This is a genomic window from Bradyrhizobium sp. USDA 4502 (genome assembly GCF_054063355.1).
This window is the reverse complement of the sequence record NZ_JBSSGF010000001.1, coordinates 6,181,136-6,235,063: the sequence shown is the minus strand read 5'-3', so window position 1 is coordinate 6,235,063 and position 53,928 is coordinate 6,181,136. Positions and strand designations below refer to the sequence as shown.

The window sequence follows — 53,928 nt, the reverse complement described above, 5'->3', positions numbered from 1 at the left end:
ATCGAGGAGGCCGAGCGCTACACCCCGCAGCCGCCGCAAGGTCCGCCGCCGCAGCGGTCGCGGGCCGGCAACGGCGAGCGCGAGCCGAAGAAGCCGCCGCGCGTCGGCTCGATGTTCCCGTTCAAGACCGCGATCGTGATCGGCATCCTGCTGATCCTGGTCGGCACCGGCATCCTGTTCCGGCAGCAGGCCATGACCCTCGTCAGCAGCCTGCTCAAATCCTCGGCCCCGGTCGAGGCGCCGAAGGATGCCGCGTCGACGCCTGCGAGCAAGAAGATCACCGACCGCGTCGGCCAGCCCTCGTCGTCGGGCGAGACGGTCGCCCCGGTGGCGCAGCGCGTGGTGCTGTATGACGAGGACCCGTCGGATCCGAAGGGCAAGCAGTATGTCGGTTCGGTGGTCTGGCGCACCGAGCAGGTCAAGGGATCGGGCAACCAGAAGCCCGACATCGCCGTGCGCGCCGACATCGACATTCCCGATCGCAAGTTCAAGATGACGATGTCGTTCCGCCGCAACACCGATTCATCGCTGCCGGCGAGCCATACCGCGGAATTGACCTTCATCCTGCCGCAGGACTTCGCCAATGGCGGCGTCGGCAACGTGCCGGGCATCCTGATGAAGTCGAACGAGCAGGCACGCGGCACGCCGCTGGCCGGGCTCGCGGTCAAGGTCACCGACGGCTTCTTCCTGGTCGGCCTCTCCAATGTCGACGCCGACCGCTCGCGCAACCTGCAGCTCCTGAAGGAGCGCTCCTGGTTCGACGTGCCGCTGGTCTACACCAACCAGCGCCGCGCCATCATCGCGATCGAAAAGGGCGCCCCCGGCGAGCGAGCCTTCAACGAGGCGTTCGCGGCGTGGGGTGAGTAGCGGCCTTAGCTCTCGCCCCGGTCGCCAGCAATGTCGTCGCCCGGCTTCGTCCGGGCGATTCCGTATCGCAGCAAGATCAGCGGCTGTTGCAGCGCATCGACGTGCAGAGCTCCGGAACATCGCCGCGACTTTCGATTTTTCCCTAGAACCGTCGCGCGACCGCGTTACACTTGGTTGACGTCGGGCAAGGGCACGCCATGAAACGCTATCTGATCTTCGCAGCCATCGGGCCGTTCATCGGCGGCTTCCTGCTGCTGCTCATGACCACCTATCAGTCCGGCTACTGGACCGAGACCAGCGGCGGCGAGGTGACCAAGCTGCTCGTCGTGTTCGTGAAGTCGCTGCAATACAATTATCTGTTCGGCATCGTGCCGTCGCTGATGTTCGGTGCGATCGACGACATCCTGATGCATGTGAGGCGGATCGCGCCGGTGGTGCGGATGCTGCTCGTTGGTGCGGTGGCGTTCGTCGGCGCGGCGCTGACCTACGCCTCGCACGGCTCCGAAAGCGGCGCGGTGCAGTTCATCCTGTACGGAATGGTCGGCTTCATCCCGGGCGTGATCACGTCCTGGCTGGCGCACAAATATGCCGAAGAGCTGCACGCGCCGGCGCAGCCGGCTTCCCAGCATTAGGGCAGGTGCTCAGTACCAAGGGAAAAGCAGAAGTCGCGTTCGGCGACTTCTGACCCAACCGCGAAATGAGCACGTCGCGATCGGACAAGGGCCGCGCTCAACGCCCGGCGCGGAATAGATCGCCCCTTGCAGTAATCGTATCAGCGCGCGAGACGCCGGAGGTCCGGCTACCTTCACACAACTGTCACATCATCGTCATGCAAACGTAGTCCCAATGTCATGTCCGCGTTCGTCCTCGTGACCCGCGGCCGCCCGGGGCAGTGGCGATGCCGATCCCGGGCCTGCTCTATTCTGTGTTCGCGCATTTATTTCAGCCGTCGCTGCAGACGACCGGGACGTACGGGATCTGCGTCCGGATTCGGGGAAAGGAATTTCGAGTGGCAGATGCAAGCTTCAGCCTTCTGACGGGCAACAGTATCGAAACGCGCCTGGTCCGAGCCGGCGGCATTATCTTTCGCGAGGGCGAGCAGGCCAACGAGCTCTTCGTGATCAAGAGCGGCTATGTGCGCATTCAGGTCGGCAACAAGACGATGGCGGATCTGGCGCCCGACACGATCTTTGGCGAGATGGCGTTGATCGACAATGAGCCAAGGAGCGCGACCGCCACGGCGCTCACGGATGTCGAGCTCGTCCCGGTTTCGGAAAAGCAGTTTCTCTTCCTCGTGAGCCAGACGCCGCATTTTGCCCTGAAGGTCATGCGGACGCTGGCGCAGCGGCTCAGAACCATGAACAAGGGCGTCTACTGAAGCGAGCGCGGCAGAGCCTCGAGGTAATAGGCCTTGAAGGTGACACAGTGGTAATGTGACGCAACTTGAACCGCCTGCCTGCGTTACCATGTGATGGCCATGCCCGAGGACGACATCTTCACGCCCCACGCCGCGCGATCGCGGCCGCCCTTTGGCGGCGCGCAGGCGCGCGGCAAGGTCATCGACCAGGACGGGCGCGAGCTCGCCGATGGCCTGCTGCATCCGCAGTTCCAAGGTTTTCAGGGAGCCTTTCAGGAAGGCTTCCAGTTCGACTTCCGCAACTCCTCCGCCAACCCGTTCGGCAATCTGACCCGCGAGCAGCGGCTGCAGCGGCTGGAGATGATCGCAAAACTACTCGACGTCGCCTTCATCGTTCCGGGCACCAATGTGCGCTACGGCATCGACGGGCTGATCGGCCTGATCCCGGTGGTCGGCGATATCATCACCACCGCGATCTCGCTATGGCTGGTGCGCGAGGCGCGTCTGCTGGGCGCGCCCTGGCACATCACCGCGCGGATGCTCGCCAACGTCGCCGTCGACGGCGTGATCGGCATGGTGCCGGTGGCGGGCGATGCCTTCGACGTCATGTTCCGCGCCAATATCCGCAATGTGCGGATGCTGCGGCGCTGGCTCGACAAGCAGCCGCGATTTTAACTCTCAAAACAAAAGCCCCCGGATCGATCCGAGGGCTTTTCGTTGAGCGAAGAGCAGAAAGCTTATGCGGCGTCAGCGTCGGTCTGGCTGGCGGCCGGGCGCGGACGACGCGGCAGCGGAAAAGCCTCGCTCTCATAGAGCGAGCGGATGCCGTTCTGGTCGAAACGGGCTTCCTCGACCTGGAGATAGGCGCCGTTCAGCGAGTCCGCCGGCAGCTGCTCCATCGCGAACTGCACGGCCTCGGCAGCGGTGCCGAAACGGCGGTAGGCGAAACCCGCCCGCTTCTTCTTGCGGATCGCGGCGGGGAACAGTTCGGCGGATGTGTTATAGTTGAACGGACGCAGGGGACGCATGGTCGACGACCTCTTGTGTTCTTTTCAGTTGGCGTTGCGAAAGGGATTTTGGGGGACGGCGGCCTATTATCGGCGGCGCGCCGTACATGTCATTTCGACCCCTAATATAGGCCTCTTTGACAAAAATGCGACCCCAGAAGAGCCCCTGACAGGGCACATGCTGAATCCGCGCATAGCACGGGGGCCGGCCAGATAAATTCTTTTATTTCAATGGTTTATGGTGCTCAAATCTTGTCGAGCCAGGCCAGGATCGCGACCACGATCAAAATCACCCCGAAAAGGCCCATTCCGGAGTGGCCGAGGCCATAGCCATAGCCGCGAATTCGGCCGCTATAGCCACCCAGCAGGATAATCAGCAGAAGGATGATGAGGATCAGTCCAAGCGACATGGCGCCCTCCTCAGAACAGGCGGCAGCCGCACGGCGAGACGCCTACGGCCCCGCGAACACCGAGCAAAGCACATTCCGGCCTGCGAGTCGTTAAGGCCGTCAGCCGATCACGAGGATGTTGCCGGTGGCCCTGGTGGCTATTTCCTGCCTTCGTCGATCGGCAGCACCTTCAGCGGGGTCGGATAGGGCTCGACCCGCAGCGAGTCGTTGGCGATCAGTCCGACCTTGTGCACCGGCGCCTGTTCGAGATCGCCGGAGGGGGACTTGTGCACGGCGTATTGCCAGACGCTCATCGTGCCCTTCGCAACCAGCATCTTGGCGATGCCGCCGGCATTCTGGCCTTCGACCTCTGCGAGGTCGGCATCGGTCAGGCCGATGACGATCTCGTCCTTGCTGGTGATGACCTTGAACAGCGAGATCTTGTCGGCAGCCAACGCAGGCCCGCTCACCGCGCTCCCGACGATGAGGCCGGCAAGACCGAGACCGAACAAAAGCTTTCCTGGAATCCGTGACATCAAAATTTCCTTCGTTTGACGCGCAGGTCACCACGGCCAAAACAAAACCCCGCGCGACCGGTTCTTGGTCGCGCGGGGCGGAGAAATTGTTCGACGTGAGGCCAGGATATTTGCCCAACCCACTGTCGTCATTGCCGGGCTTGACCCGGCAATCCATCGCAGAGAAAGGCTCTCTCCTTGATGGATGCGCGGGTCAAGCCCGCGCATGACAAAAATCGCAGCCGTTACTTCTTCTCGTCGAGCTTCAGCGCCGCCGAGTTGATGCAGTAGCGCAGGCCGGTCGGGCCGGGGCCGTCGTTGAAGACGTGGCCGAGATGGCCGTCGCATTTCGAGCACAGCACCTCGGTGCGGATCATGCCGTGGCTCATGTCGCGCTCCTCGTCGACATGGCTCTCGACCGCGGGCTTGGAGAAGCTCGGCCAGCCGCAGCCGGAATCGAACTTCTGGTCGGATTCGAACAGCGTCTGCCCGCAGCCGGCACAGACATAGGTGCCCTTGCGGGGATCATGCTCGTATTCGCCGGTGAAGGGCCGCTCGGTCGCTTTCTCGCGCAGCACGGCGTACTGCATCGGCGTCAATTCCTTGCGCCACTCGGCTTCGCTCTTGCGGATCTTGCCGTCGGTCTTGGTATCGGACATGGAAACTCCCTTGTTGGTTGTCATTGCGAGGAGCTCGCGACAAAATTGCAAGGCAATTTTGCGCTGAAGCGACGAAGCAATCCATCTTTCCGCTTGCCGCGGCATGGATTGCTTCGCTTCGCTCGCAATGACGGGAAGCGTCGCCTCAGTTGGTGACCTTGGTGCTGCCCACCAGCGTCGGCTTCTCGATATAGTTCTCCGCGAAGATCTTCTTCAGGTTCTCGACCTTCGGGATGTCGTTATAGGCAATATAGGGCTGGTTCGGGTGCAGCGTCAGATAGTCCTGGTGGTAGCCCTCCGCCGGATAGAACGCCTCCAGCGCGCCGACCTTGGTGACGATCGGCTTCTTGTAGACCTTGGCCGCGTTGAGCTGGACGATATAGGCGTCCGCGACCTTCTTCTGCTCGTCGCTGGTGGTGAAGATCGCCGAGCGATATTGCGTGCCGGAATCGGGGCCCTGCCGGTTCAGCTGGGTCGGGTCGTGCACGACGGAAAAGAAGATCTGCAGGATCTTGCCGTAGGAGATCTTCTGCGGGTCGTACTTGATCTCGACCGATTCCGCATGGCCGGTGGTGCCGGTCGAGACCTTCTCGTAATCGGCGCTTGCCTTGCTGCCGCCGGAGTAGCCGGACACCGCGCTGACGATGCCGGCGGTGTGCTGGAATACGCCCTGCACACCCCAGAAGCAGCCGCCGGCCAGCACTGCGGTCTTGATGCCGGATTCCGGCGCGCTCGCGGCCGGCGCCGGGATGATCACGGCGTCCTCGGCGGCAAGCGAGGGCGCAACGGCAAAAGCTGTGACGGCCAGCGCGCCGATCGCGGCGGCGCACAGCGAGAGGCGGCTGAGGGAGCTTTTGGGCATGGGTTCCTCGTGGGATCGCAAGTGGGGCCAGTCTAGAGCGGGAGCCGGCATTGGCCAATCAGGCCGGGTGGCTCCGACGCTTCAAAATACGGGCGAGGAGGCGTTTTGTTACGGCGCCGGCCACACGGTTTCGTGAGGGAAATGCGCGTTTGCGAGCGTCATTCCGGGGCGATGCGAAAGCATCGAACCCTCAGGTGCGCAATTGCGCACCGAGAATCTCGAGATTCCGGGTCTGGTGCTTACGCACCATCCCGGAATGACGGCGTCACACCACCACGCTGAGCCGCTTCGCCGCCCGCGTGATCCCCGTGTACAGCCACCGCGCGCGCGAGTCCTGGAAGGCAAAGCTCTCGTCGAACAGCACGACGTCGTCCCATTGCGAGCCCTGCGACTTGTGCACGGTCAGCACATAGCCGTAGTCGAACTCGTCATAGGGCTTGCGCTGCTCCCACGGCACGCCCTCGACGCCGCCGTCGAAGCACTCGCCGCGCACCGAGACCTTGGTGACCTTGTAGCCGAAATCCTCGTCCGGCATCACGCGCATGGTGATGATCCTGGATTTCGACTGCGCGCGCGCCTTGACCCGCCACAGGCCGCCGTTGAACAGGCCCTTCTTGCGGTTGTTGCGCAGGCAGACCAGCTTGTCGCCGGCGACCGGCAGCGGATCCTCGATGTTCTGCCGCTGCCGCACCCGCATGTTGTAGGCGCGGCGGGTGTTGTTGCGGCCGACCAGCACCTGGTCGGCGCTCATCACGCGGTCCGGATCGAGCTCCTTGCGTGACACCACCTCGCTCTCGCCATGGCGGCCGATCTCGAGCTCGCGACCCTCGCGGATATCCATCGACATCCGCACGATCGGATCGTCCTGCGCCTGGCGGTGCACCTCGGTCAGCATCGCGTCGGGCTCGGCATCGGTGAAGAAGCCGCCGCCCTGGATCGGCGGCAATTGCGCGGGATCGCCGAGCACCAGCAGCGGGCAGTCGAACGACATCAAATCGCGGCCGAGCTCGGCATCGACCATCGAGCACTCGTCGATCACGATCAGCTTCGCCTTTGATGCCGGGGCATCGTCCCAGAGCTCGAAGCTCGGCTGCTCGACGCCGGACTCGCGGGCGCGGTAGATCAGCGAATGGATCGTCGAGGCGCTGTCACACCCTTTGTTGCGCATCACGAGCGCCGCCTTGCCGGTGAAGGCCGCGAACTTCACCTCGCCGTCGACACCTTCGGCGATGTGGCGGGCGAGCGTGGTCTTGCCGGTTCCGGCATAGCCGAACAGGCGGAACACCGGCGGCGTGCCATTCTGGCCGGGCTTGGCCTTCAGCCAGTCGGCGACGGCTTTCAGCGCAGTGTCCTGATGCGGCGTGAACGTGGTCATGGGCTTTCGGAAGAGTGAGCGCGCGACCGATAGCGCCGCGACTCAGGCCAGCACAAGCTAAACATTCATGCGTTCCGATCAAGCCGTCTCCCGCTGCGCGGAATTGGGGTTTCGCCCCCGAGGCTAGACTTGATCCGGAGCGCCACTAGACTGCCCCAAAACAACAAGCGGTCGAGACCACGATAAGTGGTCGAGCAAGCGACCTTGGGAGTGACTCCATGAAATTCGGCATCTTTTACGAGCTGCAACTGCCGCGCCCCTGGAACGACGGCGACGAGCTCAGGCTCTACCAGAACGCGCTGACGCAATTGGAAACCGCCGACCGGCTCGCTTACGACTACGCCTGGGTCGTGGAGCACCACTTCCTCGAGGAATATTCGCACTCGCCGGCGCCGGAATCCTTCCTTGCCGCCGCGAGCCAGCGCACCAAACACATCCGGCTCGGCCACGGCATCTTCCAGCTCACCACCAATCATCCCGCCCGCGTCGCCGAGCGGGTCGCGGTGCTCGATCTCCTGAGCAACGGCCGCTGCGAGTTCGGCATGGGCGAGAGCGCTTCGATCACCGAGCTGACGCCGTTCGGCCGCGACATGGAGACCAAGCGCGAGGTGTTCGAGGAAGCCGTGCAGGCGATCTTTCCGATGTTCAGCAAGGTCGGCACCGAGCATCACGGACAATATTTCGATATCCCGCTGCGCAATGTCGTGCCGAAGCCGGTGCAGAAGCCGCATCCGCCGCTCTGGATGGCATGCTCGCAATTGCCGACCATCGAACGCGCCGGGCAGAACGGATTTGGCGCGCTCGGCTTTCAGTTCGTCAGCGCCGAGGCGGCGCATGCCTGGGTGCACGCCTATTACAACGCGATCACCAAGCGGCTGAAGAAGCTCGCCGACTACAAGATCAATCCGAACATGGCGCTGGTCTCGTTCTTCATGTGCGCGAAGACCGACGAGGAAGCCCGCCGGCGCGCCGACGGCGCAACCTTCTTCCAGTTCGCGCTGCGCTATTACGGCCAGGCACAGAACCGGCAACGCCCGGCGCCCGGCACCGTCAACATGTGGGACGAGTACAACAAGTGGAAGCGGGACAATCCGGAGGCGCAGGAGGCCGCGCTGCGCGGCGGCCTGATCGGCTCGCCCGAGACCTTGCGCAAGAAGCTGCGGCGCTTCCGCGCCTCGCATATCGATCAGGTGATCCTGCTCAACCAGGCCGGCAAGAACACCCATGAGCACATCTGCGATTCGCTCGAGCTGTTCGCGAAAGAAGTGATGCCGGAGTTCCAGCACGATCCCGAGCACGATGCCTGGAAGAAGGGCGTGCTCGATGGCTCGATTAAGCTCGAGGAGATCGACACCCAGGCGTTCACGGACCGCTATGGTAAACTCGCGGTCAATGTCGGCTCGAAGGCAGCAGCTGCGGGCTGATCAATTAATGCGCAGCCGCCTCGCGATCGCGTGAAGAAAATAATTCGCTACACGCGATCCGCGCCTTAAAAGAAACGGCACGCGCGATGCCAGCACCGAAGTGCTGGCATCGCTATTTTTGTGCGGTGCTCGACAGCTTCATTCGCGCGCCCCATCATCCTGACATCGCATGATCGTGCAGCGCGATAGCGCGCTTGATCGTCAGGAGAGTTTGGAATGAAGCGTCGTGAGTTCCTCCAGCTGTCGCTCGTCACGGCCGCCGCCGCTGCGCTGTCACGCGGTGCGAAGGCGCAGGCGGACGCGAAGGAAATTCGTATCGGCTACCAGAAGAACGGCGTGCTCGTTATCACGCGCCAGCGCGAGGTCTTGGAAAATCATTTCAAGCCGCAGGGCATCGGCGTGAAATGGGTCGAGTTCTCCTCGGGCCCGCCGATGATGGAAGCGATGAATGTCGGCAGCGTCGATTACGGCGCGGTCGGCGATTCCCCGCCGATCTTCGCGCAGGCCGCGGGCGCGGCCATCGTCTATGCCGCGGCGCAGCCCATCATCAACGGGTCCGGCATCCTGGTGCCGCAGAATTCGGCGATCGCGTCAATCGCCGATCTCAAGGGCAAGCGCGTCGGCTTCACCAAGGGATCGAGCGCGCACAATGTCGTGATCCAGACGCTGGAGAAGGCCGGGCTCACCTATGACGACATCACGCCGGTCTATCTGACGCCGCCGGACGCCGGTCCGGCCTTCGCCAATGGCGGCATCGATGCCTGGGCGATCTGGGATCCGTATTTCGCGATCGCCGAGACCAGGCAGAACGGCCGCATTCTGGTCAAGACGCGCGACATCACCAAGACCAACTCGTTCTACATCGCCAACCGCGACTTCGCCCGCAATCGCGGCGCGGTCCTGCAGCAGATCGTCGATGTCACGACGTCGAGCGCGGCATGGGCGCAGGCGCATCCCGACGAGGTCGCCAAATCGCTGGCCGCCGTCACCGGCGTGCCGCTCGATATCCAGACCATCGCGGCGAAGCGGGCGGGCTTCTCGGTCGGACCCGTGACCGACGACATCATCGCGACCCAGCAGGGCGTCGCCGACCGCTTCTTCAAGCTCGGCCTGATCCCGAAGCAGATCGCGATCCGCGACATCGTCTGGCGCAATCCCCAGACCTGATCGGCGCGCGTTTGGTCATTTCAATGCAGAGGATAGTCCCATGACGCGTTTATTTCGACGCTGGATCGCCCGCGCGGTGCTGTCGCTCAGCATCGTCGCCGCAACCGTCAGTGCCTCCTACGGCCAGGAGAAAGTGGTCCGCATCGGTTACCAGAAATACGGCAAGCTGGTGCTGCTCAAGAGCAAGGGCTCGCTCGAGGAAAAGCTGAAGGCGGTCGGCACCAAGGTGGTGTGGACCGAGTTTCCGTCCGGGCCGCCGCTGCTCGAGGCGCTCAATGTCGGCGCGATCGATTTCGGCAACACCGGCGAGGCGCCGCCGATCTTCGCGCAGGCCGCCGGCGCGCCGATCCAGTATGTCGCCTACGAGCCGCCGGCGCCGAAGGGCGAGGCGATCCTGGTGCCGAAGGACAGCGCGATCAAGTCGGTCACTGACCTGAAGGGCAAGAAGGTCGCGCTGAACAAGGGCTCCAACGTCCACTATCTCTTGGTGAAGGCGCTGGAGAAGGCCGGCGTCAAATATTCCGAGATCGAGCCGGTGTTCCTGGCGCCGGCCGATGCACGCGCGGCGTTCGAGCGCGGCGCGGTCGATGCCTGGGTGATCTGGGATCCGTTCCAGGCCGCGGCGGAGGCTGCGACCGGCGCCCGCACGGTCGCCGACGGCACCGGCATCGTCGCGAACTATCAGTTCTACTTCGCCTCGAAGAAATTCCTGCAGGCCGATCCGAAGATCGTCGAGCTCGTGCTGGCGCAGCTGAGCGAGGTCGACGACTGGGCCAAGGGCGATATCCACGCCGTTGCCGAGCAGCTGGCGCCGAGCATCGGCCTGTCGGTGCCGGTGGTCGAGGTCGCGCTGAAGCGGCAGGCCTACGGCATCAAGCCGGTCACCGATGCGGTGGTCGCGGACCAGCAGCAGGTCGCCGACACGTTCTTCGCGCTCGGCCTGATCCCGAAACAAATCAAGATTTCCGACGTCGCATGGAGGCCGGGCACGTGAGCACCCCAACCAACGCCAACATCCTCTGGTTCCTGCCGACCCACGGCGACAGCCGCTATCTCGGCACGTCAATCGGCGGCCGCGAGGTGAACTTCAATTATCTGCGCCAGATCGCGCAGGCCGCGGATCAGCTCGGCTATTACGGCGTGCTGTTGCCGACCGGGCGGAGCTGCGAGGATTCCTGGGTGGTGGCCTCTGCCGTCGCGCCCTGGACCGAACGCCTGCGCTATCTCGTGGCGGTGAGGCCCGGCCTGCAGTCGCCGAGCGTCGCCGCACGGATGACCGCGACGCTGGACCGGCTGTCGAACGGCCGCCTTCTGATCAACGTCGTCACCGGCGGCGATCCGATCGAGAACAAGGGCGACGGCATCTTCTTAGGTCACGACGAGCGCTACGCGGTGACCCGCGAGTTCCTCAACGTCTACAGCGATCTGCTGGCGGGCAAGACCGTCAATGTCGAAGGCGAGCACATAAGGATCGAGGACGGCCGCCTGCTGTTCAATCCGGTGCAGTCGCCGCGGCCGCCGCTGTATTTCGGCGGCTCCTCGGATGCCGGCATCGACGTCGCGGTCGACACCGTCGACAAATATCTCACCTGGGGCGAGCCGCCGGCGCAGGTCGCCGAGAAGATCGCCAAGGTGAAGGCGGTGGCGGCGCAGCGCGGCCGCAAGCTCTCGTTCGGCATCCGCCTGCATGTGATCGTGCGCGAGACCAACGCGGAAGCGTGGCGCGCCGCCGACGAGCTGATTCAGTACGTCACCGACGACACGGTGGCCGCCGCGCAAAAGATCTTTGCGCGGATGGATTCGGTCGGCCAGCAGCGCATGGCGCAGCTGCATGGCGGCCGCCGCGACAAGCTCGAGATCAGCCCGAACCTGTGGGCCGGCGTCGGCCTGGTGCGCGGCGGGGCCGGCACCGCGCTGGTCGGCGATCCCGAGACCGTCGCCGCGCGGATCAAGGAGTATCAGGAGATCGGCGTCGATACCTTCATCATGTCGGGCTACCCGCATCTCGAGGAAGCCTATCGCTTCGCCGAATTGGTGTTCCCACTGCTGTCGCTGGCGCAGGGCGGCAACGTGACGCCGATCCGCGTCAACACCGGGCCGTTCGGTGAGACCATCGGCAACGACTATCGTCCGCAGAAGCAGGCATCGCAATCATGAGTCTCATCGACAGTCTCCCGCGCCGCAAAGCGTTTTCGAGCGAAGTGGATGCCGGTTCGCGTGAAGAAAACGCGTCAAAACAAAAATCTGGAGCTCCGTTCCGATCCCATCGGAACGGAAACAGCTCCAGCGCGCCGAAACTCCCGAAGGTCGACGGCTTGATCCCCTGGATCGTGCCGCTGGCGATCGTGCTGGTGTGGCAGCTTGCTTGCGTCACCGGCTACGTGCCCTCGCGGGTGTTGCCGGCGCCGACTGACGTCGCGGTGGCGGGATGGAAGTTGCTGCTGTCCGGCGAACTGGTCCGCAACATCTGGGTCAGCTTCTGGCGCGCCTCGATCGGCTTCTTGATCGGCGGCGGCATCGGCTTTGCCTTCGGCCTCGCCAACGGCCTGTCGCAGCTGTCGGCAAAGCTCACCGACACCACCTTGCAGATGGTGCGCAACATTCCGCATTTGGCGCTGATCCCGCTCGTCATCCTGTGGTTCGGCATCGACGAGTCGGCCAAGCTGTTCCTGGTTGCGCTCGGCGTGTTCTTCCCGATCTATCTCAACACGCTGCACGGCATTCGCACCGTCGACCCGCAGCTGATCGAGATGGGCCGCATCTACGGTATGACCGACGGCGAGCTGTTCCGCCGGGTGATCTTCCCCGGCGCGCTGCCCTCGATCTTCGTCGGCCTGCGCTTCGCGCTCGGCATCATGTGGCTGACCTTGATCGTCGCCGAGACCATCGCGGCCTCGTCGGGCCTCGGCTACATGGCGATGCAGGCGCGCGAGTTCATGCTGATCGACGTCGTCGTGCTCTCGATCCTGATCTACGCCTTGCTCGGCAAGCTCGCCGACAGCGCCTCGCGGGCGCTGGAGCGGCTGACCCTGTCGTGGCATCCCGCCTTCCAGAAGAAGTGAGAATCAGAATGCAAGAAGCGCTTCGTTTCGAAACCGCGGAAGCCGAGCCGGTCGACCGCACCGAGATCGTCGTGAAGGCGAGGCAGTTGCGGCGCGTGCCGGAAGGCGCGGCCCGCGGCCTGTCGCTGACCATCCGCGGCCTGCGCAAGGCGTTCGGCGACACCGAGGTGCTGCGCGGCATCGACCTGCACATCCCGGCCGGCCAGTTCGTCGCGATCGTCGGCCGCAGCGGCTGCGGCAAGAGCACGCTGCTGCGTCTGATCGCCGGCCTCGACGCGCCGACGGCGGGAACCATCGCCTTCGGCGAACCGCCGCGGGCGCAGGACGTGCGCGTCATGTTCCAGGAGCCGCGGCTGCTGCCCTGGGCGCGGGTGCTGTCCAATGTCGAGGTCGGGCTGGGGCGCGAGCGCTCGTCTGCTGATGCACAGGCGCGCGCCGAGCGCGCGCTGGTCGAGGTCGGACTCGGCGACAAGCGCACCCAGTGGCCGTCGGTGCTGTCGGGCGGGCAGAAGCAGCGCGTGGCGCTGGCGCGGGCGCTGGTCAGCCAGCCGCGCGTGCTGGCATTGGACGAACCGCTCGGCGCACTCGATGCGCTGACGCGGATCTCGATGCAGCAACTGCTGGAGCGGGTCTGGCGCGACCAGGGCTTCACCGCGATCCTGGTGACGCATGACGTCGCCGAGGCGGTCGCGCTCGCCGACCGCGTGCTGGTCATCGAGGACGGCCGCATCGCCGAGGATGTCACGATCGACCTGCCGCGGCCGCGCCGGCGCGGGTCAGCCGAACTCGCCGCGCTGGAGGGCGAGATCCTGAAGCATCTGCTCGAAGGCAGCGAAGACAGTCTGTGAGGTCGCCATGAATTCCATCGTCCGCAATGTTTCGATCGTATCAGCGGTTGCGGCCGCCGAATTCCGCGGCGCGATGCGTCACCTCACCGGCGGCGTCAGCGTGATCACGGCCGGCCGGGCCAAGGATATCTCGGGAATGACGGTGACCTCGGTGTCGTCGCTGTCGGTCGAGCCGCCGTCCTTGATCGTCAGCATCAACCGCGCGGCCTCGTCATGGCCGCTGATCGCGCGCCATGGCGTGTTCGGCGTCAACATCCTGGCCGCGGATCAGCGCGACATCGCCGAGCGCTTCACCGGCAAGGGCGGCCTGAAGGGCGCGGACCGCTTCACCGGCGCCGAGTGGACGACGCGCGCGTCAGGCGTCCCGCTGCTGGTCGGCGCGTTGACCGCGGTTGATTGCGAGGTCGAGGAGACCATCGAACGGCATTCGCACGTGATCGTCATCGGCCGCGTGCTCGACGTGATCGCGTCAGAGCGCACCGCCGCGCTGGCATATTGGCACGGCGAGTATGTCGCGATCGACCATGAGGAAGACGCCGCGCGGCTGGCTGAGGTCAGCCTGCCGTCGCGTCATGTTCATGTGTGAGGGCCGCGTTAGCGCGCGGTGCTTATCCGGATCGGACTTTAGAAAACTGCGCTCAGCGATGCCGGGCTGTCGATGATCACATTGCTGCCGCGGACGCCAGCCCATACAGCCTGGATGGTCTGAGCTGCATTGGCCAGCGGAATGCCAACGACGAGCGTGGTCGGGATACGGCCAAAGCTCGACGGGGTCTCGTTATAGGTGAAGCTTGCGACGACCGGCGAGACCGTGCCATTGACGGTGACTCCGAACACGCCGCCCGGAATATCGTTGCCCGTGGCGTAGGGATTCGGAACGTTAAGGGTGATGATCGCGGTGGTGCCGACGCCCTCCGGAATCGTCAGGCTGAGGCCTTGCATCGGCGTTAAAGTCGCGGAGGTCGTGGACAGGGTGCCGCTGGTCTGCGCATAAAGGGCCATATCACTCTCCAGTTGTCTAAGAATGTAAACGCAATAGGAGATTGAATAAGGCAACCTGCCGCAAGATTCAAGGGATGAACGGCGCCGAGGCCGGCGCGGCATGTTGGCTGTGGCGCTTTCCCAATCGGCGCATTAAATGGCGCGGATGTTTCGGAGAGGTGACCGTTGGATGAAACGCGTGGGAACCTGGCTGTTCTATCTCGTCGGTGCGATCGCCGTCGCCTATCTCGCGCTCTATGCCTATGTGACGTTCACCGGTCGCGACATCACGCCCGGCGATCCGATCCGGATCTTCCGCAAGCCCGACGCGCCCAGTTATTCGTGAGGCGAGGCAAACGGCGGGACTTAATCCGTCGCTTCCCGTGCTCAGCCGGCGTTCGCCATGCGCTGATAGTCGGGCGCGCCATTGCCGGCCGGGGTGATCGGAATGCCGCCGTCGGCATATTCGTTCAGCTTGTTGCGCAGCGTGCGGATCGAGATGCCGAGGATGTTGGCGGCATGGGTGCGATTGCCGAGGCAGTGCTTCAGCGTCTCCAGGATCAGGTCGCGCTCGACATCGGCGACCGTGCGGCCCACCAGCGCGCGGGTGACCTGCTCGGCGGCCAGCGTGGCGTGCGCGACCGCGGGCGCGGTCTTGGCGAGGTCGAGGCGGTCGCCGTCGGGGGTCAGGATCGCCTCAGCGCCGATCTCGTCGCCCTGCGCCATCAGGACCGCGCGATGGATGGTGTTCTCGAGCTCGCGGACGTTGCCCTGCCAGCGGTTCGCGGTCAGGATGCGGCGGGCATCAGTCGAGATCGGACGGACCGGCATGCCGTTGGCCTCGGCATATTTCCTGGCGAAATGCTGCGCCAGCTCGAGGATGTCGGCCGGGCGGTCGCGCAGCGGCGGAATCTTCAGGTTGACGACGTTGAGGCGGAACAGCAGGTCCTCGCGGAAGGTGCCTTCGCGCACCGCCTCCGAGAGGTTGCGGTTCGAGGTCGCGATGATGCGGATGTCGACCGGGACCGGCTTGGTGCCGCCGACGCGGTCGATCACGCGCTCCTGGATCGCGCGCAGCAGCTTGGACTGCAGCCGCACGTCCATCTCGGAGATTTCGTCGAGCAACAGCGTGCCGCCGGTCGCTTCCTCGAACTTGCCGATGCGGCGCGCGACCGCGCCGGTGAAGGCACCCTTCTCATGGCCGAACAGCTCGGATTCCAAGAGGTGCTCGGGGATCGCGGCGCAGTTGATCGAGATGAACGGCCGCTTGGCGCGGGCCGAGCGGGAATGGACGTAGCGCGCCAGCACTTCCTTGCCGGTGCCGGACTCGCCGGTGATCATGACGGAGGCGTCCGAGCCCGCGATCTGCTGCGCCAGCTTGATCACCCGGCCCATCGCCTCGTCGCGGTAGATCAAATCGCGCGCGTCATTGGCGACCGCGGCCAGCACCGCTGCGATCAACTCGGGGTCCGGCGGCAGCGGGATGTATTCCTTGGCGCCGGCATGGATCGCGGCGACCGCGGCGCGGGCGTCGTTGGAGATGCCGCAGGCGACGATCGGTACGTGGATGTGCTCGGCGTCGAGCCGCATCACGAGGTCGCGGATGTCGAGACCGACATCGACCAGCAGGAGGTCGGCGCCCTTGCCGCCGCGCAGCACGTTCATCGCCTGTTCGGCGGCCTCGGCGTGGGTCACGGAGGCGCCGTTGTCCATCGCGATCTTGGTCGCGGTCGTGAGTTGGCCCTTCAGGGTGCCAACGATGAGAAGCCGCATGATGATCTCCTGTTCGTCTGGTCGCGCAGGTCCCGCGCGTGACCGCCTGAGTTATTAAGAGCGTTCTGCCTTGATGATTTCGGTCATGGTCACGCCGAGCTTGTCTTCCACCAGCACCACTTCGCCACGCGCCACCAGGCGGTTGTTGACGTAGATGTCGATCGCCTCGCCGACGCGGCGGTCGAGTTCGAGCACGGTGCCCGGTCCGAGTTTCAAGAGGTCGCCGACGTCCATCTTGGAGCGGCCGAGCACCGCCGAGACCTGCACCGGCACGTCGAACACGGCCTCCAGATCGGCCGCGATGCGCGCGGCATGTTCGTCCTCGTTGTAGCCGATGTCGTCGATGGTGGGCGCGTCGGCGGAATTGAGATCGGGAAGCGGGACTTGGGTGTCGGTGTCGGTCATGGTTCAGCCCTCAATCGCCTTCAGCCGGCCTGGCCGCGGGACGCCAGATAGCGCCCGACGAGTTCGTTGATCTTGCCTTCGATCGCGGCGCGTTCCAGCACGACGCCGCCATCGGCCCATTCGATCCGGCAGTCGCCGGTCGCAATCGTCGGCTCGGCCAGGATCACCAGCCGACCCTGAAAGCCGGAATGCGCCGCCATCCGCTCGATATTGTCATGCGCCGCCTCGTAGAGCGCGTCGTTGATGCGGACCACGAGATGCGGCGTCGCCACCAGATGCGAGAAGCAGTCGGAGACCAGCGCGGTGATCTCGCCGAGCGGCTCGCGCGCGATCAGCTCGGAACAAAGCTTGCGGGCGACCGCCACCGCGACGTCCACCGCCTCGGTCTCCATCCGCGTCTCGATGCCGGCGAAGCGCGCCGCGATGCCCTTGATCGCGGTGCCGATCTCCTCCAACGCCTGCGCGGCCCGGCGGTCGCTCTCGACCTTGGCCTCGCGCAGCGCGGCCTCGTAGCCGGCGCGATAGGCCCGCGCCTCGGCGTCGGCGACCTTCTGCGCGACCTCGGCCGGCGTCGGCGCGCGTTCGCGTGCGCGGTCCGGCGCCGAGAAATCCGTGTCGAACAGGAATTTTGCGGGCGCGGCCATCAATACACCAGCTCGTCGTCGGCGCGGTTCTTGGTCAGCGTGATCTCGCCGCGGGCGGCGAGATCCTTGGCGAGGTTGACCAGAAGGGCCTGGGCCTCGTCGACGTCGCGCAGCCGCACCGGGCCCATCGCGGCCATGTCGTCCATCAGCATCTTGCCGGCGCGCGAGGACATGTTGCCGAGGAAGAAGCTGCGCACCTCCTCGTTGGCGCTCTTCAGCGCGACGCCGAGCTTGTCCTTGTCGATGTTGCGCATCAGCGTCTGGGCCGAGGCGGTATCGAGCTTGATCAAATCGTCGAAGGTGAACATCAGCGCCTTGATGCGCTCGGCGGATTCGCGGTTTTCCTCTTCCAGCGAGGTGATGAAGCGGGTCTCGGTCTGGCGGTCGAAATTGTTGAAGATCTCGGCCATCACCTCATGGGCGTCGCGGCGGCGGGTCTGCGACAGGTTCGACATGAACTCGGTGCGCAGCGTCTGCTCGACGCGCTCGATGACTTCCTTCTGCACGGCTTCCATCCGCAGCATGCGGCCGACCACGTCGAGGGCGATGTCCTCGGGCAGGATCGCGAGCACGCGCGCGGCGTGCTCCGGCTTCAGCTTCGACAGCACCACGGCGATGGTCTGCGGGTATTCGTTCTTGAGGTAGTTGGCGAGCACCTCTTCCTGCACGTTGGAGAGCTTCTCCCACATGTTGCGGCCGGCCGGGCCGCGGATCTCGTCCATGATGCCGGAGACGCGCTCGGCCGGCAGGTATTGCTGCAGCAGCCGTTCGGTGGCGTCGAAATTGCCCATCAGCGCGCCGGAGGCCGACATCCGCGAGACGAATTCCAGCATCAAGTCCTCGACCACGTCGGCCTCGACGGTGCCGAGGGTCGACATGTGGACCGACAGCTCGCGGACTTCCTCGTCGTCGAGCATCGACCAGATCTTGCCGCCATACTGCTCGCCGAGTGCGAGCATCAGGATTGCCGCGCGCTTGGGGCCGGGTAACGGCTTGCCCTTGGGCCGGGCGCTTTGCCGGTTCGCCAGCGTCGAGAGGACGGTGGCGATGTCGTTGGCGTTGGTGGTCTGGGGTACGGCGGCCATGTCAGTTCTCTACCGGCTCGCTCAGCCATTGACGGACGATGGAGACGGTTTCGTTCGGATTGCGTTCGGCGAGCTCGCCGACCCGGTGCACGGCCTGGGCGTGGACCTGGCCCTGGATCTGGGCGACGTCGATCAATTGCGCCGCGCCGCTGCCGCTCGGGATCAGCGCCTGACCTGGCGTTGCGGCGCTCTCGGCATGCGCTTCCGCCAACGCGGGCATGCCCGCGCCGGCCAGCGCCGGAATGACGTCGGCCGCCACGATGCGCTTGACCAGCGGGCGGACCACCATGAACAGCACGACGAGGCCGAGCATCATCATGACGCCGAGCTCGATGACGTACATCACGTCATCCTTGGTGAACTGCAGCATGCCGAGCACGCCGGTCGGCTCGGCGATCGGCTGCGCGGCGGGCGGCTCGGCGAAGCGCAGGTTGACGACCTCGACCTGGTCGCCGCGCTTCTGGTCGAAGCCGATCGCGGAGCGGACCAAAGCGGCGATGCGGTCGAGCTGCTCCTTGGTGCGGTCCTGATAGACCAGCTCGCCTTTTTCGTTCTTGGAGTAGCTGCCGTCGACCAGCACCGCGACCGAGATGCGATTGACGCGGCCGGCCTCGGTCACCTCGGTCTTGGTGGTGCGCGAAATCTCGTAATTGTTGGTCTCTTCGCTCTTCTTGCTCTGGTCGCGGGCGGCGGGCGGCGTTGTCCTGGTTCTGGCCGCCCGGCAGCTCGTTGGCGACGGTGACCTGGCCGGAATTGTCGGCGGTGAGGCTACTTTCCTCGCGGGTCTGGGTCGAGCGCAGCACCCGTCCTTCGGGGTCGAACTTGTCCGAGGTCTGGGTGATCTTGTTGTAGTCGAAGTCGGCGGAGAGCTGGACGCGGGCGCGGCCGGCGCCGACCACCGAGGAGACGATGTCCTCGACCTGCTTGCGCATCCGCTTCTCGAAGGCGGCGCGGCGCTCGTCGCCGACCGCGGCGTCGGCATCGGACTGGGCGCCGTCGGCGAGCAGTTGCCCGGCCTCGTCGACGATCGAGACCCGCTGCGGCTTCAGCCCGTTGACGGCGGAGGCGACGACGTGGCGGATAGCCCGGATCTGCTGCGGCTCCAGCGCGCCACGCACCCTGAGCACGATCGAAGCGGAGGGCTCCGGCGTCTCGCGCGAGAACAGCGGCTTCTCCGGCAGTACCAGATGGACGCGCGCGGCCTGGACGCGGTCGATGGCGCGGATGGTGCGGGCGAGCTCGCCCTCCAGCGCCCGCAGATGATTGATGTTCTGGACGAAGCTCGTGGTGCCCAGGGCATCCGACTTGTCGAAGATCTCGTAGCCGACGCCGCCGCCCTTGGGCATGCCGCCCTCGGCGAGCTTCATCCTGAGCCGCGTCACCTTGTCCTTCGGCACCATGATTGCGGCGCCGTCATTGCGCAGCTCGAACGGGATCGCCTGGCGTTCCAGCTCCTTGATGATTCCAGAGGAATCCTCGGTCGACAGGTCGGTGAAGAGGGTGGTCATCTGTGGCGTCGTGACGCGCATGATGACGAAGGCGAAGAAGCCGATCAGGGCCGCGGTGACCGCAACCATGGCCGCGAGGCGGGCCGCACCAAGACCTCTCAGGAAAGCAACCAGACTTTGCACCAACGGCCCCCAGGATTCGGCCCGCGCGGGTCCGACTGGGCAAATATTGCCTAGGGTATGGTTTCCATATGGTTAACGAAGGTTAAGGACCGCGGCAAAATCGCGGACATGAAAAAAACCGGCTTCGCAAGGCGAGGCCGGTTTTCGTCAAATGCCACAGGATCGGCGCCGAATTACTGCCGATATTGCTGGATGCGGGTGGTGCGCAGCCCGGCCAGACCGTGCTGGTCGATCGAGAACTGCCAGGAAAGGAATTCATCGACGGTCAATGTGTAGCGGCTGCAGGCCTCCTCGAGAGAGAGCAGGCCGCCGCGGACCGCAGCGACGACTTCGGCCTTGCGGCGGATGACCCACCGTTTGGTACCGGGGGCCGGCAAATCCGCAATCGTTAACGGGCTGCCGTCAGGCCCGATGACGTATTTCACCCTCGGGCGATGGGGTTCTGTCATGGCGTACTCACAAACTCTCAACCACTGAACTCGCAAGGGGTAAGCTACGCCTCCCGGTTTAAAATTTGCCTAAGCCCAAGCGTTCAATACGAATCTCGTTGGAACGGCCGGGAACATTCGGGTCTGCCCGCCGTCGGGCAGACCGGCGCGCGGCGCAATTCGCGGTTCGGCGCGCTCAAATCGTGGGGCGCAGGGGACCGCGCGCCAGCGTCAGCAAGGCATCGGCGAGCGCCTCTGAGGCCTTGTCCGGCCGTCTTTTCTCGTAGATGGCGAATTCTAGATCGGGAAGCGGCGGCAGGCCGTCGCCAATTCCGAGAACGCGCAGGCCCGTGGTGACCGCGCTGAGCGGCAGCGGGGTGACGGCAAGTCCCGCGACGGCGGCGGCACGGACGCCGGTCAGGCTCGGGCTGGTATAGACGATCTCCCAGCCGAGCTCGCCGTCGCGCAGCGCGGAGAGTGCGGCGTCGCGCGACACCGATCGTTCGCGGTACAGCGCCAGCGGCAGCGGCGCGCCGGGAACGAGATCGAACGTTTCCGCCGCGGTCCACACCAGCGGTTCGCGCCACACCAGACGGCCTTTCGACGTTCCGAGCGGCCGCTTGGCGAACACCAGATCGAGCCGGCCCGCATTGAGCTGCTCGATCAGTTCGGCGCTGACACCGATCTGCACCTCGAGCTTGACCCCGCGATGCAGCGCGGCGAAGCGGCCCAGCGCCGACGGCAATGAGCCGCCGGCGACTTCCTCGACCACGCCGAGACGGATCGAGCCGGACAGCCGCGGCGCCACCAGCCGCTGCCGCGCCGCTTCCTCGAGCTGCAGCAAACGCCGCGCATCGCCGAGCAGCATCTCGCCTTCGTCGGTCAGCGCGACGCTGCGCGTCGTGCGCCGGAACAGCGGCCGCCGGGTCTCGAGCTCGAGCCGCTTGATCTGCTGGCTGATGGTCGACTGGGTCAGATGCAATTGCTCGGCGGCGCGGTGGAAGCCGCCGCAATCGGCGACCGCGACGAAGGCCCGCAAAAGTTCGAGGTCGAGCATCGATTAATCCATATCTGTAATCAATCATATTATAGAATATCGTTTCTATTATCAATTCCGCCCGCCTACCTTCGCTTCAGATGATCAAGCAAGGAGAGGCCATCATGTCGGAGACGACACCACGAACCGATCGCACGGCGCGCCTCGTGCGCGCGCGAACTGTCTGCGGCACAAACGGAAAGGTCTGCCCGCCCGACCGCGCGATCGAGCTGCTGGAGGCGGTTATCGCATCCGGCGACCGGGTGGCACTCGAGGGCGACAACCAGAAACAGGCCGACTTCCTGGCCGCGTGCCTCGCCGGGGTGGACCCGGCGCGGGTGCATGATCTGCACATGGTGCAGTCGGTGCTGGCGCTTCCCGATCATCTCGCGGTGTTCGAGCGCGGCATCGCCAACCGCCTGGACTTCGCCTTTGCCGGCCCGCAGAGCCGCCGCCTTGCCGAGCTCGTCGCCGCCAAGGCGCTGCGGATCGGCGCGATCCATACCTATCTCGAGCTTTACGCGCGGATGCTGGTGGATCTGACGCCGCAGGTTGCGCTCATCGTGGCCGACAAGGCCGATCGCGACGGCAATCTGTACACCGGTCCGAACACCGAGGACACGCCGACCATCGCCGAGGCCGCGGCGTTCCGCGGCGGCGTCGTCGTGGCGCAGGTCAACGAAATCGTCGATCGCCTGCCGCGCGTCGATATCCCCGGCGACTGGGTCGATGTCGTGGTGCCCGGTCCGAAGCCGTATGCGATCGATCCGCTGTTCACGCGCGATCCCGCCAAGATCAGGGACGAGAACGTCCTGATGGCGATGATGGCGATTGCGGCGGTGTACGAACCTTATCAGGTGACACGGCTCAATCACGGCATCGGCTATGCCACCGCAGCGATCGAGCTGATCCTGCCGACCTTTGCCGCCAGGCGCGGGCTGAAGGGCAAGGTCGCGCGGAATTTCGTGCTCAACCCGCATCCGACGCTGATCCCCGCGATCGAAGCCGGCTTCGTCGACAACGTCTATTGCTTCGGCTCGGAGCTCGGCATGGAGCGCTATGTCGCCAGCCGTCCCGACGTGTTTCCGGTCGGCGCCGACGGCAATCTGCGCTCCAACCGCGCGCTGGCGCAGGTCGCCGGACAATATGCCTGCGATCTGTTCGTCGGCGGCACCTTGCAGATCGATCCCGAGGGCAACAGCTCGACCGCCACCAAGGACCGCATCACCGGCTTCGGCGGCGCGCCGAACATGGGTGCCGATCCGCGCGGCCGACGCCACGACAGCGTTGCCTGGCTGCGTGCCGGCGAGGAAGCAGGCGAGCGCCTGCGCGGCCGCAAGCTCGTGGTGCAGATGGTCCAGACCTGGCAGCCGAACGGCGCGCCGAGCTTCGTCGAGCGCCTCGACGCGTTCGACCTCGCGGCCTCGGCCGGCTTCGCGCTGCCGCCCGTCATGATCCATGGCGACGATGTCACCCACGTGATCACCGAACGCGGCGTCTGCAACCTGTTGCGTTGCCGCTCGCCGCAGGAGCGCGAGGCCGCCCTGCGCGCGGTCGCCGGCGACACCGAGTTCGGCCGGCGGCAGGACGCCGGGACGACCGACGGTCTGCGCCGCCGCGGCATCGTGATGCTGCCGTCCGATCTCGGCCTCGACGTCGAGACGGCGACGCGCGACTGGCTCGCCGCGAAATCCATCGACGATCTCGTCGCCGCATCGGGCAACCTCTACACGCCGCCCGCCAAATTCCGCCGCTAGAAGGAGGCTCCCATGACCCACGCCGAGCACATCCCAGGCAGTCCACCGGCCTCACTCGACAAAGCGAGGCAGCTCGCCGCGGCATTGTTGTCCGAGCGCGGCGAAGCGTCGGGCGCCCTGATCGCGCGCCAATTGCAGCAGACCATGCGCGCGCTCGATGCCACCGGCCGGCACGGCTTTCAACGCTATCTGGCGAGCGCGTTCCAGCCCGACGCGACGGCGCTGCAGGATGCGGCGAAGCGCTATCTTGCCGACGGCACCGCGGCGGCCGCGGCCGCCTTGGCCGACGCCGCCGATCCGCCGCGCCAGGAGGTGCTGCGGCGGATGAATATGGCGCCCGGCGGCACGGCGAGCCTGATCGCGATGCGCAGCGAGATCGCCGGCCGTCTCGGCCCCGAACCGGAGCTGAAGCTGCTCGATGCCGATCTCAAGCATCTGTTCGTCTCATGGTTCAATCGCGGCTTCCTCGAGCTTCGCCGCATCGACTGGCAGTCGCCGGCCGCCGTGCTCGAGAAGCTGATCGCCTATGAGGCGGTGCACGAGATCAAGGGCTGGGACGATCTGCGCCGCCGCCTTGCGCCCGACCGCCGCTGCTTTGCCTTCTTCCACCCCGCGCTGCCCGGCGAGCCGCTGATCTTCGTCGAGGTCGCGCTGGTGCAGGGATTGGCCACCGCCGTGCGACCGCTGCTGGTGCAGGATGCGGATCAAGACAGCGCCGGCCTCAGGGCCGCGCATGCCGACACCGCGATCTTCTATTCGATCTCCAACTGCCAGGACGGACTGCGCGGCGTGTCGTTCGGCAACTTCCTGATCAAGCAGGTGGTCGAGGAGCTGCAAACGGAATTCCCGCAGCTGAAACGCTTCTCCACGCTGTCACCGATCCCGGGCTTTCGGCGCTGGCTCAGCCAGCAGCCGCAATCCGGCGGCAACGAGGTCGCGATGCTGCGCGAGCTGGACCGCGAAGGCTGGTGGCACGACGCGGCGACCAGCGAGACCTGGCGTCCGGTCCTGATGAGGCTATGCGCGCAATATCTCACGCGCTCGCCGGCGTCAGGAAATCGCATCGATCCGGTGGCGCGCTTCCATCTCGGCAACGGTGCCCGATTGGAGCGGATCAATTGGCTCGGCAACACGGCCGATCGCGCGATGGCGGAATCCTTCGGCATCATGGTCAACTATCTTTACGATCACGACAGCATCGAGCGTAACCATGAGGCCTTTGCGCGCGTAGGAGAGATTGTCCGTTCACCGCAGGTGGACGCGCTTCTCTGATTTTCAACTCAGCATACAACAACGGAGCAGTAACATGATGATGAACAGACGCGCCTTCTCGACCGCCTTGCTCGCTGGAGCCGCGGCTTCACTGGTGTCCACGCGCGGCATGGCCGCCACCACGCCGCCGGTCAAGGCGCGCAACGTCGTGCTGGTGCACGGCCTGTTCGCCGACGGCTCCTGCTGGTCCGAGGTCATTCCGCGCCTGCAGGCCGCCGGGCTCAACGTGACGTCGGTGCAAAATCCGTTGACCACGCTGCCTGAAGCGGTTGCCTCCGCGCAGCGGGTGCTCGATCGCCAGGATGGTCCGACCGTGCTGGTCGGCCATTCCTTCTCCGGCATGATCGTCACCGAGGCCGGCGTGCATCCGAATGTCTCGGCGCTGGTCTATGTCGCGGCGCGCGCACCCGATGCGGACGAGGATTACACCGCGCTGGCAAAGACCTATCCGACGCCGCCCGCGAGCGCGGGCATCGTGTTCGACGGCGACGAGGGCCGGCTCAGCGAACAAGCGTTCCTGCGCGATTTCGCCGGCGACCTGCCGGAGGCGAAGGCGAAGGTGCTCTATGCCGTGCAGCAGCCGTTCCACAAGCAACTGCTGACCGGCAAGACCAGCCATGCGGCCTGGCGCAGCAGGCCGAGCTACTACGCCGTCTCGACCGAAGATCGCACCATCAATCCGGATCTCGAGCGCTTCATGGCCAAGCGGATGGGCGCCACCACGATCGAGGTGAAGGCCAGCCATCTCGCGCTGATCTCGCAGCCGGACGCGATCGCGCGGCTGATCCTCGACGCCGCGCGGCAGTCGAGCTGAGCGTCGGCGTTGACCGTGCGTGGGAGAGCATCCGCTTCTCCCGCGCACGATGACGCGCTCTAGAGGATATGCGCGCCATGACCGTCGAAGATGCCGCGATCGCCGGCGCGCGGCACAAGGTCATGTCCGGCGGCATCGACATCCGGCGGCCGGGCGCGCTTGGTGCCGAGCGTGTTCAGCAGCGTCGCGACCGCGGCCATCACAAGGACACCGGCAAGACTGAGTCCGATCTGCATCGAGAGCCGGTTCGAGATGTCAAACAGGTCGCATTGGCTGGCGAGCGCCAGCAGGACGCCGAGACAATAGATCGGCAGCGAGTTCTCGCCACAACGCCTCGCGCTGCGCAGCATCGGCGTCGACAGTCCCTGCCAGCCCGCTGGAACGAGCCATGACACCACGATGGCAAGTGCCAGAAAATGCAGCAGCCGCAACGGGCTCAAATTCGACTTGTCCATCGGAAACAGCAGATCCGTCAGCGCCTGCGGCAGCAGCGGCGGCTTGATGCCGTGGCCCAGCGCAACGACGAGGCCGAACGCGAGATAGAGCGCGGACAGAACCAGCGCAGGGCGCGACGTCACCCATCCCTGGATCGTCCTTCCCTCGATGACGTACCATGCGCCCAGCACGACCGGAAGCTGCCAGGCCAGTGGGTTGAAGAACCAGACGCCGTCGGGCCAGGCGGGAATGCTCCAGCCGAAGACATGCACCAGCGCATAAAGCGACAGCGAAAGACCAAGCGCCAGGTTCGGCGCTCGCAGCAGCAGCCACAGCAGCGGTGCGAACAACACGTGACAGATCACAAAGACCGGCAGCACGTCGGTATTGACAGGGTGGAATTGCAGCACCGCGGCGTGCGCAAGCGCTGCGCCCGGACGTTCGAACAGAACCCGCGTATTGCTGTCGTCGGCGAGACGGTCGCTGCCCGTGAGGTAGACGACGATCGCGCAGGCGAGCGTCAGCAGCAGAAAGGCGGCATAGATATCCCATCCTCGCCGCAGCGAACGGCCGATCATGCCGCGCCAACCGTCGCGCTGACGCGCCCTGCCGTAGGCCAGTGCGCAGGTGACGCCCGAGATGAACATGAAGATTTCGGCGGCATCGCAGAAGCCGTAGTTGCGCAGGGTCAGCCAGCTTCCGACGTTGTCTGGAATGTGATCGAGAAAGATCCACCACAACGCGATCCCGCGACAGACATCGATGCGCGGGTCGCGGCCGGTCGATCTGAACTCCGGCGGAGTCTCGCCGAGCAATCGCTTCGAGCTGCGGGTTCGATCGTGCATCTATCGATCTGTCTGGCGGGCGCGCAGCCTCATCGGACCCAGGTCCATGAGACGCCCGGGTGCTCCGAGGCGTGCGCGTGCCGGACTAGCCTCCGGCCAACCTGTATGATTGTGCGCTCCAGCTACTACCCGAGGGTTGGCGGCGCTTCCGCCGGCCAGCCGCAATCACGGGGACCGGGTGGATCGCTATCCTCTGACGGCGCCGCCTGCGCGACGTCGCCGATGGCCGGCAACAAATGCTGCTTTCGCATTTCGGCGAGGCGGGCGCGACAGTATTCACGATAAAGCATGTCGAATATGATGGACATGATCGAACGCCTTCTTGATCACTAGGTTGACTTTCCCACGTGACAGATTTCGACCATTTCAACCGGCGGCGATAACCGACAGTGCCGCAGGCAGTCCGACGCAACCAAAATCGATATCAGTCGTTCTACTGAATGACCTGCGCGTGGCGTCTTAGCCAGGAAACCGCGTACAGGGGCACGACACTGATTTGCGCTTGCACGCTGCCCGGAATGTTTGAAACGGATCCGATGGCAGCAATTATAAATAGAGCGATCGCGACTGCTTCTTCTTAAAAGGGAAATTTGCCGCGATTTTCATGATGTCATTATATACGTAATATTCTAATCACCAAGTGAACCAGTTCACATCAGCATCAATCACAGGCGAGCAAGACTAGCAGACCGGTAGCGTGGCTTCTTGGACTCATGCGCACGGATCGAGCGAAGGCCGGTGCGTGAATCGCAAAATGCAGATACTGACTGTGGAGTGCCGCAGCATTTCATTCTGGTGTTTTGTGAAGGCTGGAGGTCCCCATGCCGATGGACGCAGCCAATTTCGCATCGTATCGATTTTCGACGTGCGAGCTTCCGGAACGCATTCGTATCCCGCTCTGGCGCGAGCACTTTGGCCGATGCATCGTGCACGCCGATATCGAGCCTCTCTCGAACGTTTCATTCCAGGCCGATGCGTCGCTGCGAGCGGTTCAGGGTCTACGCATGCTGGCGCTGAAGGGCACGTCGATGCGGTTCAAGCGTTTGCAGGCGAACCTTGCCGATGGCGATGACTCCATCGGGGTCATCTTCTGCTCTCCGGGCAGAGGTCAGCTATCGCAGCGCGGCCGAGACGCCGATTTTCGCGCCGGCGATGCAATCGCAATTCTGCATTCCGAGCCTGCCAGCGTCACCTATATCGACGGGTTGCAATTCGGCCTGGCCGTGCCGCGCGAGGCACTTGCGCAGCGCGTGAGCGACGTCGAAGGCCTGGTCATGCGGCCAATTTGGCACCGGACAGAAGCATTCCGACTCTTTATCTCATACCTGAAATCGGTGCTTAAGACGAAAGCGCTGAGCGCGCCGAAGCTTCGCGATACGGTCGTGACCCATATCCACGATCTCATCGCGCTCGCGATCGGCGAGTGTGCTGCGCTGGGCGAGAGCAGCGCGAGCGCCGTCGTCGCTGCGCGGCACCGTGCCGTGCTCGACTACATCGCCGCACACTTTGAGGAGCCCGGGCTCAACGTTCAAACGGTTGCGCGTGGCCAGGGCATCTCGTCGCGCTATCTGCAGCGCCTGATGGCGTCATCAGGACCGTCATTCACCGAGCGCTTGAATGAATTGCGGCTCCAGCGGGCGCTCAAATTGCTCACCGAGCCAGATGCCGGCCGTCGGCGAATTTCCGATATCGCGCTCGAGGTCGGTTTCTCGGATGTTTCGCATTTCAACCGTCTGTTCCGAGCCCGCTTCGGCGATTCGCCACGCGGTGTGCGGCTCGCACGAAAGGGCTCTCACTGAGCCGCCGCCCCTGATCGGCATGTGCGCGAGATGCTGCATGGGGGCGCTCCGGAGCGAAGGGCGAGGTGGGTTGAGGCCGGCTGCAAGTCTGGTTGGGGCAAAACCCGACGTTGGGGCGGGCCCGAGCCTCGAACGCCTCTCGCGGCTGTGCGCGCATTAGCTTATGTGAATCGACACAACTTATGTGAATCGAAGCGCTATGGTGGCGGCTCTGCTCCCGGAGTGGCGAGCCATTGGTCGATCTGGACGGCGCGCTCGGCCTCGCGGGCCTTCTTGAGAAGTCGTTCCCGCTCGGTGCCGGGAGGCAGATGCGAAGCCCTCGCGCGGGCCGCTTCCTCCAGCTGAATGAGGCGGTATGCGAGCGTCGTGGTTTGCTTGAAGCGATTGCGACGTTTCATGTGTGCAATTGGTGTTTCAACCCTGATGTAGGTCCGAACCGCGCTCGTCGTCGTTTGTTCCTATTGAACGGCGGGGCGTGGCCTGTCCTGGTCGCCTCCTTGAGAGCACCATGCGGCGGGCCGGCCAGGGAATGCTGGACATCGGCCGGCAGCGTCGGTCTGCGGGAAGCGAGCCGAGCCGAGCTGAGAACGATCGTTCCCCGTCAGACGCTCGTCGAAGCCAGGGGGATGCGGAAGAGTTCGCTATCGCCCGCATCGCGAACCGAAATGAAATTGCCGTCGCGAACCATCTCCGGCTTTTCGGTCCCGATCCGGTGAGCGATGAAGCTGCCGTGATCCTGGGCGTCCTTGTCGTCGGCACAGTCGTGACCGACGACGTCGTGTGCGGGGATGTCGCCCGCGAGATGGAAGAAGTATCTGGGCATCTAGGTCAGCTTGTCCAAATTGCCGAACGGCTTCGCGGGCGGCGCGTTCTCGGCCTTCTTGATCTGCTGCGCGCCTTCCTTGGCAAGCCTGCCATCGTTGATGATCTCGGCGATGAGCTGCTTGACCCGTCCGCCGATCCTGTCTGCAATGCCTGTCATGGCTTACCCTTGTTCGTGCTGCCGCCCGCGGCCTCTCACGACTGAAGTATCGCTCGTGGAGAATGTTCCTCCGAGGGGTGAGGACCCAGCCATCCAAGAAAGGAACAAATGACTGTCCGGAAGATTGGATCGCCAGCAACGGCCGAGGCTCAGGCCGAGCGGTTGACGCGAGAAATTCAGTGACGAAGCGCCTGACCAGGAAAGAGCAGTTCGATCGATCGAAGATCAACATGCACGATCTGCTTCAGGTGAGATGCTGGACACATGCCCTCGGTGTGTCGCGCGAACAGCTGCGTAAAGCCGTCGAGAAGGTCGGTGACTCAGCCGTGACGGTTCGCAAGGAGCTCGGAATTCCCGAGGAATGACATGGCCACCGTACAGCAGATCCGGGACTACGCGCGGCAGCTCTGGGAGAAGGCCGGAAAGCCCGACGGCAGGGACGAGCAATTCCGGCACGCGGCCGAGGTCGAACTGAATGCGGAGAACGAAAGTCCGGACGCGCCAGCACTGGACCAGCCGAACAAGACGATCATTCCCGGATGAAGCCGGTCTTGCCGCGAGAGGCGTGCCGGCGGCGCGATTGATGGGGATCCTCCATTAGGAACATTGCCATTCTGTCGCGGTTCTCGAAACGCCGCATGGAGCGGTGAGGAGGACGTTATGAAAAGACTGGTTTTGATTTCTGTTGCCGCCGTATTGGCGTCGACGGGCGCTTTTGCCCAGAGCACGATTGTCGGCACGACCGGTGCCGGACATGCCGCCACCGTGCAGATCGAGCCGCAATACCGTACGCGAATCCACAGCTATGTGACCGAACACAAGATCCGTCCCGTCGAGACGCGGGAGAGGATCGTCGTCGGCTCGCCTGTGCCGCGCGAGGTCGAGCTTGAAGCGGTGCCTGCCGATTGGGGCCCGTCGCTCACCAGATATCGCTATGTCTATACCGGCCAGCGCGTGATGCTGGTCGATCCCGACACCCGTACGGTCGTCCAGGAAGTCGAGTGAGGCCGCTCTGATGGCGGGCCGCCAGCAACGGCGGCGGCCCGCCATCAGCCGGAACGCCTGATCCGCGGGACAAGCGCCGTTCGGTCAGGGGTCATCGACCGCGTCGGCCGTCAGAGACCGATGCTGGCGACAGCCGCTTCCGCGATGCCCTTCGCGTCGAGGGCCCCGGTCTTGCCGATCTCGATGACCTTGCGGGCCACGATCTCGCAAAGCGGATCGTTGCGATCGACCAGACCCATCGAATGCAGCGCCAGGCTGAACGCCCTGTTGAAGAGCTCGATTTGCTCCGGCGTGTATTCGTCCGTCTTCAGCAAGCGATTGATCGGCATTGTCGAGCCCCACAGCAAGCAGCCAAGTGACGTGGCTATAGCATGGAACCGTCGCGATCGGCACCCGGCTTTCCCTGCGCCCTCCAGCAGAGGCGAGACGAGAAGCAAAAGCTCGGGCAAATCATGTCGCGAGAATGCGATCGTGTGACCACAAAACCCGCGCCACACACTCAGTGTCGTCCTGGCGAAAGCCAGGACCCATTACCCCAACTCTCAATTGTTGCGCGACGCTGGGGCCACGATCCCGCTCATCACCGAAGACGGTGGTTGATGGTGTGGACGGCCCCCTACGGCATCAGTGTGCCAGAATGAGGTTGTCTAGATCTCATACAAGGGAGCCGTCCGTGAACCAGATTATCCGCATTGGGATTGATACGTCGAAGTATATTTTTGTGCTGCATGGGGTTGATGCGGCGGAGCAGGTGGTGCTGCGCAAGAAGCTGTCGCGCAAACAAGTGCTGGAGTTCTTCGCCAAATTGCCGCCGACTGTGATCGGGATGGAGGCCTGCGGGGCTTCGCAACATTGGGCGCGTCAGCTTTCCAAGCTCGGTCACGAGGTGAAGCTGATGGCACCGCAATTGGTCAAACCCTACGTGATGCGGAACAAGAATGACGGGCGGGATGCAGAAGGCCTGTGTGAAGCGATGAGCCGGCCGAGCATGCGCTTCGTGCCGGTGAAGACGGCCGAGCAGCAGGCCGCGCTGATGCTGATGGGTGTCCGCGACGGATTGATCGTCCGGCGCACCCAGCTGACCAATACGATACGCGGCCACGCGGCGGAGTATGGCCTGATCGCCCCCAAGGGACTGGACGCGATCGAACCCCTGCTGGTGCGGATTGCGCAGGACGAGACGCTTCCGGTTCTGGCGCGCGAGCTGTTTGTGGTGCTGGGCCGGGAGCGCGTCAGGCTCGAGGGTGAGTTGGAGGCGGTTGAGGCCAAGCTGATGGCCTGGCACCGCGCCGATGCCACGGGCCGGCGCTTGGCTCAGATCCCCTCGGTCGGTCCGATCGTTGCAACCGCGCTGGTGATGAAGACACCTGATCCGCGCACGTTCCGTTCTGGTCGTCATTTTGCGGCCTGGCTGGGATTGACACCCAAGGACCACTCCACCGCTGGCAAGACCAGGCTTGGCAAGATCACGCGGGCTGGCGATGAGAACTTGCGCCGTCTGCTGGTGGTCGGGGCCACAGCGGTGATCCAGCAGGCCAGGCGGGGACGCGGTCATCACTCGCGCTGGCTGCTGGCCCTGATCAAGCGCAAGCCGCCGAAGCTTGCGGCCGTGGCGCTCGCCAACAAAGTGGCCCGTATCGCCTGGAAGCTGATGGCAACGGGCGAGAGTTACGAGGCGGCACGGATGAATCCCATGACAGCCGCCGCCTAATCGATTAGCCGGCGGGCTCGCTCGCCGGCCGACCGGAGCTGCAAGAGCAGATGGAGCGATCGATCGAGCAACGATGCGAGACAGTCCGCAGGACCCATCGGCTGCCAACAGGCCGCGTGGTTGTTTGGAACTCGCATCGCGCAAACCATCTTGGCCAGCGATCCATTCGATCGCACCCAACAGGCCGGACATATGGATGCAAGCGATCCGATCTCACCAAACAGCTCTTGTGCCACGGGGGCCGTCCACATATGGGTCCTGGCTTTCGCCAGGACGACGATACAGTGTGGTGTGCGCGGTCGCCCGCTCAACGCGCAGCTACGGATCGTGGCAATGTGCTCAGCTCGAGCCAGTCGCCCCGCGCACCACGCGCTTGATCTTGTCGGTGGTGTAGGTCTGCCCGCCGATCGAGAGCAGCGGCGGGGAGGCGGTCAGGTCGACGGAGTCGACGACGCCCTGCACCTCGGTCGAGATGGCGATCGGGTTGCCCTTGGAATCCTTGCCGGTGGCGGTCAGCGTGTAGGTGCCGGCCGGCCATTGCGTGCCGTCATTGCCCTTGCCATCCCAGACGAAGCTGGCATTGCCCTGCTTCAGGCTGAAATTGCCGGAATAGGCGGTCTGGCCGGTCGCGCTGGTGATCGTGATGGTGGCGCTGGTGGCTTGCGGGGACACCAGATTCCAGGTCGCGGATTTGTCGAACTGCGTCTTGCTGCCGTCGACCGCGACCGTGTTGCCGACATAGACCAGCGCCTGGGTCGACTGCGCGCTCTTCTCGATCTCGATCAGCGACTTCAGCTGATCGTTGGATTTCAGCTGCTGCTCGACGCCCGCGAACTGCACCAGCTGCTGGGTGAACTGGTTGGTGTCGAGCGGGTCGAGCGGGTTCTGGTTCTGCAACTGCGTGGTCAGCAGCGTCAGGAAGGTCTGGAAATTGTCGGCGATGCCCTGCGAGGAGGTCGTCAGGCCGCTGCCGCTGCTGCTTCCAGAGTTCGTTCCGTTGCTGGTGCCCGGTGCTGAGACGACGGGCGTCGGCATAGTTGCATCGACTGCCATGGTGAACTCCTTACACTCTGATATCGACGCCGCCGAGGGCGCCGGTTGCACGGCCGTAGGAGCGGCCCGCCGCTGCGGCGGGAACGCTGTCCTCCTCGGTGACGATCAAACGATGGGCGTTCGGATTGGACTGGCCATTGTTGTTTTGGCCTGACTGCGACTGGTCGCGCAGGCTGAACTGCAATCCGCCATTGCCGGTCGAGAGGCCGGCATTGTCGAGCGCGCGCTGCAGCTGGTTGGCATCCTGGCGCAGCATCGACAGCGTTTCCGGACGTTCGACGGTGAGATGCGAGGTGACCTGGCCGTTGCGATCGACATCGATGCGGACATCGATGCGGCCGAGCTCGGCGGGGTCGAGCCGGATCTCGAAGCGACTCTTGCCGCTCTTGGCGGAGGCGGCGATCTGCATCGCAAGCCCGCTGAGCGGCACGGCGGCGCTTTGCGCAGCGTTGGTCACGGTCAATTGTGCGGTCGCAGACGGCGTCGTCTGGGTGGTCGCGGGTTGCGGCTGCAGTGCGTTCGCTGCCTGCGCGCTGGGATCGGGGGTCGTGAGCTGGGTCTGCGCGGCGGCGTGGCCGCCGACCGCCGGTGTCGGCGCGGCATTGCCGTCGCCGCCCGCGTCGGCCTTGATGGCATCGGCGGCACCGTCGGTGGCGGCCTTTGCCTTGCCGGCAACGGCGGCCGGCTGCGCGGCGGCGGGAACGATGTTGGTCGGAGCAGCCTGCGCGGTGTTGGCGCTGCCCGCTGTGGCGCCGTCCTGGTCGGCCGGCATCGTCGCCGTCGCGTCCTTCGTGGTGAGCTGTGTCTTGGCCTGCGCCGTCGTCTTGGTGGCGGGCGTTCCGGCGGCAACCGCGGCGGCGAATGTCGCATCGCCGGTTGCTGTCGCTGCGCCCGATGCCGTTGCCGCATCGCTGGTGGTGATGATCTGCGCGTCGGTCTTGACGCCGGCCGCCTTGGCGACCTTGTCGGCGTTCGCTGTGGTGGCCGCCGCCGCTGCGGTGTCGGCGCCGGCAGGCGCGCCGGTGCCGGCAGCGGCACCAGTGCCGGCGATGGCCGAGCTTGCCGCGATGGCCGCCGCCGCGATCGCGAGCGGTGCGGCCGGCTGGTCGGACGGCGCGGTGGCCGCCGGTGTCGGGGCGGTCGCCGGTGTCGCGGCAACAGGAGCAATCACGGCATTCACAGTTGCCGCACCGGGATCCTGCTGCGCAGCGGCCAGCGTCGCGTCCGGCTTGTCACTGGTCGAGTTCGCATCGGAGCTCGATTTCGAGTCGTCCGATTTCGATTTCGACTTGGTCTTGGACGGCGCGTCGCTGTCGACCTTGTTGTCGTCGCGCGAACTGCCGGAATCCCGCGACGTCCTGTCGGGGCCCGTGCTGGTGTCGCGGGGGCGTGCGTCGGTCGTCGAGGGCGGATCGTCGGACCGCCGCGAGGGCGCCGGCTGGGAGTCGTAGCGGCTGCTGTCGTTTGCGGACGCAGTGTTGCTGTCGACCAGCGCGGCAAAGCCGTCGTTCCCCGCCTGCGAAGCGGGATCGGGCCGCGCCGACCGCTGCGTCGCGCCCTGAAAAGACCGGCCTGCCAATGCTTCCGACGTGACGCTGACCACTGCCAACCCTCGCAAATGAGACTTCCGGCGTTTTGTCAGCAAGGAGTGGGCCAACCAGGGACGGCAATAAATAATGAGTTATTTCAGAAGGTTAGGGGCTGCCTTGGTCGGCTGGAGCGGGTTCCCGGCAGGTCTCCTTTTTGCCCGGCGGCAAGATTTGCCGTCCAGGCGCGGCACGGCACGGCTTCCGCGGATTGCCTCACCGGAATACGGCCTATATTAAAGGTGGCCTCCAACGCGTCCGAACCGACCGAACCGGCCTTGGATGTGTTCTAAGGCTCTCTGGACAAAAGGTTTTTTCCAATATCGTCGCGGAGCGTCTAAGCTCGCCGCGACAGTGACCAATGACCGCTTAAAGATGCTCAACAGTCTGGATCTCGAAGGCCGCCCTGAAGACACACGGATCGTCGTTGCCATGTCCGGCGGCGTCGACTCGTCGGTGACGGCTGCGCTGTTGAAGTCGCAGGGTTACGACGTGGTCGGGATCACGCTGCAGCTCTACGACCATGGCGCCGCGACCCATCGCAAGGGCGCCTGCTGCGCCGGCCGCGACATCCACGACGCGCGCAATGTCGCCGAGCGGATCGGCATCCCGCATTACGTGCTCGACTACGAAAGCCGCTTCAAGCAATCGGTGATCGACAATTTCGCCGACAGCTACGCGCTCGGCGAGACGCCGGTGCCGTGCATCGAGTGCAACCGTTCGGTCAAGTTTCGCGACCTGCTCGCGACCGCGCGCGAGCTCGGCGCGCAGGCGCTCGCAACCGGCCACTATGTCGCCTCGCGGCGGCTTGCCGACGGATCGCGCTCGCTGGTCTGTGCCGCGGATGCCGATCGCGACCAGAGCTATTTCCTGTTCGCGACCACGCGCGAGCAGCTCGACTTCCTGCGCTTCCCGCTCGGTGACATGACCAAGCCGCAGACCCGCGAGCTGGCGCGGCGCTTCGATCTCGAGGTCGCCGACAAGCAGGACAGCCAGGACATCTGCTTCGTGCCGACCGGCCGCTATACCGACATCATCGGACGGCTGAAGCCGAATGCGATCGCGCCGGGCGATATCGTCGATCTCGACGGTCATGTGATCGGCCAGCACCAGGGCATCGTTCATTTCACCGTCGGCCAGCGCAAGGGGCTCGGCATTGCCTCCGGCAGCCCGCTCTATGTGGTCAAGCTCGATGCGGCGACGCGCCGTGTCGTGGTCGGACCGCGCGAGGCACTGCGGATGGATCGCATCGCGCTGCGCGACGTCAACTGGATCGGCGACGGCGCGCTGGATCGCGTGATCGGCGAGGGCATCGAGATCTATGTCCGCGTGCGTTCGACGCGCGCGCCGCAGCCGGCGTGGTTGCGCGCCGTCGATGGCGGCTATGAGGTCGAGCTCGTCGCCGGCGAGGAGGGCGTGTCGCCCGGCCAGGCCTGCGTGTTCTACGACGCGGCCTCCGGGCAGGCGCGTGTGCTCGGCGGCGGCTTCATCAGAAGTGCAAGCGCCAGCCGCGCAATGCGGACCGCGACGCAGGACGCGTTGGCGCCGCTTGCAGAAGCGGTTCGCGGATAGCGCATGATCCGGAAAAGTGGGGACCGGTTTTCCGCGACGATCATGCGCAAACAAGAGTAACGTCGGGGCAGGGGAATGGCTGGGGACATCGACCGCGAAGGGGTCGAAAAGGCGTATGGCCGCTGGGCACCGATCTACGATCTGGTGTTCGGCAAGGTGTTCGATCAGGGCCGTCAGTCGACGATCGCGGAAGCCGACCGGATCGGCGGCCGCGTGCTGGACGTCGGCGTCGGCACCGGGCTCTCGCTGTCGGAATACAAGCGCACCACAAAACTATGCGGCGTCGATATTTCCGAGCCGATGCTGCGGCGGGCGCTCAAGCGCGTGCGCACGCAGGGCCTCAGCAATGTCGAGGCGCTGGCGGTGATGGACGCCAAGAATCTCGCATTTCCGGATGCGTTCTTCGACGCGGTGGTCGCGCAATATGTCATCACCGCGGTGCCGGATCCCGAGGCGACGCTCGACGATTTCATCCGCGTGCTGAAGCCCGGCGGCGAGCTGATCCTGGTCAATCACATCGGCGCCGAGAGCGGCCCGCGCCGCGTCTTCGAGCTCGCCTTCGCGCCGCTGGCGCGGCGGCTCGGCTGGCGTCCGGAGTTTCCGTGGGAACGGCTGACCAATTGGGCGGCGAAGCATGGCGGGGTCAGCCTTGCGGAGCGCCGCCCGATGCCGCCGATGGGGCATTTCTCGCTGATCCGCTTCCGCAAATCGTGAGGTTGCGGCGATTTTGCGAGGGAACATCGGCGCGCCGTCACGGTTTTCTCGTCATGAGGATCAATCGAACACTCGCTTTATCCTGTGTGCTGATGCTGGCACCCGCTGTTGCCGCGGCGCAGGCGCCGCCGACATCAGCCACGCCGCCGGCACAGACCGCGCCGCCGGCGCCGCAGCGCGCCGCCACGAATTGCGCGCCGCAGCAGCAGCCGTCGCATCCGGGTGCTGCAGTGCCGGAGGGAACCACGACCGGGCAGGCCGCCCAGCCGCTGGGCGACAAGCTCGCCAAATCCGATGGCGTGCTGTGCCCGCCGGCCGGTGTCGATCCCGAAATGCGTGCGCCGACCCCGCAAGGCGGCAACACGCCGGTGATTCCGCCGCCCGGCAGCCCCGGTGGCGACCCATCGGTCAGGCCGAAATAGCCCCTGCCTGCAATAAGTTGCTGCCCCGTCCGGGTTTGCTTGACAGGCGCGCATGCCACTCTTTATATGCCGCGCGTTCGCACCCGCGGCTCACCAGCCGCCGATGGCGAGCCCATGGCGGGGTAGCTCAGCTGGTTAGAGCACGGGAATCATAATCCTGGGGTCGGGGGTTCGAGTCCCTCCCCCGCTACCATGTATCCCCCACTATTGTGGTGGGCCTCCGGAAAGACCCGTCCGCCGACCAATGCCGCCAGCTTTCCCTTGACCTCGATCTCGAAGCCTTCCCAAGGGCCTTTCGGGTGGACAATGACGCTGTGCACAAGCGCCCTGAAGTCGGAGACCAACGGGCCGCGGTCGTCCTCCGCGCTTGCGTGGCTTGCTATCGTGTCGGCGAGCGCATTGACGGTTTCGATGTAGCGGTCCAGCGTTGCCGGATGCAGTGAGATGGGGGTAGGGGCCTCCTCGAGGGCAGCCAGTTCCGCCTCGACGCGCAACCGCTCTTGCTTCAGCTCGGCGATCCGTTGCTTGGCATCTTCCTCGGAAATCACGTACTTGATTACGAGATCAATGTTGCGCTGACGCTCGCCTTCGATCCGATCACGTTTGGCCTCTAGCCGCAGGCGCTCCGCAGACGCGTTCCCCGCAAGCCGCTCTCGCTCACTGTTGTAGTTGCGGACATAAGTCTCGATCAGCCGTGGGTCCTTCAACTCCTCGACCATCCCGCTGAGCACAAGTCTTTCGACATCGCGCAGGTAGATGATCCTGCGATTCGAACAACTGCCACTCTCGCGCACAGCTGAGCAACGAATCCTGGTCTTTCCGGTCTTGTCGCGGTCGTGAACTGACATGCCAGATCCGCAACAACCGCACCGAAGAAGACCAGACAAGAGATGCGGCGCCCGTCGCTTCATGTGGCTGGCCAAATGACCCTTCTCAGTTTTCAAAGCGTGCGCCTGCTCCCAAACGGATTGTTCGACAATCCGCAGTTGGGGCACATCAATACTCTGCCACTCCTCGCGAGGGTTTGGGCGAGACAATCGTTTTCCAGTATCGGGATCCTTCACCATCCGGACCTTGTTCCAGACAATACGGCCAGCATAGAGCTCATTGAAGATGAGCCCCGTCCCGCGCTTGGCATTGCCGTTGATCGTCGACGCATTCCATCGCCGACCTCGCGGTGGATGGATATTTTCCCGATTGAGATCCTGCGCGATCTCTCGGGGTGCCCGTCCCGCTGCGTATGCTGTAAAAATCCGCCGAACGATCGTAGCTTCACCTTCGACGATTTCGAGCTCGCCGGGTTTGCCGGGTACCGTTCGATATCCGTAGGCACGCCCTCCCGCATGTCGGCCATCGCGTATCACGCCGGCCATGCCGCGGCGGACCTTCTTCGCGCCGTCCTCGCGCTGCATCTGTCCGACGAGGCCGCGGATCCCAATCAAGATTGAGTCGGCAGTGCCATCGTGGACGGCCTGGATCTCGATCCCCTGGAAAGACAACCTTTTGTGGATGCCGGCCAGATCTTCCATGTCGCGTGAGAGTCGGTCCAATGCCTCTACGATCACAACTTTGAAACGATGCTGACGCGCAGCGTCCATAAGCTGCATCAAGCCGTCGCGGCCGAATACCGAGGCTCCAGAACGTGCCTTGTCTTCAAAAGTCGCAACGACATCGAGTTGATGACGAGCCGCATAAGCACGACACAGGGCAATCTGATCGTCAGTCGATTTTTCGTTTTGAAGCTCGGTCGAGAACCGAGCATAGATCGCTGCGGGTTTCATCTCGAATACCACTGCTGATGCGCTTGTCGCCAGCGGCATCGAGATGATTCTTCATCAGACGCTCGCTCTCGAAGAGATGATCGCGTCTTGCGTCGGCAATTGCAAGGGCTTCAGCAAACTTGATTAGAGCAGGATCGATTTGCGCGGAGGCTGCGAACCTTGGTCCACGACTATGAATTTCTATCGTCCTTGCGCGCTTCATCCCGACAAGATGCTGCGCACTGGTGAGAGAAAGCAGGGCGCTTATGCGCCGATCGTGGAATTGGATATGATAGGGAATAAAACGGACACACTCTCGGAAGATGAAATCTGGTGCAGTGAGTCTTGTTCTGCGCGCGACCCCGTCAAGAACATGCTGCGCCATCAGATGCATGAGCTGCAAACGCCGTGAGCGAATCGTAGGTTATTGCTGCTATTCGGTGAGCGACAGCAGTCGGTAGATATAGCGTTGGAACGTATAGAGATCCACTTTGCGAGTTTCCGCCGCAGCGACGGGATCGCGTCGTCGCAGCGCGCTTAGAAACTCGTCCTGAATGCGAATGATAAATGTGACGAATTCCGGATCGGCCATATCGTTTCTCGCTAGAGCTGCCGCATAGAACGGGGCTGTCCGCGTTCGCAAGTTGAGAATCTGATCAGGGCTGGAGCCGCACCGCTCCGCCAGCAACCGCGGGACATTTTGGATTGCTGCCACCCGATCTGGAACGGCTATCTCATCCATGACGGACTTGTCGATCGGCGGCAGATCTTGGCGCTTGACAGCCGCACCTTGTTCGATGTTATTAATAGTCCGAACGATCGTTCTAAGTAAGATTCTGACATCCTCAAGGTAGAATGCATGACTGATCAGCCACGTGATCCGGACTACCGAACGTTGATTGAGCCGACCCGGGTCCGCAGCGTGGTGTACCATGACCCCCGGATCTTCGAGCAGGAGCTGGAGCGGATCTGGCACAAGTCCTGGGTATATGTCGGCCACGCGAGCGAAGTCCCGAACAAGAACGACTATGTGACCAAATCCATCGGTCCGACGCCGGTGCTGATGGTCCATGATCGTGATGGCAAGATCAGCCTGCTCCTGAACAAGTGTCCGCATCGCGGAAACCAGCTCTGTGCTTATCGGGAGGGCAACCGCGGCACGTTCACATGCCCCTATCATTCCTGGACATTCTCCAACACTGGCGATCTCATCGGTTACGCTTATGCCGACGGTTATGAGAATGCCGACAAGAGCAAGTTCTCGCTAGGCAAAGTGCCCCGTGTTGGCATCTACAGGGGTTTCGTGTTCGGATCTTTCGCAAGCGAGGGGCCGTCGCTCGAAAAACATCTTGGCGGAGCGAAGGCCTCGATTGATCAGCTGCTCGAGAACTCGCCCGAGGGTGAGCTCGAGTTGACGGCGGGCTTCCTTCAGCATCGCACCAAGGCGAACTGGAAGTTCATGCTTGAAAACGAAACGGATGGCTACCATCCGGCTTTCGTTCACGGGTCGGTATTTCAGGTGACCGACAGCGGCATCGGCAAGCTCTACGGCCCGCAATCCACCGCATTGACGCGTGATTTCGGCAACGGTCATACCGAATTCGACCTGCGGCCGGAGTGGCGCCGGATCGGCAAGCCTCTCGAATGGTTCGGCACCAATGAGGCGCGCTTTCCCGACTATGTGCATGCGATGGAGCAGGCGTACGGCGCCGAACGGGCGCGCAAGATCATGATCGACGGGACGCCGCACCTGATGATCTTTCCCAACCTCTTCATCGCCGAGATCCAGCTGTTCGTGCTCCAGCCGATCGCCGTCGACGAGACGATCCAGCACGTCACGGCACTGCAGTTCAAGGGAGCACCCGAGCTCAACCGGCGACTGCGCCAGCAGACCATGGGATCGGTCGGCCCGGCTGGATTGTTGCTGGCCGACGACACCGAGATGTACGAGCGCAACCACCGCGGCGCGGTGATCAATGACCCGGAATGGGTCACGCTGACACGCGGGCTTCACCGCGAGCATCGGGACAACAACGGCTATCTGGTCGGCCATTCGACCGACGAGGTGCCGCAGCGTGGAATCTGGCGTCACTACGCCGAACTGATGACCTCGCGAGGCTGAAATGGAGCGATTTGCATCCCAGACGACATTGCGCCCGGAAGCGGAGCGAGCCGACCTCCTGCGGCGCGTCGAGCAGTTCCTGTTCCTCGAAGCCCGTCTTCAGGACACCCATGCCTATGACGAGTGGGAAGCGCTATGGGCTGACGATGCGACATACTGGGTGCCGGCCAACGGATCCGACACCGATCCGGAGCGGCAGATGTCGATCATCTACGATAACCGCTCGCGCATCGGCGTGCGCATCGATCAGTTGAAGACGGGACGGCGCCACACCCAGACGCCGAGATCGGAGCTTGCCCGGATCATCTCGAATGTGGAACTCGTCGACCAGGTTGACGACGAGATCAATGTGCGGGCGAACGCCTTCATTTTCGAAGACAATCTGCGCGGCGAAACCCTTTGGGCGGCACGCAACGAATACCGCCTACGGATCGTCGACGGCGGCTTCAAGCTGGTCCGCAAGAAGGTCGGCCTCGTGAACAATCACAAGCCGATCTTCACCCTGTCCTTCCTCATCTGAGCGCCGTGACCAGCAAGGGGAGGTAAACATGACATCTCAGCCTAACAGAGCTTTGGATCACGAAAGCTGGATCGCGGACGGGACGGTCCTTCTGGACTACGCGGATCATATCGCGACCCTGACGTTGAACCGGCCGGAGTCGTCGAACGGAATGAACATCGCCATGATGCGCGCGATTCATGAGGCCGTGATGCGCTGCCATGGTGATCCGCGCGTGCGCGTCGTGCATCTGCGCGGCGCCGGGCCGAACTTCTGCTCCGGTGGCGATGTCCGTGAATTCGCGTCCAAGGGGGAGGCGCTGGGCGACTTCCTTCGCACGGTGACGGCCTATCTGCAGATAGCCGTGGGCGCGCTGATCCGCCTGAACGCCGTGGTCGTCAGCGAAGTTCAAGGCTATGCGGCTGGTGGCGGCGGCCTCGGCCTCATCTGCGCGTCAGATATCGTGGTGGCGACGAAGTCGGCCAGGTTCATGGCAGGCGCCACCCGGGTTGGAATGGCGCCCGATGGTGGCGCGTCGGTCATTCTACCGCGCCTCGTCGGCTTTCGCCGCGCCGCGGAGATCGTCCTGACCAACCGCGTGGTTGGGGCAGAGGAGGCGCTTGCGATCGGCCTGATCAACAGCGTCGTTCCAGACGAGGACCTCGTAAGGGACGCGCGGCACCTCGCGCTGAAACTTGCCAGTAACGCGCCCAGGGCGACGGCGGCTGCGAAGCGCTTGCTCTGGAGCGGGATTGGACTCAGCGTCGAGTCCTGCCTGCCTGAGGAAGCGCGCACGGTAGCGGAGCTGTCCGCGACCGCGGATGCGCGCGAGGGGCTGGCGGCCGTGCTCGAGAAGCGGGCGCCTGTCTTCACCGGAGACTGACCGAAGATGGCGCCGGGAACGTTGCAGCGGGCGCTGGTGACCGGCGGTGCGAACGGAATCGGCGCCGCCATCTGCCGTCGCCTCGCCGCCGACGGCTTCGAGGTGACGTTGTGCGATCTTGATGCGGAAAACGCTGAGGCGCTTGCCGCCGAAATCGGTGCTGCTTTCGAGGTTATCGACGCGACGGATAGCATCGCCGTTGCGGGCTTCGTCGCGAGCAGCGGCCCGTTCGAGGTGCTGGTCAACAATGTTGGCGTCGATCAGCACGCCTTTTTCACCCGGATGGAGACCAAGAGTTGGCGTGGCCTGCTCGCGGTCAATCTGGAGACGACGTTCGCATTCACGCTTGGCGTACTGCCTGCGATGCAGCGGACAGGATATGGCCGCGTCGTCAACGTCGCATCGGAAGCAGGGCGCCTTGGGTCAAAGGGGGGCGCGGTGTATGCGGCCGCCAAGGCTGGCGTGATCGGTTTTACCCGATCGATCGCAAGAGAGAATGCGAGATACGGCATCACAGTGAACGCGGTGCTGCCGGGGCCGATCCGTACCCCATTGGTCGAGAAGGCGATCGCGCAGTTCGGCGATAAGCTGCGAAGCGACATGGAAGGCCTGACCCTGGTGAAGCGCCTCGGCGAGCCGGAGGAGGTGGCGGCGGCGGTGTCCTTCTTTGCCTCGCCATCGGCGTCGTTCGTGACCGGAGAGGTGCTGGGCGTCTCGGGCGGCATGGGGTGTGGCGCCTCCTGGCGGGCCAAGTGTCGCGAGCGAGCCGCCGTCGCCGGCTGAGCGTCAGCCCCCGCCGCCGGTGCGTTCGGCGATGAAATGGCCAAGTTCAGCCAGCGATTCGCGGCTCTGTGGCAGCTCGGCGAACATCTGGAAGTGATGGAACATGCCGTCCCACACGCGAACCTGCACGTCGACGCCGCTCTGCCGTGCCCGTGCCGCCAGCAGAAAGGCATCGTCGAGCGTGATGTCGTAGTCGCTGGCATGGACCAGGATCGGAGGCAGGCCAGCAAGATCGGCCTCGATGGGCGAGGCCGACGGGTCCGATGCGTTGCCGTTGCGGCCGAGATAGGTGCGGGCCATGGCGGCGAGTTGCGCCGGCTTCGAAAAGATGTCGAGCGCAGCACGGCTCGCGTAGCTGTTGCCGCGCATCGAGAGATCAAGCCATGGCGAGATTAGGGCGAGACCAGACGGAAGCGGCAGGCCGCAATCACGGGCGCCGAGCGCGACGGCCATGGCGAGCGCGGCGCCGGCGGAATCGCCAGCCACGACGATGCGTGACGACGGCATGCCCTGGTTGAGCAGCCAAAGATAGGCCGTGAGAGCGTCGTCGGCCGCCGCCGGACATCTGTGCTCCGGTGCGAGACGGTAATTGAAGCCCAGGACGCGCGCGGCGCTCGCGCGCGCAATACGCAACATCAGGCTAAAGTGGGAGCGGATCGATCCCACCTGGAAGCCGCCGCCATGGCAGAACAGCACGACACGGTGCATTGAGCTTTCGCGCGGTGCGATCCATGCAGCCGTCATCGGTCCGATCTTAAACGTCTCAATCCGGGTGTCGTGGCCGTCAGCAAAGAGCGCCTCGAAGCTTTTTCGGATTTCGGCCAGCGAGCTCGCCCGGCTCCACGATTCAATGGCGGCGGCGATACGACGTCGCACTACGCCCAGATCATCCTGCGTGTTGTCCATGCGACCCATCGGCTTGCAAAACGCATTGAATTAATACATAGTCTGAACGTTCGGTCAATAAATACGGGCGTGGACGATGGAGGAGCATGTCGCGGTGGTGGGCGCAGGGCAAGCCGGCGCGGCCCTGGCCATCCGGCTTCGCACGCAGGGGTTTCGCGGCAGGATTACGATTTATGGCGAGGAGCCCTGGGCTCCCTATCAGCGCCCGCCCCTATCGAAAAAGTATCTCAGCGGCGAGTGGGAGAAGGAGCGGCTGCTGCTCCGCCCGGCCTCCTATTGGGACAACAATCGGGTCGACATCTGCGCCGGCCGTCCGGTGTCGTCGCTGGACCTTGCGCGAAAGACACTTGCGTGGGGTGATGAGACCATCGGCTGGACGAAGCTCGCATTGACCACCGGCGCGTCGCCGCGGCGCTTGCCATCATGGCTCCAGAACTTCGGAAATGTCTGTGAGCTCCGGTCGCTGCGTGATGCCGAGCACATGCGGCGCCACTTCCGGACCAGCAGCAAATTGCTGGTGATCGGTGGTGGATTCGTCGGGTTGGAAACAGCCGCGGTCGCCGCGGAGGCGGGGCTTCGCGTCACCGTGATCGAAAGTGCCGCTCGGATCCTGGAGCGTGCCGTCTGCCCGGCGACGTCGGGATATTTTCGCCGGCTTCATAAAACCCACGGCGTCCGCATCGTCGAGGGATGTGGGGTTGTCGGAGTCCAAGGTGATCGCGCCGTGTGCGAAGCGGAGTTGACCACAGGCGAGCGCCTGGAAACCGATCTGGTGCTGGTCGGCATCGGTGTGCTCCCCAACACGGAGTTAGCCGAGCGCGCAGGGATCGAAACCAAGGACGGCATCCTGGTGGACGAGCATGGTCGTACCTCGGCTGCGGATGTGTGGGCGGCGGGCGATTGCGCGCGCTTTCCCCTCCATGGTGAACTGACCCGTCTCGAGAGCGTGCAAAACGCGATCGATCAGGCGGAGGCGGTCGCCGATGACATGCTAGGCGCGGCCGCGCCTTATGCCCCAGTGCCCTGGTTCTGGTCCGACCAGTATGACGCCAAGTTGCAGATCGCCGGTTGGAACCGCGGCTATACCATGGTCGTCGCGCGAGACACGGATCGTGGCGTGTCGAACTGGTATTACCGGGAGGGCCGCCTTGTCGCTGTTGATTCCGTCAACGACGCCCGCACCTTCATGACCGCGAAGAAGCTGTTGGCGCAAGGCCTCAACGTCGATCCGTCAATGCTTGCGGACCGCCCGTTCGACCCGCGCAGCTTGCTCATGTGAGCGCGCCTCCTCAGGCCCTCAGCCGATCAGAACACCTTCGAGTGCTTGTAACCATCCAGGAAGATGCTGACGCAGCGGTCCGCGAGATCCGTCGGCACGATCCGTCCGTCGGGGCGGAACCAAGTGTACGTCCAGTTGATCATGCCGAAGAACAGCATTGCGTCGACATGCGCGCTGCCCTCATCCTTGGCGCGGTCGGGCCGGATCTTCGCCAGCATGTCGGTGACGACTGAAATCAACTGGCGCTGCTTCTTGACGACGTCCCGTCTTACGTTGTTGGGCAGGAACTCCATGCAGGTGAGCATCACGACATGTTTGTCGCGCGAGACGGAATAGACTTGCAGGAAGAACCTGATCAGCTTGCGGAAGCGGGCAATCTCCTCCTCGCGCCCCGAAAGGATGTCGTCGCAACCCGCCAGGAGCTTGTCGACATGCTCAGTCAACATGAACACAAGGATCGCCTCTTTCGATTCGAAGTAGTGGTAGAGGCGTGATTTCGAGCAGTCGCACGCGGCCGCAATGTCACCGATCGAGGTCGCCGCGTAGCCGCGGCTCGCAAACAGCGAGGCGGCCTGCTTGATGATCGATGCCTGGATGTTGTCGTAGTCCGGGGAACGAGGTCTTGTCACAAGCTATCCTGGAAAAATCGTTCGAACGGTCGAACTATAGAGGCCAGGGATCGGCTTTTCAATTACGGTCGGGGTGTGTCGATCACCCCCATGTCGGTGGTCGACTGGGCGCGGCACGAATTCCTGGCTGATTCGTGCGGCACTGGGCCAACATAGCGTACATGCTCGCGCGAGATATCGACAATGCGAGCGGTGCCAAGCAAGGTCATGGCACGTTCAAGCTCGGTCCTCAGGATCGAAATCACATGGGCAATGCCGGGTGCACCGGCGGCGCCTGCGCCGTAAAGTGTATTGCGTCCCATCAGAACCGCGTCCGCTCCGAGCGCACGTGCCTTGATGATATCGGTGCCTCGCCGGAAGCCGCTGTCGCATAGGATTGTCACCTTGTTGCCAACCGCGTGTCGAATCTCGGGGAGGACGGTGAGCGGTGACACGGCGCCGTCGAGCTGCCGCCCGCCGTGGTTTGACAAGACGACGCCCGCCGCTCCGAGTTCAGCGGCATGCACCGCATCGCGGACGCTGAGCACGCCCTTGACGATCACCGGGCCGTTCCAGAGCGCGATGAACTCTTGCACATCTCTCCAGGTCACCGACGGATCGAGCTGCGCATTCATGAAGGCGACGAGGCCTTGCGCGCTCGTCGCGGACCCGGCTACGGCCTCGACCATGTTCGCAGGCTTTGGTGCGCCAGTCCTGGCCATGCGCATCAGCCATCCGGGATGCAAGGCGGTATCTGCGAGATTTCGGCGCGTGAGCCGCAGCGGCAGTGTGAAGTCGTTGCGCGGGTCGCGCTCGCGGTTGCCGCCTGTGGCGCAGTCAACGGTGATTACGAGCACCGCATAACCGGCCGCACGGGCACGTTCGAGGAGGCTCCGCGACAGATCGCGGTTGCGGAAGATATAGAGCTGGAACCAGTTGCCCGCGCCAGATGTTTCAGCAACCTCCTCGAGACGCACGCTCGAGACGGTGCTGAGGCAGAAAGGAATGCCAGCCGCCGCGGCCGCCCTGGCGAGCAGGCTCTCGGCTTTGGGCCAGGCGAGGCCGGCAAGGCCGGTCGGCCCGATTCCGAACGGGGCCGCATAGCGCCTGCCGAAAAGGCTGATGGAGAGGTCGATCGCGCCGACGTCGTTGAGCACCCGCTGAACGAAGCCCCATTCGTCGAATTGGGCGCGGTTGCGGCGGCGAGAGACCTCATCCTCCGCGGCACCGTCGACAAAGTCGAAAATCGCCCGTGGCAACCGCCGACGTGCTTCCAGGCGCATGTCTTCGACATTCAGAATATATTTGAAGGACCGGGCCTTCATTTCAGGTGCGCTCGGCACGATGAAGCACCCGCGTCGCCTTGGCCTCATAGCGCGGCAGCGTCCCTTCCTGGAGACACTCGACCTCGACGCTCATGCCAAGACGTGCCCGCATCTCGCGCTTGACATCCGAGACGATCTGCTCAGTGGGACGATCCGAGCTGCGTTCGGCCTCGACCGCGACGCACATGGTGCCGATCGTGGTGCGCTCCTTGTCGACGTAGATCTGCCAGGCCTCTTTCACCGTTCCTTTCGTCGCAGCGATGATGTCCTCGATCTGAGAGGGAAACACGATGACGCCCTTGACCTTGAGCATGTCGTCGCTACGGCCGATGATGCGTCCGATCTTGCGCATGCCCCTGCGTCCCGAGCGGCAGTCGAAGGGCGAAGGCGACAGTCGCACCAGGTCGCGCGTGCGCCAGCGGACGACCGGCGAGGCTTCGCGGCACAGCGTCGTGATGACGATCTCGCCGACTTCGCCGGGAGAAACGGGCTTCAGCGTCACCGGGTCAAGGATTTCGGTGATGATCGTGTCCTCGTTGACGAGTTGCAGCTCGTCATCGTCATGAGTGTATGGCGTGGAAATCGCGAGCACCGGTCCGCCGGCCTCGGTGGTCCCGTAAATGTTCTGGCTCACGAAACCGTCCGGCATCTCCGCCTCCAACTGCTTGCGAAACTCGGCGGACACCGATTGACCACCGAGAATGGCCAGCCTGATCGTCCATTCCGTCTTGGGATCGATGCCCATCTGCCTGGCGATGGTGACGAGCGACATCAGCCATAGTGGCGACATGGAGGCAACGTCGTAGCTGTGGTCGCGCAGCCACTTCACGACCAACTCGCCGCGACCGGGGCCGATCGGGAAGGTCGCGCAGTCGAGCGCTGCGAAGCCGACGTCGAGCGCAGGCCCCCCGATCCAAAGGCCATAACCATAGCCCTGGTAGGCGCGCTGACCTCGCTGCACCCCCGCTGCGGTGAGGATTCTCGCCATCTGATAGGGCAGGAGTTCGCCGTAGTCGTGCTCCGTCATGCCGAACAAGACCGGCAGGCCGGTGGTTCCGGACGTTGCCATGAAGCGCCTGACCGATTGCATCGGTGCGGCGAGGAACGGAAACGGATAGCGGCTGTGCAGCGCAGACTTGTCGAGGAATGGCGCGTGCGCGAGCCCGTCCTCTGCTGCGAGGTCCGACAGCTTCATTCCGGCGGCGGCAAAATGGGCAACCCAATCGGGCCGCTCGCTGAGGCGCTGGCCGAGCTTCGCCAGCCGCTCCTTCTGGAGGCGGCAGATGGCTGGATAGTCGAGACTTTCGATGTCTGGGTGGAGCATCCCGGGTTCCTCCTATGTCTTCATCCCTGGTTGCCGTGCGTTCTCGGGAAAATCCGGCGCGGCAAATTTTTCTCTTTCTTAGACCGAACGTTTGGTCTAAATAAAGGACAACAACGAGCAGGCGGAGCCGTCAGCGAGAGCGGAGCGGGCCGGACACCGCATCTGGGTCACGAGCCCGCTGCTTGTGATGCGATCTCGGCGCCCCCGCGACGAGGCCGCGCGACGGGGGAAGGCGGGACGACAAGAAAAGAAGTTCGGCCTGGTCGGAAGAGGAAACAACGTTCGAGGAGATCGAAGTGAACAAGCTGATCATTGCAGTTGTCGCGGTCGCATCATGGGTCGCGCCAGCGCTGGCCGAGGTCAGGATCGGAATCATTGTGTCCGCCACCGGACCCGCGGCTTCGGTCGGGGTGACGCAGCAGCGGACGGTGAGCATTCTGCCGCAGAAGCTCGGCGGACAGGACGTCCGCTACATCCTGATGGATGATGCCTCAGATACGTCGACCTCGGTAACGGCTGCACGAAAGTTGACGACGGAGGACCGCGTCGACGCCATTGTCGGCCCAAGCCTGACACCGAACTCGCTGGCGCTCTTGGACATTGTTGCCGACACCAAGACGCCGATGATCAGCCTGGCCGGATCGGCTCTGATCGTCGAGCCGCCGGTCGATCGGCGGCGCTGGGTGTTCAAGACCCCGCAGAGCGATGCGCAGATGGCCTGGATCGTGCTCGATCACATGAAACGCCGAAACATCAAGTCCCTGGCCTTGATCGGCTTCAACGATGCCTATGGCGAAGGCTGGATCAAGGTCATGACCACGCTGGTCGAGGCGGCCGGGATCAAGGTCGTCGGCTCGGAGCGCTACCAGCGAACCGACAGCAGCGTGATCGGACAGATCTTGAAGATCGTGTCGCAAAATCCAGACGCGATCTTCATTGCGGCATCTGGCACGCCGGCGGCGCTGCCGCAGACCACGCTCGCTGAGCGTGGTTACAAGGGCGTCATCTACCAGACACATGGTGTGGCCAATAACGACTTCCTGCGTGTCGGCGGGAAGGCGCTGGAAGGGACGTTCGTACCGGCGGGGCCGGTCCTTGTCGCCGAGCAGTTGCCCAATAGTCATCCGGCCAAGGCGGCCGGGCTCGATTTCGTGCGTCGTTACGAGGCAATCCCTGGGGCAGGCGCCCGCTCGACATTCGCAGCCTACCTTTGGGATGCCCAGCTCATCCTCGATAAGGCGATCGCGGCAGCCGCAGAGAAGGCACAGCCCGGGACCGAAGCGTTCCGGATCGCGTTGCGAGACGCGATCGCGGCCACAAAGGACGTCGCCGGACCGAATGGCGTTTACAACATGTCGGCCACCGATCACCTCGGTCTCGACGAGCGTTCGCGCGTGATGACGCGGATCGTCAACGGCAGCTGGCAGTTGGTCCAATGACGTCTCGATGCCTTCACAGGATAATCGTGCTCGGGCGCAAGGCGCGCGGCGACGGGGGCAGCGGTGACCGCTGATGTTGCGGCCATCCTGCTGCAGGACGGAATCGCCAATGGCGCAATCTACATCCTGCTCGCGACCGCGCTTGTCCTCGTTTTCACGGTGACGCGCGTGATCTTCGTACCACAGGGTGATCTGGTCGCCTTCACGGCGCTGACCTTGTCGGCCTTCGACACGGGTGTCATGCCGGGCACGGTATGGATCCTGCTGTTTGGCGCCGCGATCGCGTTTGCGCTCGAGATGTTGGACGCCAGCGCTCGGCGGGACCGCGCCCGCGTCGCGCGATCGATCGTGCAGTTTGGCATCGTGCCGCTCGCCGTCGCACTGGTGGCTGCGGTACTGGTTCCGAAGGACGCGCCGCTCCTTTGGAAGATGGCGGTCACCTGCGCGCTGATCACCTGCATCAGTCCGGTGATCTATCGGATCGTGTTCCAGCCGATCGCGTCTGCGTCGCCCCTGGTACTCCTGATCGCCGCGATCGCAACCCATCTGGGATTGAACAGCATCGGTCTGCATGTGTTCGGAGCCGAGGGTGTGCGAACGCAAGGGTTTTCTGGACCGCCGTTCTCGGTGGCCGGCCAGATCGTCTCGCAACAGGTGGTGGGAGTGATCGGCAGCAGCGTGGTGCTCGTGCTTGTGCTCTACGTCTTCTTCCACCGCTCGCTCCGCGGGCGCGCGCTTCTGGCGGCTGCATACAACCGGCGTGGCGCCGAGATCGTGGGCATCAGTGCGGTCTCGGCTGGGCGAACGGCCTTCATCGTCGCCGGCTTCGTCGGAGCGGCGTCGGGTCTCCTGGTGGGCCCGATGACGACGCTCTACTACGATTCCGGTTTCATTCTCGGTCTGAAGGGATTCGTCGGCGCGATCGTGGGTGGACTTGCGATCTATCCCCTCGCGGCTGCGGGCGCCCTGCTGGTGGGAACGGTGGAAGCCTTCGCCTCATTCTGGGCGAGCGCCTATCGGGACATCATCGTCTTCATGCTGATCATCCCGATCCTGTTCTGGCGATCTGTGGTCAATCCTCATGTGGAGGATGGGATCGAATGATCGGCCGCCTGTTGGCTCTTGCGCCCTTTATTGCCCTTGCGATCGCGGCACTCGCCCCGCTTGGGCTGCCGACCTATCAGGTGTCGGTGATCACCTATGTGATGATCGCGTCGATCGCGTGCTTCGGACTCGTGTTGATGACCGGGGTCGCGGGGATGGTTTCGTTCGGCCAGGCGGCTTTCGTCGGTCTTGGCGCCTATGCGTCGGCCTATCTGTCGGCGCAATTGGGGCTCTCGCCGTGGCTTGGCCTTGCCGGCGCGCTGATCGGTGCGGCTGCTGTCGCCACGCTGATTGGTGCAATCACCGTGCGGATGAGCGGTCACTATCTTGCGCTGGCAACGCTCTGCTTCGGCATCAGTTTCTATTTCCTCATCGGAAATTCCGATGAGCTCGGCCGATTCAACGGCATGACAGGGATACCCCCTGCCGCTGTCGGCGGTATCGAGCTGCGTAGTGAGCAACAGACCTTCGGTCTCGCGCTGGTGGCCCTCGTGCTGGTCGTTGTCTGGTGCCGGCGATTGCTCGCATCCCGCTGTGGGCGAGTGCTGCGATCCCTTCGCACGGGGGCGGTGATCGCGGAGACCTTTGGCGCGAGCGCACAACGCCACCGGCTCATAGCGTTCGTTGCCGCAGCCGTCATCGCCGCGCTCTCGGGCTGGCTTTATGCGCATGTGCAGCGCTTCCTCAACCCGACGCCGTTCGGCCTCAATGCGAGCATCGATTATCTCTTCATGACGGTGATCGGCGGGAGCGGACAGGTTTGGGGCGCGCTGGTCGGCGCCGGGCTGGTGACGGTCATCAAGCACGAGCTACAGGACGCGCTCAGGCCCATCTTCGGGGCCACCACGCGATTTGAACTGTTGGCTTTCGCCGCGCTGATGATTGTCGTGCTGCACCGGGCGCGCAAGGGCCTATGGCCATTCCTGCAGCAGGTGATCACCCCCTATATGGCGCCTCCTGCGCCGGTCGCGCCCCTTATCCTGCCGAGCCGCCGGGCCAAGCCGGACCATGGACTTCCGGTCCTGTCGGCGACCGGCTTGCGGCGGACGTTCGGCGGCCTCATGGCGGTCGACGATGTCAGCTTCGATGTTCGAAGTGGCGAAATCCTTGGCGTTCTCGGGCCGAACGGCGCGGGGAAGAGCACCCTGTTTAACCTGATCAGTGGTGGCCTGCCGCGGAGCGGGGGCGAGCTGAGCTTCCTGGGCACGCCGCTGGCGCGCGTGAGCGCACGTGACATGTGCGCGCGCGGTCTGTCGCGGACGTTTCAGCACGCGGCGCTGGTATCCGAGATGAGCCTAATCGAGAACGTTGCCATCGGCGCCACGCATCTTGGCAGATGCGGTGTTTTGGCGGCGTCCTGCGGGCTCGATGCCACCGAGGAGCGCCGGTTGCTGGGCTGGTCGCAGCATCTGCTCGATCGCGTCGGGCTTGGCGACAAGGCATGGGATTCTGCCGGGACGCTGTCGCTCGGTCATCAGCGCATATTGGAGATCGCGCGCGCGCTCGCCGCCGATCCGGTGCTGCTGCTGCTCGATGAGCCAGCGGCCGGCTTGCGCGCCAACGAAAAGACCCTGCTGGCCGATCTGCTGTTGCGGCTCCGGGCCGAAGGTCTCGCCATCATCCTCGTCGAACATGACATGGAGTTTGTCTTCCGCCTAGCCGATCGGCTGATGGTGATGAACTTCGGCCGCCGCATTGCGTTCGGGCAGCCCGAAGAGGTCCGCGCCGACGCAGGCGTCCAGGAAGCGTATCTGGGGGTTGCAGCATGACAGCCCTGCTGCAACTCGAACGCTTCACGGTTCGCCATGGCCGCCTGACAGCGGTGAACGACGTATCGCTTGAAGCGAAGGCCGGTGAGGTCACCGCTGTGATCGGTCCGAACGGCGCCGGCAAGACGTCCCTTGTCAATGCAGTGATGGGTCTCGTGCCGTTCGGTGGCCGGCTCCTGTTTCCGCAGTGGCCGGAGGCGTCGCGGTCGATCGAGGCGCGGGTGCGCGCGCGGATCTCGCTGGTGCCGGAGACGCGCGACCTGTTCGGGCCGATGACCGTGCTCGACAATCTCAGGCTCGGCGCGTTCGCGGTAAGGGTGGAACCCGCGCTTCGATATGCGCGCGCGCATCGCCGACATATTTCGTCTCTTCCCGCGTCTCGCCGAGCGGCGAGATCAACTCGCCAACACGTTGAGCGGGGGTGAGCGCCAGATGCTGGCGCTGGGGCGCGCGCTGATGCTGAGACCGCGCTTCCTGATGCTCGATGAGCCAAGTCTCGGGCTTGCGCCCCTGATCGTCGCGGAAATGTTCCGCATCATTGCGCAGCTGAAGAACGAGGGTGTTTCGATCCTCTTGATCGAGCAGAACGCGCGCGCCGCGCTGCAGCTGTCGGATCGCGCCTACGTCCTTGAAGGCGGGGCGGTC

At 64.2% G+C, this 53,928-nt stretch carries 60 protein-coding genes, 1 tRNA gene and 1 pseudogene (2 of these 62 only partly in view); 34 read left to right on the top strand and 28 right to left on the bottom strand.

The annotated features are described in order from the left end of the window. The 4 genes from ACVW1B_RS29085 to ACVW1B_RS29070 all read left to right on the top strand — a co-directional run. On the top strand, positions 1-867 hold the 3' portion of the coding sequence (locus ACVW1B_RS29085) for a hypothetical protein (RefSeq protein ID WP_253606908.1). 687 nt of this gene lie to the left of the window's left edge; 867 of the gene's 1,554 nt are visible here — the last part of the coding sequence; the start codon falls outside the window, past its left edge; its stop codon occupies positions 865-867. A 197-nt stretch (positions 868-1,064) separates the two neighbouring features. Next, the gene (locus ACVW1B_RS29080) at positions 1,065-1,499 is read left to right on the top strand and encodes a DUF5413 family protein (RefSeq protein ID WP_028343492.1); all 435 of its coding nucleotides are present in this window, start codon (positions 1,065-1,067) and stop codon (positions 1,497-1,499) included. 266 nt (positions 1,500-1,765) lie between these two features. Beyond that, a complete protein-coding gene (locus ACVW1B_RS29075; RefSeq protein ID WP_253606909.1) occupies positions 1,766-2,245 on the top strand; it encodes a Crp/Fnr family transcriptional regulator in 480 nt (159 codons plus the stop codon). A gap of 93 nt (positions 2,246-2,338) precedes the next feature. Then, positions 2,339-2,899: a DUF4112 domain-containing protein gene (locus tag ACVW1B_RS29070; protein ID WP_253606910.1), complete on the top strand. Its 561-nt coding sequence runs from the start codon at positions 2,339-2,341 to the stop codon at positions 2,897-2,899. Positions 2,900-2,961: 62 nt separating this feature from the next. Here the strand turns inward: ACVW1B_RS29070 and ACVW1B_RS29065 are convergent, their stop codons facing one another. From ACVW1B_RS29065 to ACVW1B_RS29040, 6 genes are all read right to left on the bottom strand, one after another. Further along, on the bottom strand, positions 2,962-3,252 hold the full coding sequence (locus tag ACVW1B_RS29065) for a hypothetical protein (RefSeq protein ID WP_016844322.1): 291 nt from the start codon (positions 3,250-3,252) through the stop codon (positions 2,962-2,964). 224 nt (positions 3,253-3,476) lie between these two features. Then, a complete protein-coding gene (locus ACVW1B_RS29060; protein WP_016844323.1) occupies positions 3,477-3,641 on the bottom strand; it encodes a DUF3309 family protein in 165 nt (54 codons plus the stop codon). A 137-nt stretch (positions 3,642-3,778) separates the two neighbouring features. After that, on the bottom strand, positions 3,779-4,156 hold the full coding sequence (locus ACVW1B_RS29055; RefSeq protein ID WP_253606911.1) for a hypothetical protein: 378 nt from the start codon (positions 4,154-4,156) through the stop codon (positions 3,779-3,781). A gap of 224 nt (positions 4,157-4,380) precedes the next feature. Then, entirely contained in the window at positions 4,381-4,794 is a 414-nt protein-coding gene (gene msrB / locus ACVW1B_RS29050) for a peptide-methionine (R)-S-oxide reductase MsrB (protein ID WP_253606912.1), read from the bottom strand. A 145-nt stretch (positions 4,795-4,939) separates the two neighbouring features. Next, positions 4,940-5,656, bottom strand: coding sequence for a peptide-methionine (S)-S-oxide reductase MsrA (gene msrA, locus ACVW1B_RS29045; protein ID WP_253606913.1), 717 nt, complete (start codon positions 5,654-5,656; stop codon positions 4,940-4,942). A gap of 265 nt (positions 5,657-5,921) precedes the next feature. Next, positions 5,922-7,031: an ATP-dependent DNA helicase gene (locus ACVW1B_RS29040; protein ID WP_057017316.1), complete on the bottom strand. Its 1,110-nt coding sequence runs from the start codon at positions 7,029-7,031 to the stop codon at positions 5,922-5,924. Between the two features lie 218 nt (positions 7,032-7,249). On the opposite strand from ACVW1B_RS29040, the gene ACVW1B_RS29035 reads away from it, so the two are divergent. From ACVW1B_RS29035 to ACVW1B_RS29005, 7 genes are all read left to right on the top strand, one after another. Continuing rightward, positions 7,250-8,455, top strand: coding sequence for an LLM class flavin-dependent oxidoreductase (locus tag ACVW1B_RS29035; protein WP_253606914.1), 1,206 nt, complete (start codon positions 7,250-7,252; stop codon positions 8,453-8,455). A 216-nt stretch (positions 8,456-8,671) separates the two neighbouring features. After that, a complete protein-coding gene (locus ACVW1B_RS29030) occupies positions 8,672-9,622 on the top strand; it encodes a sulfonate ABC transporter substrate-binding protein (protein ID WP_456822603.1) in 951 nt (316 codons plus the stop codon). A 40-nt stretch (positions 9,623-9,662) separates the two neighbouring features. Then, positions 9,663-10,616, top strand: a complete 954-nt coding sequence (locus ACVW1B_RS29025) for a sulfonate ABC transporter substrate-binding protein (RefSeq protein WP_253606916.1) — start codon at positions 9,663-9,665, stop codon at positions 10,614-10,616. Continuing rightward, positions 10,598-11,779 carry an FMNH2-dependent alkanesulfonate monooxygenase gene (ssuD, locus tag ACVW1B_RS29020; RefSeq protein WP_253606917.1) on the top strand — a complete coding sequence of 394 codons (1,182 nt, stop codon included), beginning with the start codon at positions 10,598-10,600 and terminating at the stop codon, positions 11,777-11,779. The genes ACVW1B_RS29025 and ssuD overlap by 19 nt, the downstream gene beginning before the upstream one ends. A gap of 158 nt (positions 11,780-11,937) precedes the next feature. Continuing rightward, entirely contained in the window at positions 11,938-12,684 is a 747-nt protein-coding gene (locus ACVW1B_RS29015) for an ABC transporter permease subunit (protein WP_057017321.1), read from the top strand. An 8-nt stretch (positions 12,685-12,692) separates the two neighbouring features. Then, positions 12,693-13,532: an ATP-binding cassette domain-containing protein gene (locus tag ACVW1B_RS29010; RefSeq protein WP_253606918.1), complete on the top strand. Its 840-nt coding sequence runs from the start codon at positions 12,693-12,695 to the stop codon at positions 13,530-13,532. Positions 13,533-13,539: 7 nt separating this feature from the next. Further along, a complete protein-coding gene (locus ACVW1B_RS29005) occupies positions 13,540-14,118 on the top strand; it encodes a flavin reductase family protein (RefSeq protein WP_253606919.1) in 579 nt (192 codons plus the stop codon). A 38-nt stretch (positions 14,119-14,156) separates the two neighbouring features. Here the strand turns inward: ACVW1B_RS29005 and ACVW1B_RS29000 are convergent, their stop codons facing one another. After that, positions 14,157-14,534, bottom strand: a complete 378-nt coding sequence (locus tag ACVW1B_RS29000) for a hypothetical protein (RefSeq protein ID WP_253606920.1) — start codon at positions 14,532-14,534, stop codon at positions 14,157-14,159. 169 nt (positions 14,535-14,703) lie between these two features. Here ACVW1B_RS29000 and ACVW1B_RS28995 point away from each other — a divergent pair, with 169 nt between their 5' ends. Continuing rightward, positions 14,704-14,859: a hypothetical protein gene (locus ACVW1B_RS28995; RefSeq protein WP_016844338.1), complete on the top strand. Its 156-nt coding sequence runs from the start codon at positions 14,704-14,706 to the stop codon at positions 14,857-14,859. 41 nt (positions 14,860-14,900) lie between these two features. Here ACVW1B_RS28995 and flbD read toward each other — a convergent pair whose 3' ends face one another. The 7 genes and pseudogenes from flbD to ACVW1B_RS28960 form a co-directional block, all read right to left on the bottom strand. After that, the gene (gene flbD, locus ACVW1B_RS28990; RefSeq protein WP_225161424.1) at positions 14,901-16,286 is read right to left on the bottom strand and encodes a sigma-54-dependent transcriptional regulator FlbD; all 1,386 of its coding nucleotides are present in this window, start codon (positions 16,284-16,286) and stop codon (positions 14,901-14,903) included. Between the two features lie 54 nt (positions 16,287-16,340). After that, on the bottom strand, positions 16,341-16,691 hold the full coding sequence (fliN, locus tag ACVW1B_RS28985; protein ID WP_028333458.1) for a flagellar motor switch protein FliN: 351 nt from the start codon (positions 16,689-16,691) through the stop codon (positions 16,341-16,343). Between the two features lie 20 nt (positions 16,692-16,711). Beyond that, the gene (locus tag ACVW1B_RS28980; RefSeq protein WP_018273553.1) at positions 16,712-17,335 is read right to left on the bottom strand and encodes a FliH/SctL family protein; all 624 of its coding nucleotides are present in this window, start codon (positions 17,333-17,335) and stop codon (positions 16,712-16,714) included. Further along, positions 17,335-18,420 carry a flagellar motor switch protein FliG gene (fliG, locus tag ACVW1B_RS28975; RefSeq protein WP_018273552.1) on the bottom strand — a complete coding sequence of 362 codons (1,086 nt, stop codon included), beginning with the start codon at positions 18,418-18,420 and terminating at the stop codon, positions 17,335-17,337. Before fliG ends, ACVW1B_RS28980 begins: the two co-directional genes overlap by 1 nt. Position 18,421: 1 nt before the next feature. Beyond that, positions 18,422-19,997, bottom strand: a pseudogene (gene fliF / locus ACVW1B_RS28970) (flagellar basal-body MS-ring/collar protein FliF). Between the two features lie 227 nt (positions 19,998-20,224). Beyond that, positions 20,225-20,500: a CtrA inhibitor SciP gene (sciP, locus tag ACVW1B_RS28965; protein WP_002714638.1), complete on the bottom strand. Its 276-nt coding sequence runs from the start codon at positions 20,498-20,500 to the stop codon at positions 20,225-20,227. 175 nt (positions 20,501-20,675) lie between these two features. After that, on the bottom strand, positions 20,676-21,536 hold the full coding sequence (locus tag ACVW1B_RS28960; RefSeq protein WP_253606923.1) for a LysR substrate-binding domain-containing protein: 861 nt from the start codon (positions 21,534-21,536) through the stop codon (positions 20,676-20,678). A gap of 80 nt (positions 21,537-21,616) precedes the next feature. Between ACVW1B_RS28960 and mdcA the strand changes: the two genes are divergently transcribed. The 3 genes from mdcA to ACVW1B_RS28945 are packed head-to-tail and all read left to right on the top strand — an operon-like array spanning position 21,617 to position 25,358. Then, positions 21,617-23,272 (top strand): malonate decarboxylase subunit alpha, encoded by a 1,656-nt coding sequence (mdcA, locus tag ACVW1B_RS28955; protein WP_253606924.1) that lies wholly within the window; start codon positions 21,617-21,619, stop codon positions 23,270-23,272. 12 nt (positions 23,273-23,284) lie between these two features. Next, positions 23,285-24,544 (top strand): malonyl-CoA decarboxylase, encoded by a 1,260-nt coding sequence (locus ACVW1B_RS28950; RefSeq protein ID WP_253606925.1) that lies wholly within the window; start codon positions 23,285-23,287, stop codon positions 24,542-24,544. Between the two features lie 34 nt (positions 24,545-24,578). Then, a complete protein-coding gene (locus tag ACVW1B_RS28945; protein ID WP_253606926.1) occupies positions 24,579-25,358 on the top strand; it encodes an alpha/beta fold hydrolase in 780 nt (259 codons plus the stop codon). 59 nt (positions 25,359-25,417) lie between these two features. Here ACVW1B_RS28945 and ACVW1B_RS28940 read toward each other — a convergent pair whose 3' ends face one another. Then, complete coding sequence (locus tag ACVW1B_RS28940) at positions 25,418-26,638, bottom strand: OpgC family protein (RefSeq protein ID WP_456822602.1); 1,221 nt, start codon at positions 26,636-26,638, stop codon at positions 25,418-25,420. Between the two features lie 821 nt (positions 26,639-27,459). Between ACVW1B_RS28940 and ACVW1B_RS28935 the strand changes: the two genes are divergently transcribed. Continuing rightward, complete coding sequence (locus ACVW1B_RS28935; protein ID WP_253606928.1) at positions 27,460-28,437, top strand: helix-turn-helix transcriptional regulator; 978 nt, start codon at positions 27,460-27,462, stop codon at positions 28,435-28,437. 197 nt (positions 28,438-28,634) lie between these two features. Here ACVW1B_RS28935 and ACVW1B_RS28930 read toward each other — a convergent pair whose 3' ends face one another. The 3 genes from ACVW1B_RS28930 to ACVW1B_RS28920 all read right to left on the bottom strand — a co-directional run bounded on the left by ACVW1B_RS28930 (position 28,635) and on the right by ACVW1B_RS28920 (position 29,419). Continuing rightward, the gene (locus tag ACVW1B_RS28930) at positions 28,635-28,835 is read right to left on the bottom strand and encodes a hypothetical protein (protein ID WP_057017332.1); all 201 of its coding nucleotides are present in this window, start codon (positions 28,833-28,835) and stop codon (positions 28,635-28,637) included. Between the two features lie 203 nt (positions 28,836-29,038). Further along, positions 29,039-29,260, bottom strand: a complete 222-nt coding sequence (locus ACVW1B_RS28925) for a DUF6894 family protein (protein WP_028333448.1) — start codon at positions 29,258-29,260, stop codon at positions 29,039-29,041. Further along, the gene (locus tag ACVW1B_RS28920; RefSeq protein ID WP_375167052.1) at positions 29,261-29,419 is read right to left on the bottom strand and encodes a hypothetical protein; all 159 of its coding nucleotides are present in this window, start codon (positions 29,417-29,419) and stop codon (positions 29,261-29,263) included. Between the two features lie 179 nt (positions 29,420-29,598). Here ACVW1B_RS28920 and ACVW1B_RS28915 point away from each other — a divergent pair, with 179 nt between their 5' ends. From ACVW1B_RS28915 to ACVW1B_RS28905, 3 genes are all read left to right on the top strand, one after another. Beyond that, complete coding sequence (locus ACVW1B_RS28915) at positions 29,599-29,784, top strand: DUF3606 domain-containing protein (protein WP_028333447.1); 186 nt, start codon at positions 29,599-29,601, stop codon at positions 29,782-29,784. 1 nt (position 29,785) lies between these two features. After that, a complete protein-coding gene (locus ACVW1B_RS28910) occupies positions 29,786-29,962 on the top strand; it encodes a DUF2934 domain-containing protein (RefSeq protein ID WP_253606930.1) in 177 nt (58 codons plus the stop codon). Between the two features lie 117 nt (positions 29,963-30,079). After that, positions 30,080-30,424, top strand: a complete 345-nt coding sequence (locus ACVW1B_RS28905; protein ID WP_092089173.1) for a DUF1236 domain-containing protein — start codon at positions 30,080-30,082, stop codon at positions 30,422-30,424. Between the two features lie 110 nt (positions 30,425-30,534). On the opposite strand, the gene ACVW1B_RS28900 is transcribed toward ACVW1B_RS28905, so the two are convergent. After that, a complete protein-coding gene (locus tag ACVW1B_RS28900) occupies positions 30,535-30,753 on the bottom strand; it encodes a hypothetical protein (RefSeq protein ID WP_225161433.1) in 219 nt (72 codons plus the stop codon). A 344-nt stretch (positions 30,754-31,097) separates the two neighbouring features. Between ACVW1B_RS28900 and ACVW1B_RS28895 the strand changes: the two genes are divergently transcribed. Continuing rightward, the gene (locus ACVW1B_RS28895; protein ID WP_253605065.1) at positions 31,098-32,135 is read left to right on the top strand and encodes an IS110 family RNA-guided transposase; all 1,038 of its coding nucleotides are present in this window, start codon (positions 31,098-31,100) and stop codon (positions 32,133-32,135) included. 339 nt (positions 32,136-32,474) lie between these two features. On the opposite strand, the gene ACVW1B_RS28890 is transcribed toward ACVW1B_RS28895, so the two are convergent. Beyond that, a complete protein-coding gene (locus tag ACVW1B_RS28890) occupies positions 32,475-33,188 on the bottom strand; it encodes a flagellar hook assembly protein FlgD (protein ID WP_016844363.1) in 714 nt (237 codons plus the stop codon). Positions 33,189-33,198: 10 nt separating this feature from the next. Further along, positions 33,199-34,806, bottom strand: coding sequence for a flagellar hook-length control protein FliK (locus ACVW1B_RS28885; protein WP_253606931.1), 1,608 nt, complete (start codon positions 34,804-34,806; stop codon positions 33,199-33,201). A 343-nt stretch (positions 34,807-35,149) separates the two neighbouring features. Between ACVW1B_RS28885 and mnmA the strand changes: the two genes are divergently transcribed. The 4 genes from mnmA to ACVW1B_RS28865 all read left to right on the top strand — a co-directional run bounded on the left by mnmA (position 35,150) and on the right by ACVW1B_RS28865 (position 37,675). Beyond that, the gene (mnmA, locus tag ACVW1B_RS28880) at positions 35,150-36,346 is read left to right on the top strand and encodes a tRNA 2-thiouridine(34) synthase MnmA (protein WP_253606932.1); all 1,197 of its coding nucleotides are present in this window, start codon (positions 35,150-35,152) and stop codon (positions 36,344-36,346) included. A gap of 75 nt (positions 36,347-36,421) precedes the next feature. Then, positions 36,422-37,060, top strand: a complete 639-nt coding sequence (locus tag ACVW1B_RS28875) for a class I SAM-dependent methyltransferase (RefSeq protein ID WP_028333443.1) — start codon at positions 36,422-36,424, stop codon at positions 37,058-37,060. Between the two features lie 53 nt (positions 37,061-37,113). Then, positions 37,114-37,482: a hypothetical protein gene (locus ACVW1B_RS28870; protein WP_253606933.1), complete on the top strand. Its 369-nt coding sequence runs from the start codon at positions 37,114-37,116 to the stop codon at positions 37,480-37,482. Positions 37,483-37,598: 116 nt separating this feature from the next. After that, positions 37,599-37,675: transfer RNA gene (locus ACVW1B_RS28865), tRNA-Met, on the top strand. Here ACVW1B_RS28865 and ACVW1B_RS28860 read toward each other — a convergent pair. Genes ACVW1B_RS28860 through ACVW1B_RS28850 form a run of 3 tightly spaced genes read right to left on the bottom strand, consistent with a single transcriptional unit; the run spans position 37,632 to position 39,984 of the window. Then, positions 37,632-39,263 (bottom strand): recombinase family protein, encoded by a 1,632-nt coding sequence (locus ACVW1B_RS28860; protein WP_253640962.1) that lies wholly within the window; start codon positions 39,261-39,263, stop codon positions 37,632-37,634. The two genes, ACVW1B_RS28865 and ACVW1B_RS28860, sit on opposite strands and share 44 nt — an antisense overlap. Next, complete coding sequence (locus ACVW1B_RS28855) at positions 39,202-39,636, bottom strand: hypothetical protein (protein WP_143029744.1); 435 nt, start codon at positions 39,634-39,636, stop codon at positions 39,202-39,204. The genes ACVW1B_RS28860 and ACVW1B_RS28855 overlap by 62 nt, the downstream gene beginning before the upstream one ends. Positions 39,637-39,675: 39 nt before the next feature. Then, positions 39,676-39,984 (bottom strand): hypothetical protein, encoded by a 309-nt coding sequence (locus ACVW1B_RS28850; protein WP_253638679.1) that lies wholly within the window; start codon positions 39,982-39,984, stop codon positions 39,676-39,678. Between the two features lie 117 nt (positions 39,985-40,101). Between ACVW1B_RS28850 and ACVW1B_RS28845 the strand changes: the two genes are divergently transcribed. Genes ACVW1B_RS28845 through ACVW1B_RS28830 form a run of 4 tightly spaced genes read left to right on the top strand, consistent with a single transcriptional unit; the run spans position 40,102 to position 43,529 of the window. Continuing rightward, a complete protein-coding gene (locus ACVW1B_RS28845; protein ID WP_092089160.1) occupies positions 40,102-41,364 on the top strand; it encodes an aromatic ring-hydroxylating oxygenase subunit alpha in 1,263 nt (420 codons plus the stop codon). A 1-nt stretch (position 41,365) separates the two neighbouring features. Continuing rightward, the gene (locus ACVW1B_RS28840; RefSeq protein WP_141340679.1) at positions 41,366-41,884 is read left to right on the top strand and encodes an aromatic-ring-hydroxylating dioxygenase subunit beta; all 519 of its coding nucleotides are present in this window, start codon (positions 41,366-41,368) and stop codon (positions 41,882-41,884) included. A 28-nt stretch (positions 41,885-41,912) separates the two neighbouring features. Continuing rightward, positions 41,913-42,746 (top strand): enoyl-CoA hydratase/isomerase family protein, encoded by an 834-nt coding sequence (locus ACVW1B_RS28835; protein WP_456814914.1) that lies wholly within the window; start codon positions 41,913-41,915, stop codon positions 42,744-42,746. Between the two features lie 6 nt (positions 42,747-42,752). Continuing rightward, positions 42,753-43,529, top strand: coding sequence for an SDR family oxidoreductase (locus tag ACVW1B_RS28830; RefSeq protein WP_253638681.1), 777 nt, complete (start codon positions 42,753-42,755; stop codon positions 43,527-43,529). Between the two features lie 3 nt (positions 43,530-43,532). On the opposite strand, the gene ACVW1B_RS28825 is transcribed toward ACVW1B_RS28830, so the two are convergent. Continuing rightward, positions 43,533-44,435, bottom strand: coding sequence for an alpha/beta hydrolase (locus tag ACVW1B_RS28825; protein ID WP_253638682.1), 903 nt, complete (start codon positions 44,433-44,435; stop codon positions 43,533-43,535). A gap of 76 nt (positions 44,436-44,511) precedes the next feature. Between ACVW1B_RS28825 and ACVW1B_RS28820 the strand changes: the two genes are divergently transcribed. Next, positions 44,512-45,714 (top strand): NAD(P)/FAD-dependent oxidoreductase, encoded by a 1,203-nt coding sequence (locus ACVW1B_RS28820; RefSeq protein WP_253638683.1) that lies wholly within the window; start codon positions 44,512-44,514, stop codon positions 45,712-45,714. A gap of 26 nt (positions 45,715-45,740) precedes the next feature. Here ACVW1B_RS28820 and ACVW1B_RS28815 read toward each other — a convergent pair whose 3' ends face one another. The 3 genes from ACVW1B_RS28815 to ACVW1B_RS28805 all read right to left on the bottom strand — a co-directional run bounded on the left by ACVW1B_RS28815 (position 45,741) and on the right by ACVW1B_RS28805 (position 48,971). Further along, positions 45,741-46,343, bottom strand: coding sequence for a TetR/AcrR family transcriptional regulator (locus tag ACVW1B_RS28815; RefSeq protein WP_253638684.1), 603 nt, complete (start codon positions 46,341-46,343; stop codon positions 45,741-45,743). Positions 46,344-46,405: 62 nt separating this feature from the next. Further along, a complete protein-coding gene (locus tag ACVW1B_RS28810; RefSeq protein WP_456822601.1) occupies positions 46,406-47,647 on the bottom strand; it encodes an alpha-hydroxy acid oxidase in 1,242 nt (413 codons plus the stop codon). 1 nt (position 47,648) lies between these two features. After that, the gene (locus tag ACVW1B_RS28805) at positions 47,649-48,971 is read right to left on the bottom strand and encodes a phenylacetate--CoA ligase family protein (RefSeq protein WP_141340673.1); all 1,323 of its coding nucleotides are present in this window, start codon (positions 48,969-48,971) and stop codon (positions 47,649-47,651) included. A 296-nt stretch (positions 48,972-49,267) separates the two neighbouring features. Between ACVW1B_RS28805 and ACVW1B_RS28800 the strand changes: the two genes are divergently transcribed. The 5 genes from ACVW1B_RS28800 to ACVW1B_RS28780 all read left to right on the top strand — a co-directional run. Further along, positions 49,268-50,410, top strand: coding sequence for an ABC transporter substrate-binding protein (locus ACVW1B_RS28800; RefSeq protein WP_310885552.1), 1,143 nt, complete (start codon positions 49,268-49,270; stop codon positions 50,408-50,410). 63 nt (positions 50,411-50,473) lie between these two features. Continuing rightward, entirely contained in the window at positions 50,474-51,514 is a 1,041-nt protein-coding gene (locus ACVW1B_RS28795) for a branched-chain amino acid ABC transporter permease (protein WP_310885553.1), read from the top strand. Then, entirely contained in the window at positions 51,511-53,283 is a 1,773-nt protein-coding gene (locus tag ACVW1B_RS28790; protein WP_456814909.1) for a branched-chain amino acid ABC transporter ATP-binding protein/permease, read from the top strand. The genes ACVW1B_RS28795 and ACVW1B_RS28790 overlap by 4 nt, the downstream gene beginning before the upstream one ends. Continuing rightward, positions 53,280-53,708, top strand: coding sequence for an ATP-binding cassette domain-containing protein (locus tag ACVW1B_RS28785; RefSeq protein ID WP_456822600.1), 429 nt, complete (start codon positions 53,280-53,282; stop codon positions 53,706-53,708). The genes ACVW1B_RS28790 and ACVW1B_RS28785 overlap by 4 nt, the downstream gene beginning before the upstream one ends. A 7-nt stretch (positions 53,709-53,715) precedes the next feature. Beyond that, on the top strand, positions 53,716-53,928 hold the 5' portion of the coding sequence (locus ACVW1B_RS28780) for an ABC transporter ATP-binding protein C-terminal domain-containing protein (protein ID WP_456822599.1). 120 nt of this gene lie beyond the right edge of the window; 213 of the gene's 333 nt are visible here — the first part of the coding sequence; it begins with the start codon at positions 53,716-53,718; the stop codon falls past the right edge of the window.

Coding starts and splice junctions, on each gene's coding strand:
- ACVW1B_RS29080 (WP_028343492.1), top strand. CDS start 1,065: ATGAAACGCTATCTGATCTTCGCAGCCATCGGGCCGTTCATCGGCGGC.
- ACVW1B_RS29075 (WP_253606909.1), top strand. CDS start 1,766: ATGCCGATCCCGGGCCTGCTCTATTCTGTGTTCGCGCATTTATTTCAG.
- ACVW1B_RS29070 (WP_253606910.1), top strand. CDS start 2,339: ATGGCCATGCCCGAGGACGACATCTTCACGCCCCACGCCGCGCGATCG.
- ACVW1B_RS29065 (WP_016844322.1), bottom strand. CDS start 3,252: ATGCGTCCCCTGCGTCCGTTCAACTATAACACATCCGCCGAACTGTTC.
- ACVW1B_RS29060 (WP_016844323.1), bottom strand. CDS start 3,641: ATGTCGCTTGGACTGATCCTCATCATCCTTCTGCTGATTATCCTGCTG.
- ACVW1B_RS29055 (WP_253606911.1), bottom strand. CDS start 4,156: ATGTCACGGATTCCAGGAAAGCTTTTGTTCGGTCTCGGTCTTGCCGGC.
- msrB (WP_253606912.1), bottom strand. CDS start 4,794: ATGTCCGATACCAAGACCGACGGCAAGATCCGCAAGAGCGAAGCCGAG.
- msrA (WP_253606913.1), bottom strand. CDS start 5,656: ATGCCCAAAAGCTCCCTCAGCCGCCTCTCGCTGTGCGCCGCCGCGATC.
- ACVW1B_RS29040 (WP_057017316.1), bottom strand. CDS start 7,031: ATGACCACGTTCACGCCGCATCAGGACACTGCGCTGAAAGCCGTCGCC.
- ACVW1B_RS29035 (WP_253606914.1), top strand. CDS start 7,250: ATGAAATTCGGCATCTTTTACGAGCTGCAACTGCCGCGCCCCTGGAAC.
- ACVW1B_RS29030 (WP_456822603.1), top strand. CDS start 8,672: ATGAAGCGTCGTGAGTTCCTCCAGCTGTCGCTCGTCACGGCCGCCGCC.
- ACVW1B_RS29025 (WP_253606916.1), top strand. CDS start 9,663: ATGACGCGTTTATTTCGACGCTGGATCGCCCGCGCGGTGCTGTCGCTC.
- ssuD (WP_253606917.1), top strand. CDS start 10,598: ATGGAGGCCGGGCACGTGAGCACCCCAACCAACGCCAACATCCTCTGG.
- ACVW1B_RS29010 (WP_253606918.1), top strand. CDS start 12,693: ATGCAAGAAGCGCTTCGTTTCGAAACCGCGGAAGCCGAGCCGGTCGAC.
- ACVW1B_RS29005 (WP_253606919.1), top strand. CDS start 13,540: ATGAATTCCATCGTCCGCAATGTTTCGATCGTATCAGCGGTTGCGGCC.
- ACVW1B_RS29000 (WP_253606920.1), bottom strand. CDS start 14,534: ATGGCCCTTTATGCGCAGACCAGCGGCACCCTGTCCACGACCTCCGCG.
- ACVW1B_RS28995 (WP_016844338.1), top strand. CDS start 14,704: ATGAAACGCGTGGGAACCTGGCTGTTCTATCTCGTCGGTGCGATCGCC.
- flbD (WP_225161424.1), bottom strand. CDS start 16,286: ATGCGGCTTCTCATCGTTGGCACCCTGAAGGGCCAACTCACGACCGCG.
- fliN (WP_028333458.1), bottom strand. CDS start 16,691: ATGACCGACACCGACACCCAAGTCCCGCTTCCCGATCTCAATTCCGCC.
- ACVW1B_RS28980 (WP_018273553.1), bottom strand. CDS start 17,335: ATGGCCGCGCCCGCAAAATTCCTGTTCGACACGGATTTCTCGGCGCCG.
- fliG (WP_018273552.1), bottom strand. CDS start 18,420: ATGGCCGCCGTACCCCAGACCACCAACGCCAACGACATCGCCACCGTC.
- sciP (WP_002714638.1), bottom strand. CDS start 20,500: ATGACAGAACCCCATCGCCCGAGGGTGAAATACGTCATCGGGCCTGAC.
- ACVW1B_RS28960 (WP_253606923.1), bottom strand. CDS start 21,536: ATGCTCGACCTCGAACTTTTGCGGGCCTTCGTCGCGGTCGCCGATTGC.
- mdcA (WP_253606924.1), top strand. CDS start 21,617: ATGATCAAGCAAGGAGAGGCCATCATGTCGGAGACGACACCACGAACC.
- ACVW1B_RS28950 (WP_253606925.1), top strand. CDS start 23,285: ATGACCCACGCCGAGCACATCCCAGGCAGTCCACCGGCCTCACTCGAC.
- ACVW1B_RS28945 (WP_253606926.1), top strand. CDS start 24,579: ATGATGATGAACAGACGCGCCTTCTCGACCGCCTTGCTCGCTGGAGCC.
- ACVW1B_RS28940 (WP_456822602.1), bottom strand. CDS start 26,638: ATGCACGATCGAACCCGCAGCTCGAAGCGATTGCTCGGCGAGACTCCG.
- ACVW1B_RS28935 (WP_253606928.1), top strand. CDS start 27,460: ATGCCGATGGACGCAGCCAATTTCGCATCGTATCGATTTTCGACGTGC.
- ACVW1B_RS28930 (WP_057017332.1), bottom strand. CDS start 28,835: ATGAAACGTCGCAATCGCTTCAAGCAAACCACGACGCTCGCATACCGC.
- ACVW1B_RS28925 (WP_028333448.1), bottom strand. CDS start 29,260: ATGCCCAGATACTTCTTCCATCTCGCGGGCGACATCCCCGCACACGAC.
- ACVW1B_RS28920 (WP_375167052.1), bottom strand. CDS start 29,419: ATGACAGGCATTGCAGACAGGATCGGCGGACGGGTCAAGCAGCTCATC.
- ACVW1B_RS28910 (WP_253606930.1), top strand. CDS start 29,786: ATGGCCACCGTACAGCAGATCCGGGACTACGCGCGGCAGCTCTGGGAG.
- ACVW1B_RS28905 (WP_092089173.1), top strand. CDS start 30,080: ATGAAAAGACTGGTTTTGATTTCTGTTGCCGCCGTATTGGCGTCGACG.
- ACVW1B_RS28900 (WP_225161433.1), bottom strand. CDS start 30,753: ATGCCGATCAATCGCTTGCTGAAGACGGACGAATACACGCCGGAGCAA.
- ACVW1B_RS28890 (WP_016844363.1), bottom strand. CDS start 33,188: ATGGCAGTCGATGCAACTATGCCGACGCCCGTCGTCTCAGCACCGGGC.
- mnmA (WP_253606932.1), top strand. CDS start 35,150: ATGCTCAACAGTCTGGATCTCGAAGGCCGCCCTGAAGACACACGGATC.
- ACVW1B_RS28875 (WP_028333443.1), top strand. CDS start 36,422: ATGGCTGGGGACATCGACCGCGAAGGGGTCGAAAAGGCGTATGGCCGC.
- ACVW1B_RS28870 (WP_253606933.1), top strand. CDS start 37,114: ATGAGGATCAATCGAACACTCGCTTTATCCTGTGTGCTGATGCTGGCA.
- ACVW1B_RS28860 (WP_253640962.1), bottom strand. CDS start 39,263: ATGAAACCCGCAGCGATCTATGCTCGGTTCTCGACCGAGCTTCAAAAC.
- ACVW1B_RS28855 (WP_143029744.1), bottom strand. CDS start 39,636: ATGCATCTGATGGCGCAGCATGTTCTTGACGGGGTCGCGCGCAGAACA.
- ACVW1B_RS28850 (WP_253638679.1), bottom strand. CDS start 39,984: ATGGATGAGATAGCCGTTCCAGATCGGGTGGCAGCAATCCAAAATGTC.
- ACVW1B_RS28845 (WP_092089160.1), top strand. CDS start 40,102: ATGACTGATCAGCCACGTGATCCGGACTACCGAACGTTGATTGAGCCG.
- ACVW1B_RS28840 (WP_141340679.1), top strand. CDS start 41,366: ATGGAGCGATTTGCATCCCAGACGACATTGCGCCCGGAAGCGGAGCGA.
- ACVW1B_RS28835 (WP_456814914.1), top strand. CDS start 41,913: ATGACATCTCAGCCTAACAGAGCTTTGGATCACGAAAGCTGGATCGCG.
- ACVW1B_RS28830 (WP_253638681.1), top strand. CDS start 42,753: ATGGCGCCGGGAACGTTGCAGCGGGCGCTGGTGACCGGCGGTGCGAAC.
- ACVW1B_RS28825 (WP_253638682.1), bottom strand. CDS start 44,435: ATGGACAACACGCAGGATGATCTGGGCGTAGTGCGACGTCGTATCGCC.
- ACVW1B_RS28820 (WP_253638683.1), top strand. CDS start 44,512: ATGGAGGAGCATGTCGCGGTGGTGGGCGCAGGGCAAGCCGGCGCGGCC.
- ACVW1B_RS28810 (WP_456822601.1), bottom strand. CDS start 47,647: ATGAAGGCCCGGTCCTTCAAATATATTCTGAATGTCGAAGACATGCGC.
- ACVW1B_RS28805 (WP_141340673.1), bottom strand. CDS start 48,971: ATGCTCCACCCAGACATCGAAAGTCTCGACTATCCAGCCATCTGCCGC.
- ACVW1B_RS28790 (WP_456814909.1), top strand. CDS start 51,511: ATGATCGGCCGCCTGTTGGCTCTTGCGCCCTTTATTGCCCTTGCGATC.
- ACVW1B_RS28785 (WP_456822600.1), top strand. CDS start 53,280: ATGACAGCCCTGCTGCAACTCGAACGCTTCACGGTTCGCCATGGCCGC.